A 53816-nucleotide genomic window follows, 5' to 3' on the forward strand; every position below is an offset into this window, starting at 1 on the left:
GCTTTTTGGCCGTGGACTGCTCGTAATCACCAAAGCCGAGCTGCTTGATGCCCATGAACCCTGTTCACGCCTGCGATCACACGGCCATTCTCGCGCAGGGTGGTGGGGTTTTCCAGAGTCTCCCTAGGCGCAGCAGCCCCTCGGCCGCATCACTGATCAGATCCAGGGACAGCGTCGGGGTCAGCAGGGCAACCACCGACTGCGCCAGATCATCCAGCGGCAGAGGGTCATCCGCCGCCTCATCGACACCTCACCCGGAAACCTGGTGGCTTGTCAGTCCATAGAAGTGTCGGAGGCGGCGCCCTGAGGGTTTTGGGCATGCTGGGAGGACCATTCCATCGAGTGCACCTGGGGATGGCTTCAGTTCTGATCACCCCCCGCTACGGCGAGGCTCTTCAGTGGGCGGCGGATCTGCATCGCGAACAGCGGCGTCACGGCAAGGACGTTCCCTACCTGTCGCACGTCATCGCCGTGAGCTCCCTGGTATGGGAAGACGGCGGCAACGAGGACCAGGCCATCGCCGGCCTCCTGCATGATGCGATCGAGGACGCAGGCCAGAGCCACGGTTCGATCGCCCATCGCTTCGGCAGCCCAGTAGCGGACATCGTGCAGGACTGCACCGACCCCGGCAAGCATGAGGCCAACGGCAATGCCGCCGCCTGGTTCCGCTGGAAGCGCCTTTACCTCGACAGCCTGGCCCGCAAACCGGAGGCCTCCCTGCTGGTGAACGCGGCGGACAAGGCGCACAACGCCTGGGATCACCTGCTCGATAGCCACCGCGATCCCACCTACTGGCAACGGGTCAGGGCGGGCCTGGAATCCTCGGCCTTGTACTTCCAGCGGCTGGAGCAGGAACTGAAGCGACGTCTGCCGGGCAGCCGCTCGGTGGAACGACTGGGCGGGGCGGTGGAAGGGATTCTCGCGTTGCCGGAATTCCTCAGCGTGCTTCCTCGCGGCGGTGATCCCATGGAGTGGGCGCTGACCTACGAACGGCGACTGGCGACCATTCACGGCGATTCTCGGCCCCACGCCTGGGAAGATGAAGGCGGAGCCTCCAGGGAAAAGCCAGCCAGGAGCGGCTGATTCGCGTGGCCCTCTCCCCGCCCTTTCCCATCCGCTCCAGGTCGGCCGGCGCCCATCTCACGGAGCGGGTTCCACGTGCGCTGGTAACCGATCAAGCAGACGGTTTGCGCACCCGTCTGGCGTGCGGGGATTTCGAAGCGGTCGAGACGCTGTACGTGCTCGACGAAGCCGGGAGGCTGCAGGGTCTCGTCGAGCTGGTGGATCTGTTGGCGGCGCCTGCGGAGACCTCGATGCTTGAGCTGATGCGGCCCGTAAGGGTCTGCGTCCATCCCCTCGACGACCAGGAAGAGGTCGCCGGGCTGGCAGTGGAGCACCAGCTGGCCGCCGTTCCGGTGGCGGACCGCGAGGGCCGCTTCCTTGGGGTGGTGCCCCCCACGGCGCTGATCACGATCCTGCGCCGGGAGCACATCGAGGATCTCAACCTCCTGGCCGGTCTGCAGCACGATCACCTGCGCTCCCTCCGAGCGATGACCGAAGCACCTGTCCAGAGAGCAAGGGAGCGGCTGCCGTGGCTGCTGGTGGGCCTGGCGGGCAGCTTCCTGGCCACCTGGGTGGTCTCCCGCTACGAGGAGACCCTCAGCCGGCATGTGATGGTGGCGTTCTTCATGCCGGCCATCGTCTATCTGGCGGATGCCATCGGCACCCAGACGGAAGCGATTGCGGTGCGCGGCTTCTCGATGAACCACGTGCCGCTGCGCCGCGCGATCGTGGGGGAGATCCAGACCGGCTTCCTGATCGGCTCGATCCTCGGCCTGCTCAGCATTCCCTTCGTGGCGATCGGATTCGGCAGCCAGCGCCTGGCCTTGGCGGTGGCGCTCTCGATCTTCGCAGCCGGCGGGATGGCCACCAGCATCGGCATCCTCCTGCCCTGGGGGCTGGAGCGGCTCGGACGGGACCCCGCCTTCGGCTCCGGGCCCGTGGCCACCATCATCCAGGACGTTCTTAGCCTGGTGATCTACTTCCTGATGGTGCAGTTTCTGGGGGTGTGACTGACTCTGCCACGGTTCTCGCCGAGGGAGTGCTGCCGCCCCGTGCAGAACGTGGCGTGGAGCCAGGAACTGCCCGCGGCGGGGTCAGCCAACGCTGCAGCCAGGGAAGCACCACACCCACCCCGGTGCCGACCGCCGTGGCCGTGCCGGCCTGTAGCAGACCCAGGGGCCCCAGGGGCCGGCAGCCGAAGGCCTGGCTGATCACGGGAGTCTGGACCGTGGCGAGCAGAGCGCCGAAGGAGCCGATGCCAGTGAGGAGGTTCAGGCCGTCCGTGCGGCGCGTGGCCATCGCCTGACCCAGCTGGGTGCCCACGAGCGCCAGCAGGCCGACGGTGTTGGCGGCCTGCCGATCGCCGGCCATCCCGGCCACGGAGCGGGCGATGCCGGCGCTGAGGGCCGTGATCGTGGCCGTGCGCAGGATGTCCTGATCCAGCGCCTTTCCCAGACTCGTCTCCGGGCCTTCCTCAAGCAGGTCCTCCGGCTTCAGATCCGCAGGGGGCCGCATGGCGATCGCCAGTGCCGGGGCGATGTCGGTGAGCAGGTTCATCAGCAGCAGCTGGCGCGTGTTCAGCGCCGGCCGCCCCTCCCCCAGCCCGGTGAACAGGGTGAAGCCGATCTCACCGAGATTGCCCCCAACCAATAGTCCCACCGCGTCCCGCACCGACCGCCACAGCGCCCGGCCCTCCAGCACCGCCCGCACGATCGTCTCGATGCGGCCGTCGGTCACCACGATGTCGGCGGCGGAACGGGCGGCTTCGGTGGCGCGCGAGCCCAGGGCGATGCCCACCTCCGCCAGGCGGATCGCGGCGGCGTCATTGGCCCCGTCGCCGGTCATGGCCACCACCCGCCCGGCCTGCCGCAGAGCCCTGACGATCTGCATCTTCTGCATCGAGGTGATCCGCGCGAAGACCGACGCCGACAGCACCGCTTCCTGCAGTTCGGCGTCGTTCATGCCCTCGAGCAACGGGCCGGTGAGCACGCTGCCGTCGGTGGGCAGATCCAGCTCCCGCGCGATGGCGGCGGCGGTGGCCGGATGATCGCCGGTGATGATCTTCGCGGCCACACCCGCCCGGCGCAGATCGGCCAGGGCCTCCCGCGCCGTCTCGCGGATGGGGTCCTCCAGCGCCACGAAGCCAACGAACTCCAGATCCCGCACGTCGATATCGGCGAGTTGGCCGCAGCAGGAGTCGGACGGCGCCCCGGCCTCGTCGAGACTCCGGGAAGCCACCGCCAGCACCCGCAGCCCCCGCTCGGCCAGATCCCTGGCCACCCCCATCAGACGCTCCCGGGCCGCACCGTCCATCAGCACCGGCCCGATGGCGGTGCGCTCCTGCACGCTGGTGGCCAGCACGATCTCCGGTGAACCCTTCACGCAGAGGAGCCGTCGACCGTCCTGGCGGCAGAGGCTGGCGTGGTATCCGCGAGACGGCTCAAACGGCAGCGAGGCCTCCGCTGGAAACTCCGCCCGGATCAAACCAGCCTTCTCGGCACCCTCAAGCAGGCCGCGATCGGTGGGATGGGCCAGCCGCTTGCCTGGTTCGGGCACCGGTGTGGCCCATAGCGCCAGACGGAGTACCAGCGTTCCCGCCGCATCCAGGTTGTCGAGGGCCATGGAACCGGTGCCATCGGACACCTCCACCAGGCGGATGTGGCCGGAGGTGAGCGTGCCGGTCTTGTCGAGGCAGATCACGTCGACGCGACCGAGGGACTCGATGGCGCGAGGATTGCGCACCAGCACCCCATCGCCCGAGAGCCGTTCGGCCGCGGCGAACTGAGCCAGGCTCGCGAGCACCGGCAGCCCTTCCGGTACGGCCGCCACCGCCAGCGCCACACCCTCGCCGAGCGCGCCGCGCGGATCCCGGCCGCGGGCAAGGGCGGAGAGCAGCACCGCCAGACCGCTCATTGTCGCGATCGGCGTGGTGATCTCGGTGAGCGATTCCAGCCGCCCCTCCACGCCACCGGCGAGGGCGGCATCCCGCACGGCCGCCAGCCCCCGCCGGGCTTCCGTGGCGTCACCCACGGCGATCACGACCGCCTCCACCTCACCGGCCACGACCGTGGTGCCCGCGTAGAGCATCGATCGCCGCTCCGCCAGGGCCAGGGCGCCGGTGGCATGCGGGTCCTTGGCGACGGGGAATGATTCGCCGGTGAGGACGGCCTCATCCACCTGCAGACCCGTCGCCGAAAGGATGCGGCAGTCGGCAGGCACCACCTCGCCGGCCTCCAGGCCGATCACGTCCCCTACCTGCAGCCCCGCGGCATCGATGCGGCACAAGTCACCGTCCCGCCGCACCCAGACGGGAGCGGCATGGCGGCACTGGAGAGCCGCGACAGCCCGCTCCACCCGCTGTCGCTGGAAGGCTCCCATCAGCGCGTTACCGGCGAGGACCGCGAGGATCAGGCCCGCATCCACCGGCGAGGCCACGAGAGCCGAGAGGGCCGCACCAGCGGTGAGCACCGGCACCAGTGGGCTGTCCAGTTCCTCCAGGACAAGCCGCATCAGATCGCTCCCCGGCGGGCCCCGCCGTTCCTGCGCCGAATCCCCTTCCGTCTCCTCCACCGTTCCGTCGCGGCCTCGACGGTCGACGCCCAGGCGCTCCAGCACCTCCTCCACCTCCATCGCGTGCCAGGGGGTGGTGTCGGCCGCCGACTCTGGTGGATGGGCCTCGATGCGACGGGCCAGGCGGACGCCGTTGGCGATGGCGATCACCGCCAGCAGGTGGGTGGCCTGGTTCACCCCCAGGGTGGTGCGGCGGTCGACCCCGTCCAGGCAGAGGGCCAGCCCCACCACCACCTCGATCAGGGAGGCCTGCACGCTCTGCGTGGCGCAGCGGCGCGCCGTCCGGCAGGCGGGCAGCAGCAGCCAGGCGGCGGTGAGCCCGGGCCCGGCGATCACATGGGCGCCCCAGGGGGGCGGCCCCTGGTCCCGCCGAAAACCCACCCCCAGATCGGCAGCAGCCAGAGCCTGCAGATCCGCGTCGGCAAAGACCATCACCCCGCGGCCCTCGGCCTGCAGAGCCCGCACGGCCGCCGTGGCGGCCTCGCCGGGGGGGCAGCGCCGATCGGCGTCGCCCGGAAGCCGCTCCTCCGGCTCCGCCACCACCACCCGCAGCAGGCCCGCCTCCCGGGCAGCCGTCAGCAGAGCCTGCCCCCAGACGGGATCGAGGAGGGCGCTCTCGATCACCACGCAGTCGATTCGATCCAGCCGCTCGAGGGCTTCCGGGTCGAGCAGCAGCGCTCCGCTCTCCGCCAGGCGGTGAGAGAGTTCGAGAGTGAAGGCCGAGCGTCCCAGCACGGCCGGCCGGGGCAGCCCCGCCAGCGCCGCCCCGGCCGAGCCCTCCAGATCCCCGCTGGCTGCCAGGCCGAAGCCGAAGGCCCCAAGCGCGAGCATCGTCGCCTTCTCGGCATAGCGCTCGATCGCCCCCTCCCTCAGGGGGCAGGGCCGTTCTCCGATCTCCGGACTGCGTTCGGGGTGATGGCCGGCCTCGGCGCTCAGCTGCACTTCCATGTCATTCCACTGGCGTCGCTGCCGCAGCCTTGCCCGCAACCGCAGGGAGTGCTCGAGAAGGGCCACCAAAGGCCCGGCCAGGCCGCGCAGTAGGGCATGATCCACCCCATCGGCAAGGGAGAGGATCAGATCCGCCACGCCGCTGCCCAGCACCCGCTCGATGGCCTCCCGCAACCCGGGCACCGATTCCACCGAGCGGAGCAGCGCCGCCAGGTCGATGCCCAGCCGCTCGCCCACTCCCGTGCCTCGGAGAGCGAGCCCCACACCGCCGCCGGCGAGCTGCGCCGCCAGGTCGACCAGGCCGCGCAGGATGGGCTCCAGGTCGGCCGGGTGCTCGCCGCAGGGGCCACCGGGCACCCCGAGTTCCTGATCCAGCAGACCGAGCCGTTCTTCCAGCTCCTCCAGATGCCGGACCAGCCTCTGCGGATCGCTCGCCGCCGCGGGGCCGTCGATGACGACGCGCCGAGCCTCGGCGTTGTAGCGGGCCCAGTTCACGTCCTCCTGCCGCTCGAACAGGGAGCGGACCGCCTCCGCGAAAAGCCCCTCCATGTCACTGCCGGGGTCCGGAGAACGGACCTGGACGTGGGTGCGCTCCGGACCGGCCCAGACGTGGCGATTGCGCTGCCGCAGGAAGGCGAACCAATCCATCAGCAGACCCTCGGCGGTGGCCTGCCGGTAGGTCTCCGACCCGTGGGGCTCTGCCATCTCCGCAGGCTAGGGCGCTGGTCCGCGGGCCATCCTCAGTCCATCGACGTGGAACACACCAACAGCTGGGAACCCCGTTCGGAGGCGATCACGCTCATCCATCGCCAGCTGCAGAGTATCGGCTCGATTGCTGCCAGTCTGTGGGAGTGGACGTGATCGCCCTCACCCGAGGCATCGGAGAGCATGACGAGGACCTGCTGAAGGAACTCCTGGAGGTCCTGGCCTGGTTATCGCTCTTCGAACTCGTGCGCATCCCAGCCGAAGTGGAAGGACTGAATCGCGCGACTGTGTCGCCGCGAAGCACGGCTCAGCTGCGGTGATCAGCTGCCCACCGGAGGCTCCTGGGCGTCAGCACCGCCCTCGCTCTGCCCCTCTCCAGGCTCCTCAACCGCCACCGGCGAGTGCGCGCCGCTCAGACGATCGGCGATCCCCTGCAGCACCCCACTGGTCAGGCCGGCCAGCAGGGCCGCTTCTTTCTGCAGCACGGACGTGGTGACCTCCACCTGATCGCTCACGGTTTCAGCGAGGGCCCGGCCCAGGCTCGTCACCCCCTCCTTCACGGCTGAGCCGACGGCCGATCCCGACACTCGCGCATGGTCCGCCACATCGACGAGCGTCGTGCGAGTGAAGCCAGCTGCGCTGGATGCCGTCTGGCTGACGGTCTCGATGAAGAGGGATTCCAGGGTGGAGAGATCATCCAGACGCCGCCGCAGCGTCTGCCGGGAGAAGGCGCCGGCATTTCCGATGGCCTCTTCCAGGGTCAGACGGGTGGCCTGGGCTGCGGCAGCCAGAGCCTCATCGAGGCCTTGCAGGGCCTCCCTCAGCGCCCGTTGCCCGTCACTGGCTCCCTGAGCTCCGCTGGAGGCTCCGGCAACCACCGCACGAACCACCTGCTGGGCAGCACCTTGATCAAGTGTCCCTTCGCTCAGGGCGCGGAGGGTGAGGCTGCGGACCTCCCGGGCGATGGCGGCCGGGTCATCGGTCAGGACGGCACGGACATCCCGCTCGAGAGTTTCGTCCATCTCATGGGTATCGGTCTGGGGGGTCTCCTCCGGCCGGAGCGATTCTTCATGGATCTGGATCTCTTCCTGGAAGGTCATGGCCGCTTGCCCGGATGCTCTGCCTTCCAGTGTGGTCACGGCATAGCCCGGGCGGGAAGTGACGCGCGACAGGCGTCACAGAGCCGGATCGCGAATGACCGATCGCCGATCACCGATCGAGAGCACCTTGGCGCGGTTCTCCTGAGCGATCCAGGTAGGCACCGCCCACGCGGCAGCGAGCAGTAGGCCAGGCAGCAACGGGCGGCAGGGCGGGTGGAACGGCTGCTCGAGCTTCTCAAGCAAAAAGTGGCGCCATAGGCGTCAGGGGAGCTGCTCCACTCCCTCCAGCGCTGTGCGCAGCTCACCGATGAACTCCTCATCCACCTCGGTGGCGCTGAGCTCCTCACCCACCAGGTCCTGGATCAGGGGGTAGAAACGCACCTCGAACCATTTGCGGAACACCGCGTAAGTGCGCTCCGCCGGCCAGGTGCCGGTGTCGCGATGCCAGTAGTCGAGCTCGGCTTCAAAGATCGCCTCGTAGACCTCCTCGAGGATTTCTTCGGCCTCCTCTTGGGTGTCGTAGTCGGGGATCAGATACAGGCAGGGCTCCCTGATCCCGGCGAAGTCGACATCGATCTCCAGCCCCCGGGCCCACTCGAGCAGTTGCCCGCTGGGGTAGATCCCCACCGCGCAGCGGTTCACCACGGCCATGGCCCACCCGGCGGTATGGCCCAAACGCTAGGCCTGGCCAACGGAGCAGGCAGGGCACTAACGGGGAAGCCGGACACCGGCTCGACCCTGAACAGAGGAGAGGCCAGGAGGATGGGAGCCTCTCCATGAAGCCCCCGGAGGCACATCGATGAAGGTGATCGTCGATCTCTGCGTCGTTCCGATTGGGGTTGGCGTCAACCTGGCCCCCTACATCGCTGCCTGCGAACGGGTGCTGCTGGACGCCGGCCTCAAGATCCAGCTGCACCCCAACGGCACCGCGATCGAGGGCGAGTGGGCGCCCGTCTTCCAAGCGATCGAGGCATGCCACACGGCCGTGCACGCCATGGACTGCCCCCGCATCTACACCGCCCTGAAGGTCAACACCCGCATCGATCGGGACCAGACGCTGGAGGACAAGGTGGCCAGTGTTGAAGCGCTGCTCCAACAGCGGCCGGATCGGGGCCATTGAGAAGGGCGCCCCGTGTCGGGCGCCCTTGGGCCGGTTGCAGGGAACTGGTTGGTCCTGCCCTGGTCGAGGCCTCTGATTCATTAATAGATCCGCTTGCCTTGCTTGTCAGTACGGCAAGCCGATCCACCAAAGCGCCCCCGGCTCCAGAGTGGGTTCAGCTGCCCTGAGCAAGGAGAGGCCATGACCACGACCCTGGAAAAACCAACTGCTCTGAAGTGCGCCTGCCCGGGGTGCAACTGCACAGTGCATCCGGAAACACCCTTCCGCAGCGGCGCTTTGCTGTTCTGCAGCGACGCCTGCGCCACGGGGCACCCCAATGGCGAGCCCTGCCACGCCGGCTGTGGCTGTGAATGCCATGGCTGAATATGTTCCACCCTCTGCGGGTCCGATTCCCCTGGAGCTGCCAGCCGGCGTGCACCAGCTCTGCCGATGTGGCCGCAGCCGCCATGGCTGGTTCTGAGATGGCGCCCACCTCGGCACCTGCTGGCTGTCGCGTGAGCTGCGGCTCGCGCACGCCAGCACGGTGATGGTCTGTGGCTGCGCTCAATCCCACCACTACCCGCTCTGCGATGGCAGCCACGCCACGCCAGCTGTCAGCAGACGCTGGTGGAAGTGGTGGGCCTGAGCGGCTCGATCGTGCTGGCTGCCGACGATCCTGCGGTCCTCGCGGCGTTCTATGCCGCCCTGCTGGAGGTCGAGGCAACACCTGGCCTGGGCCCATCCCACTGGCGGGTGCCCTGGCCCGCTGGCGGCCAGCTGGAGATCTATGTGCCCTCGCGCACGCGGCCGCAGCCGCACCAGGGCGGCCGGCTGGCCCTTTGCCTCCAGCAATCTTCTGAGGGGAGGGACGCCATGACGGTGCTGACCGCCTGGCTTGAGGTCGCTGAACACCTGGGAGCGGACCAGGCGGAACCGCCACGCCAGGAACCGTTCGGGGTGGAAGCCTGGCTGCTGGATCCGGAAGGGAACCGGCTTCTGCTGCTGGTCAGCTGAGCCATTCCGCCAGCCTGGTGTAACGCCTGCGACCCAGGTGGTTCTTCACGGCCATCGCCAACGCCTTCTTCTGTCCCACCAGCACCACCAGCTGCTTGCCGCGGGTGATGCCGGTGTACACCAGGTTGCGCTGCAGCATCGCGTAGTGCTGGGTGAGCAAAGGGATCACCACAGCGGGGTATTCGCTGCCCTGGCTCTTGTGGATCGTGCAGGCGTAGGCGGGCACCAGGTTGTCGAGTTCCCCCCAGCCGTAGGTCACCTCCCGGCCGTCAAAACGCACCGTCAGCTCACTGGCATCGGCGTCGATCGTTTCCACCGTGCCCACATCACCGTTGAACACTTCTTTCTCGTAGTCGTTGGCCACCTGCATCACCTTGTCGGCCGGAGCAAAGCGCCAGCCAAAGCGCTCCACCTGCTCAGGTGGATCGGGGTTGAGCAGTTGCTGCAGCTCGATGTTGAGCGAGCGGGAGCCGCAGCCACCGCGCGCCATCGGGCAGAGCACCTGCACCTGGGCGATCGGATCGAGGCCGAAGCGGGCCGGGATGCGTTCGCCCACCACCTTGAGGATCAGGGCCACCGCCTGCTCGGGTGTCTCGGCGGGAAGGAAATAGAAGTCGGTGGTGCCCTCAGCCGGTGGGGGCCGCAGATCGGGGATGGTGCCGGCGTTGATGGCGTGGGCGGTGGTGATGATCCGGCTGGACGCCGCCTGGCGGAACACCTCCATGAGCCGGGCCACCGGCAGGGCGCCACTGTTTATCAGATCGGCGAGCACCTGGCCGGGCCCCACCGAGGGCAGCTGGTCCACATCGCCCACCAACAGCAAGGCCGCCTCGGGTGGGAGGGCTTCCAGCAGGGAGGCCATCAGGGGCACATCCACCATCGAGGTTTCATCCACCACCAGCAGATCGCACTCCAGCGGCAGCTCGGCATTGCGCTTGAAGCCAAGGGCCGCCGGGTCGAACTCCAGCAGCCGGTGGATCGTCTTGGCTTCCAGCCCGGTGGTTTCGCCCATCCGCTTGGCGGCACGACCGGTGGGGGCGCAGAGCAGGATGCGCAGCTTCTTGGCGGCCAGGATGCGCAGGATGGCGTTGATCAAGGTGGTCTTCCCCACCCCAGGGCCGCCGGTGATCACCAGCACCTTGCTGGAGAGGGCCTGCTCCACGGCTGCCTTCTGGCTGGCGGCGAGCTCGAGAGCGAGCCGTTGCTCCACCCAGGGGATGGCAATGGCGGCCTCAATCGCTCCCCAGGGCGGGCGGCCTGCCCCCAGCGCCTGGAGGGCTGCCGCGATGCGGCGCTCATCACGGTGCAAGTTGGACAGGAAGATCGCCGGCTCACCGGCCAGGGTGTCGGCCACCACCGAGCCCTCGCTCAGCTCCAGATCCAGGGCGCTCTGGATCAGGCCGCTTTCCAGGGGCACCCGCTTGGTGGCGCCGGTCTCATCGAGTGGCCCACTCGGCCGCTCCACAGCCAGCAGCTCACCGGCCAGCTTGAGCAGCTCGGCTCTGGGCAAGCCGCAGTGGCCATCACCAGTGGCCTCCAGCAGGGCGTAGTTGATACCGGCCCGCAGACGGATCATCGCCTCTGGTTCGATGCCCAGCCGTGCGGCGATGGCATCAGCGGTGCGAAAGCCGATGCCACGGATGTCGCGGGCCAGGCGGTAAGGGTTATCGGCCATCACCTGCACGGCGTCGTTGCCGTACGTCTTGAAGATCCGCACCGCCCGGGCGGTGCCGACGCCATGGCTGTGCAGGAAGACCATGATTTCGCGCACCACTTTCTGATCCGCCCAGGCCTGGCTGATCCGCTGGCCCCGCACCGGGCCGATGCCGGGCACCTCCCGCAGGCGCTCAGGCGCCTGCTCGATCACCTCGAACACCTGATCGCCGAAGGCCGCCACGAGCTTGCTGGCGTAGATCGGGCCGATGCCGCGGATCATCCCTGAACCCAGGTACTTCTCGATGCCTTCTGCGGTGGTGGGCGCTGAGGCCTTGAGGAAGGAGGCCTTGAACTGCTGGCCGTGCTCGCGGCTGTTCACCCAGGTGCCGCTCACGGTCACCCCTTCGCCAGCACTGATCTCGGCGGCATGGCCCACCACCGTCACCAGGTCGCGGTGGCCGCGGGCCTTGATGCGCAGCACGCAGAAGCCGTTCTCGGCGTTGTGGAAGGTGACGCGCTCGATCGAGCCCGCCAGCACTTCGGTGGGCTGCGGGCTGGCCTGGGCCTGATCGGACGGGGACGGGCGTGCCAGGGCGGGAGTGGCCTGTGGGCTCACCTTTGCAGGGTTCAGCCTTGCGGGTGGCGAAGGGTGCGCCAGCCGCCGCTCTCGGTGCTCACCTCAAGGCCATGGCCAATCTGCGCGTCTGGATCGTCAGCGGGCTGCTGCTGCTGCCACCAGCGGGTGGCGAACGACCAGGCCTCCTCGATCGAATCGAAGTGCTCATCGAGCTCAAGGTGGGGCTGGCCGTGCTGATCCACCAAGCGGTAACGCCGTGGCTGGCTGCTGCGCATCGGGAAGAGGTGGTCATCGGTTCTGAGCTCAGCTTGGTGGGAATCAATCGGTTTGGGACGTGCTGGCCATCGTCCAGGTGCCATCGCAACTGTCGCCATTCACAAGCAGCGCTTCGGGGGTCGGTGGATCAAGAGAACGCACCCCCTCCAGCGTGCATCCCAGTTCGCCAGCCTCGTTCAGGGTGGGAATGGGGATCCAAAGCGGCGCCAGGTGAGCGCCCGTCATTGATGGGCTGCCACGGTGAGGCACAACCACATGGAGTCTCCCCCCGCAGAACAGGCCAATCGGAGGATCCGGTGGACAAGAGAAAAGCGCTCGGCAGCGGCGCTTTTCATCGGTTGCGATTCAGGAGCAGACCCCAGAAGCGATTGAACGGATGCACCCGCTTGGTGGCTTGATCCCCATGCACCAGCTGATGCCCATGATTCACCCATTCAAACAGCCCTCCCTCAAGATTCACGGCCCTCCGGAAGCCCAGCTGCTGTAGCCGGTTCACCACGGCCGCGCTGCGCAACCCCACCGAGCAGCAAACCACGATTGGCTTCTCCAGGCTTGCTTCGCCCAGCGAGCCGAGGCCCGGGATTTTTCCCCCATCCGCGATACGTACAGCGCCGGGGAGGCCGCTCACGTGGCATTCGGCAGCCGTGCGGGCGTCAAGAATCAACCAGTCTCCGCTCTGCTGAATCGCAAGTGCTCGTTGCAGGTCGGCAGGGCAAATAGAGGGTGCATTAGGATAACGCACATGAATCCAAAACTTAAGCCAAAACCACACTAAATTGGTCATGAGCGAATGGTTCTGGCGTCCGGTAAAACCCGATCACCACGAAGCGGTGCTGAACAGAACTTGCAGCAGCGCAAATCCTGCCAGACAGGTGGCGGCAAGCAATGGAATGGTATGAAACATCGTCGAAACATCCTGGATCTTCATTGCCTGATAGTGCTTGATTATCCCTAATGATGACAGGCTCGGTGTGGAGAACGACAGACACATTCAGAGATGAAGTTATGTTGCCGATGGTGTGATGTGCCCTGCCCCTGCTTTCAGGACACGAACCGCCGGTACAGCCAGCGCACGAAGCCACCCACCACCGGTACCGGCGCGAAGGTGGGTCCGACGAAATCGAAGTAGTCGCGATGGTCCACGATCGTTCCGTCGGCACCGATGCTCAGGCGGGTGGTGCCGGGATAGACGAACTCGATCCCCTTGATCTTCAGGCCCATCGTCCACTCCACGAAGGCCGTCTCACCGCTAAGGGCCACGGCACCGGGCGCAAGGAAAACATCCTCACAGCGGTGCATCAGTCCCTCCTGGGCAGCGATGTAGGCCTCAATGCCTTGCTTCTCCTGGGTTGGGTCCTGAAAATGGACCTTGGCGTCGTAGACGGCCCGCCACTGCTCCGCGCTGGGCGCCGCAGCGCCATAGGGCTTGGTGAACAGGGCCTTTAGCGTCTCCTCGGTAAGCGGCGGCGTGAGGACTGCGTTCATGGCGGCTCCGTGGTCTGGCGGGCAAGGGGAAAGCAAAAGGCTGGCAGCTCTGGAGCCAGGATGCGCGGCCATCCAGCCGGATTGATCCGTCGGAAGCGTTCCTGGTCAGGCCAGCCCCGCCAGCAGCGGCAGACCGATCGGCACCACCCCCAGGCTACCGGCGTCGGTCTCGACGTCGGGGTGGCTCACCTCCATCCCCCAGCAGCTTGATCCCTGTCCTGGGATATGTCTGATCTTCGATGGCACCCTTGGTTTTGACGCGCACCAGGCAGGTGCCGCGGGAGTGGCTGACGCCACACCTTTTCAACGGTGCCGGCCCCAGGCACGTCCCACAACCCAATCCACTCGAGCACCCCTCCCTGCCCATGAACGACCTCCCCACCTGGGATCATCTCCTCCACCAACATGTGGACCGGGTCGGCCGGGTGGATTACCAAGCCTGGATCACCCACCACCCCCAGACCCTCGCCCGCTGGCTGGCCGAGCAATCTGCCGCGACCCACGGCCGCGAGGATCACCTTGCCCACTGGATCAACCTCTACAACGCCTTCACCATCCAGGCGGTGCTCTCGGCCTATCCCATCATCTCGATCCGCCCCACCCTGCTGGGCCTACCGAACTGGATCGCTTTCCTGCGCTTCTTCCAGCGGCGCGTGCATCGCCTCGGCCCTGAGCGTTTAAGTCTGGAGCAGATTGAGAACAGAATGCTGCGGCAGATCACGGGTGATCCCCGAATTCACTTTGCGATCGTCTGCGCCTCAGTGGGTTGTCCGCTGCTGCGCCACGAGGCCTACACGCCGGAGCGGGTGGAAGCGCAACTGGAAGAGGATGCGAGCCGCTTCATCAACAACCCCGCCAAGGTGCGCTTCGAGCCTGAAGAGGGCGTTCTGTACACCAGCAAGATTTTCCAGTGGTACAGGGCTGATTTCATGGCGGTGGCGCCGTCGCTGCCCGCCTACATCCTTCCCCGCCTGCGCGGCGTTGCGGCCCCGCTTCATGAACCCAGGATCGCGTTTCTTCCCTACGACTGGAGCCTGAATCAGCGGATGTCCTCGTAGAAGCGCTTCAGGCGCGCCGGAGGCAGGCCCAGGCCCCAGAGCACGCCGATTGAGAGATAGATCGCGGCCGCCTTGCAAGCTCCCCAGCGCTGCACCCGCCGGTCGGAACTGATCACCACCCGGTTGATCAGCCGGATGCGGCCGTGCTTCACCAGCCGCAGGCAGAGATCGCCATCCTCCAGGATCGGCAGAGCTTCATTGAAGCCACCGGCCTCCCAGAAGGTCTGCCGGCGGCAGATCATCACCTGATCACCGAACAACAGGCGCAGCCCGCGCCAGTAGAGGTGGGGGCGAAACAGCAGGGGCGCCAGATGGGTCTTGAGCAGGTTCAGGGCCGAAATCCCCCAACGGGTTGTGTCGCCATTGCCCATCAGGGAAATGAAGCCAGCGCAGGAAATCGAGGAATCTGCCAATGTGCGCTGAGCAACACTGGTCAGATCGTCGGGAATCAGGGTATCCGCATGCAGGAAACAAAGTAGATCTCCCGTGGCGGCTCTGGCCCCATCGTTCATCTGCAGAGCACGGCCCGCCTCCTCGCTCCGGAGTATCACCACCCCAGCATCATTTGCAATCTGCACGGTGTGGTCTCTGCTGCCACCATCGACCACCAGCACCTCCCAAGCAGGAGGATGCAGAGCTTTAACGTGCCGCAGGGTGCGCGCCAGGGCGGTGCCTTCATTCAGGGTGGGAATGATGATCGAAAACGTGCCATCAGTGCCATTCTCGGACAACCTCAGCGCCGCGTATCAGGCCCTCGTGGAGGCCCACACTGAACAGTAGAGAAAGAAGACTGATCAGCACAAACTTTGCCGCAATGTCCAAAGAAAGAGGAACCACAAAGAATGCAATGATCACAATCAGGGGTTGGTGGAACAGGTAGACGGAGAAGGCCACCCGGTTGCCATAGCTCAGGATGGGGTGGCTGAAGGTGCGATAGGGCCGTGCCAGAGCAAGCAGGGCCAACACCCAGCACCAGCTGTTCAACCCTCGAAAGCCCTGGTAGACCATGTAAGGGGCTGAGTAGGCTCGCCCCGGAACCATTTTCGTGATGCTGAGAACAATCAGCAGCGCCATTGCCAGTCCTGCCGTGACACTGAGGAGCCACCTGTGCTCATCCAGAGCCGACCACAGTCTGGTGTCGTGGCAGAAGAGATAGCCATAGCAAAAGTACAACAGATACAGCAGTAGATTGGCCCAATCGTCGTAGAGGTTCTGGAAGCCGATCCAGTGTGGACGCAACACGGCTTCAACGGCCATCAACGGCACGGCCAGAACAATCAGTGATCCCAGGCCATGGGTCTCTAAAGGGAGCGGGGAGCCATCGGTCGACATGCTTTCACCGCTGAGCTGCAGCATGACAGGAAGGCATACGAACGAGATCACAAGTAAATACGCCAGGAACCAGAGATGTCCCCATTCAAAATGACCGTATGGCCGAATTCCGTCAAAGAACTTGGGGTAGAACCTCAGGAAGGAGCTGTTCTCTCCGCCAATTTGTAGCTCGTGGAGATACACCTGAGGTGGAACGAGTACCAGGATTCCAATCAGCAGAGGCAGCAGAAGACGCCGAAGGCGTTGACGCACATACTCACCCTGAGAACGTGTCTGCAGGGAATACCAACTAGCGGCGCCGGCCAGAAAGAAGAACAATGGCATATGCCACTGATGCACGAACTGGATGAAGATGCTCAAGCCAACACTGCTTTCCGCATTGAGGACATAGAAACTGCCCAGTTCACCCTCGTAGAAGACAGCGGCCGAGTGAAAGGTGATTAGCAAAGCAACGGCCATCAAGCGCAGCAAATCCAGATCATGGGAACGGACCAGATGGGTCATGGGCTCCTCCCGCTTTCCCCTCTACAGCTCTTTTCTGTCAAGAGCCTTCCTCAGACGCGAGTGTTTAGGGGAACCATAAGGGTGGGTTCTTCCTGCCTCATTCTGGTTCCCCCGTCTCAAAAACACTGGAAGAGGCCACCGTTCAGGTTGATGACCTGCAAGACCTCTGCGAGTCTTAGTTCATGAACCGTGCAGCGCTACGCACTCCATCCGAGCAGCAGACGACGATCGGCCTGTCCCTTGGCAGGGTCGTGATCAGTTCCAGGTCCGCAACCTGATCGGTCTGCCTCGATCGGCATTGCCAGCTCAGATGACTGAATGCAAATTCCACCGGTGTCCGCGCATCGAGAATCAGCAAATCGACACCCCCCATCTTTGACGAGGATCCACGCGATCTGCTCGCCTCCGATGGATGTCATGTCTGGAAAGCGCCTCCGAATCCATCGCTTCAGGAAAAAGAAGAACGTGCTTAGCGGGCCCTAACCTTGCTAATCATCGCTGAATCGGGACCTACCAGGAACGATAACTCCCCTGCTACCGGTCAGGGGGCCATGGGCAAAGTAGCTGGTTCGGCATCGATTTCTGTAAGTGGTGGATTGGTCCACACGGCTTCCGGCTGACGCCCGCAGCGGGTCGATCCTGTCCAGCAGCGTTGATGACGCCGACAAGATCTGCAGTGATGTTCGGATCCTCGTGTTCAGCCCCATCCCAGGCCACTGCCATGGGGGTCCAGACGGCGATCACAAGTCGAGGTCTAGCTCCACGCCCCGATGCCCAGGAGGCCTGGTGGCGTTTCTGGAGGTCCTTCTGCTCGGGCATTAAAGCCATTTTAGCAACCCTAGGCGACATGCCCTCAGACCGCCACGCTGTAAGGACGCATCGATCGATTCCATCAGGCCCTCTGGTGGTTGAAGGGGTCGGGATGGCGGGGCGACATCGGTCCGGCAGTGGAGGCCACCGACGGCGAGGTGATCCGCTCAACCCATCAGTACTGGGGCCCGATCCAGATCGAATGCCCTGCCCACTCACGGACGGGGGGCGACGGCGGTTAGGTTTCTGGTCAGCCAATGAATTGACTAAGGAGCGAATTGGGTGGTTTCGATTCATCTATGACTTCAGCTCCATCTCTTTCCCTGGCAGAGCAATCAGTCTCCGCCCCGTTGTCAACTCTCCCGCTCCATCCCTGGCCGACCAAGCAGCAACTTTTGGCTGCTCTGCCCGCGGACAGCACCGAAAAGAGTATCCCGAAGGCCTGGGCAAGCCTGGCTTTCTCATTGCTCACCACCCTGCCGGTCTACGCCCTGGGTTGCATCCTCCCGCTCCAGTGGAGTGTTGCGCCGCTCTGGCTGGTCTATGCCGTGGTGGCCGGAACCCTGGCCGGAGGGTGTTGGGTGATCGCCCACGAGTGCGGGCACCATGCCTTCCACCCCAACCCAGCTGTGGAGAACGGCGTTGGGCTTGTTCTCCACAGCCTGCTTCTGGTTCCGTATTTCTCCTGGCAGCGCAGCCATGCTGTTCACCACGCCCATTGCAATCACCTCGAAGCCGGTGAAACCCATGTGCCTGCATTGGGACAATCAGTATGGGGGGAGCTCACCCGTCAACTCAAGCGGAACCTTGGTGATTCGGCCTATGGAGTCGTTTCTATTTCCATCCATCTGCTGGTGGGTTGGCCTCTCTATCTGCTCTTCGGAATCACCGGCGGCCCTGCGCAGGGCTTCCCTACCTCACACTTCATCGACTCCGCTCCATTCAACGACGGGGAACGGGAGCTGTTCCCGGGCAAGTGGAAAGGTCTGATGCGAATCTCCAACATTGGCTTGGGCCTGGTCCTGGTTTTGCTAGTGGTCTGGGCGACGCAAACCTCAGCGATGCGTGTGCTCTGCGTCTACGGCCTGCCCTACCTGATCATCAACGCCTGGCTGGTTTGCTACACCTGGCTGCAGCACACGGACACGACGATTCCTCACTTCTCCGGGGATGATTGGGACTGGGCCAAGGGGGCCCTGCAGACCGTGGATCGTCCCTACGGCCCGCTCCTGAACCTGTTACATCACGGCATCGGCTCCACCCATGTGGTGCATCACCTCAATCCCCGCATCCCCCACTACAAGGCCTGGGAAGCCACCGAACAGATCCGCCAGGCTTTCCCAAACCATGTCAGACGCGATCCCACCACGATCCATCAGGCGCTGTGGCGAATCGGTCGGCATTGCAGCACGGTCAGCCGAGCCGATCACGATGGCGGCTTTTACTACAGTTGAAGGCTTGGCAGCTCAGCCGGCCTGGAAATCAAACCCCTTCGAGCCAGTCGGAGCGGCCGTCGAGGGTCAACGGGTCCATCCTGTCCTTGCCGGGCAGCGGGCAGCGACATGGCGGTGATGGCGGTGAGTAATGGACTCGGCGGTACCCAAGGCTCATCAGAAGTCAACCGGAGCTCCGTAGGCGAAAGCTTCTTCAAGAGCAGCAACCGTCTACCTGGCCGAAGGCCAGCCTGGCGGAGCCACCAGGTCGAGTCCGTCGGCGGCTTGGCGATGTGGTGGGTCCCCAGCAGACGCATCCACCACGACGGGAAGCGGATCCCGCGGCTCATGCGGCAATCGGGCAGAGCCTTGACGAAACTGATCAGATCAGTTGCGGCAGCCGAGGTCTGTGAAGAGGCGAAGCTAATGGAGAGGAGCGGTTCCTGGGCACCAGAGCGGAGCTGGCAGCGCCGCTTCACAACGATTGGGACACAGTTCGAATGGCCCCTGGCCCATGCAACTGCTGATGCCCATGATCACGCCATTCAAACAGCCATCCCTTGAGATTCACGATCCTCCGGAAGCCCCGGCCCGGCTTCAGGAGACAGTTGACCGCCGGTCGTCAGGGTAACTGGAGGGTGGTCCATCGGGATGCGCAAGCGAATTCACTGCTTGAGCCAAAACCACACCAGATTGGTCATCAGCCAATGGTTCTGGCCCCTAGTCAAGGCCGATCACCACGAAGCGGTGCTGAACAGCAGTTGCAGCACAACGAATCCCACCAGACAGGTGGCGGCCAGCAACGGAATGGTGCTAAGCACGATGGAGTCGACTTGACTCTCCGGTCTACTCGCTCTGCCTTTCTCATCCCTGCCGATTGGAGGCTAAGTATAGAAAATATTATACACATTTCCAGATGAAGTTGTGTTGCCGATGGTGTGATGTGCCCTGCCCCTGCTTTCAGGACACGAACCGCCGGTACAGCCAGCGCACGAAGCCACCCATCACAGGCAACGGCGCGAAGGTGGGGCCGACGAAATCGAAGTAGTCGCGATGGTCCACGATCGTTCCGTCGGCACCGATGCGCAGGCGCGTGGTGCCGGGATAGACGAACTCGATCCCCTTGATCTTCAGGCCCATGGTCCACTCCACGAAAGCCGTCGAGCCGCTGAGTGCCACGGCGCCGGGCTCAAGGAAAACGTCATCGCAGCGTTTCATCAATCCCTCCTGGGCAGCGATGTAGGCCTCGATGCCGCGCTTCTCCTGGGTGGGGTCCTGGAAATGGACCGCATCGTCGTAGACGGCCCGCCACTGCTCCGCCGTGGGCGCCGGAGCGCCATAGGGCTTGGTGAACAGGGCCCTGAGCGGCTCCTCGGTGAGCGGCGGCTTGAGAACAGCGTGCATGGCGGGCGATCCCATCAGACCCCGATGGCCTACCTGCGCTGGTAGGCGTAGGCCGCACCGCCAAGACCTGCCAGCCCCAGGGCTCCTGCGGCGGCCAGGAACAGCAACATCTGGAGAGCCAGCAGGAATAAGCCCAGGGCCGAGGCGAGCTTGATCTGGATCCTGGCTTTGATCAGCAGGGTGATGAGCAACAGAACCGTGGCCTTCAGCCCCAGCAGGCTGGCTGCGGTGAGCGGAAAGGGGGCGTGGGAAGCAGCACGGTTCCAATCCAGTGCTCCCATGCTGGTGAGGTTGGAGGCACAGCGGGACGCTGCAGGGTTACTCCGCCGGCTTCTCGGCGAGCACCGTAAAGAACGAATCCCCCTTGCCGCCCAGCGAGCCCATCGGTCCTCCTCGCTCAGCACGGCGACAGCCATGGCTTACTCCGCCCCAATGGGCTTAGCAACGCTGGAACGGCGGCGGCGGCACCGCTCCGAGCAGTACCGCACCTCCTCCCAGACGTCCTTCCATTTTTTGCGCCATTGAAACGGGCGACCACAGACCGGGCAGACCTTGGTGGGGCGCTCTGGCTGATCGGCCATCGGCGATTCAGGGATTGACAGGCTGCTGGGGCAAGCCTGCTTCAAGGGGCCACGGCATACTCACCACTTCGGGCTGCAGGGCGCCCAGCCCGTCCTGCGCTTCTCAGCCCAGGGCTTGAGGGCTTCCGTTCGTCTCAAATCCTGCCTGCGCTTCAGCAAAGGGATCTCCTGATCGGGCAGTAGCTCAGAGGTGATGACCTCGGCCTTTGGTTCTGTCAAGCGCCATCGGGAATGAGTGCTGGACCAGTTTTCGCTGTCGCCTGACATCCTGAATGAAGACTACGGGCACTTCTGCCCTGACACTTGAGGACATGGAATCAGAGGAGTGGGTGATGATGCGATCAGTCCAGCGAGCGTTATGAGGCATCCACATTCCATGGCTACTTTTAAAAGATAACTTGATTGCTATGAGTCAAACCAAGGAAGTGTCAGGCCAAAGGCATCGATTTGATCCATTACGATTTTGTTGAGAACACGGCCTAGAACTACTTGTGGTTCATCAGCACGAATTGGGACGACCGAATGTTGGATGGTCTTCGATTGATTCGACCCGTTGACGATTTTGCGCCTGATCAGGGAGTTTCCTGCCTCCAGTCCACAAACATAGGCTCTTTCCTGACAAAGACCTTTGGCACCATGCTCTTTGTCGCCCATCCGCACCCAGTCACCAGCGCAGACGATCGTCTCTACTGAGGTTTCCAAGGGTGGGCGCTTCCTAAAACTGCCGGGAGAGAAGTGAGACACAGAATCTGGATAACGCCGTACCTCGTAATCAACTACCTTCGCGTTCCTAAATTCAGGGTGAGCAATTGGAAGCAAGTCATGCATAAGTCGATCAATAATCTCTTGATCATTCATCACTGCGATGTCAGATGCGTTGTAGAAGTCACTTGCAATCACGGAACCCTGCGGCTGGTCATGACCCCATAGCGCCCGCTCCGATTCTTTTTGCAGTTGGTCCAGCATGAAAAAGGTGCCTCCAGCGCCCTTCAGCGATTCGAAGCGAGAGAAAACATTGGCTGGGTAAGCGATTGGAACATAGCGATCCAGCCACAGACGTGTTGAAACGACATCGATCGAACCGAGAGAAGCAGCGGCAACAAGCTCTGGCGCTGCTTTGCTGCATTCTGGCGATTGAGACATCAGGGATTTAAGTCCTTTAGCACCCACCGCTAAAACCAAAGCATCGACGTCATCAATCACCTTGACTTCTTTTGTTTTTGCACTTTGAATTTCAACCGAGCTTATGCGTTGCGTCTCAGATGAAACATTCAACCGTGTCACGAAGGTTCCCCCAAGGACGCGCAGATGATGGCGAGACATCAGCCTTCGACCGAGAGGCTCAAACAGTTGTTCGGCAATGCTTTTTGAATTAATCCAACGAACATCAAACGAGTCTTGATGTGCCAGGGCATAGTAATAGAGGAGCTCCATGGTGACAGCGGCCGAAACTTCTTCGGGAGGCTTGAACAAGCCAACCAGCAAGATCGGTCGCAAGAACTCATTAATTAGTCGATCGCTGATGCCAAGCTTTATAAACAGTGATTGTGCACTAAGATTGTCGTATTTCTGGAAAACCTTGTCGCTGCGATAGAGGTCCAGCATGGCATAGAGAAGTCCTGCGATGCTGAGTCGATCTTGAATGGGAAGTCGCTTGAAGTTTGTGATTGTTGCAATCACTTGGCCTAGGGGGCTTGGCCATTGGGGTGATTCTCCAAAAACAGGAGCTGTCGCTTCCAGTCCATCGGGTGACCAAAAAGCACTGGTTGCGAAGTCAGTGAAAATATTGCCAATTTCGAGCTCTTCTGTGAGGGCATTGATGTTGGGATAGTCCTTCCAAAAGCCCCTGGTTCCAGCCTCAAAGGGTTTACCGCTTTTGGTTGTGATTGGTTGACTGCCGGTTGGATCGAGCATCCCATCGATCAAGGTCACGTCAACGCCGGCTTCGCAGAGTGACTTTGCGGCACCCCAGCCAGCCCATCCGCCTCCGATGACGACCACATGAGATTGTTTTCTGTCGGGCATGGTGTCGTCTGGCATGGCTTGTTCTAGCTGGCAGCGGCGGTGTGAGCGGTTTTGGCGGTCGCGACGCCCGCCAGGGTCGATAGGGTGCCGTCAGCGAGGGTGCGCGGATGGCTGAATCAGCACGGGACGAGGGCCAGGCCCCGCCGGCGGGCTGGAGCCAACTCACGGCGATCAACACCGCCAAAATGCTCACGATCGTGCTGCTGCTGGTGCTGGCGGCCGTGGTCGGGGTGAAGGACATGCGCCAGGTGGTCTATCTCAGCCTGCACATCAGCTACTGCCTCTGGTGGCTGCTGGAGCAGTGGCTGTTTCCCGAGCGGGCTCGCCAGCTGTTCAGCGAGCGTGTGGGGGTGGTGGGGTTTGGCTTCGCCCTGCTGTTCATCGGGGTGCTCTACAGCCTGCCGGGGCTGCTGGCCTTTCTCAATCCCGTGCCGATCTCCCAGGCCGCCGTGGCCGTTGCGCTGGGGCTGTTCAGCTTCGGCAGTCTGATCAACGCCAGCGCCGATGCACAGAAAACCACCGCCAAAGCGATGGGTGCTGGCCTGGTGAGCGACGGCATCTGGCGGCGCGTGCGCCATGTGAACTACCTCGGCGATCTGCTGCGCTACTTGAGCTTCGCGGTGGTGGCCGGCAACGGCTGGGCCTACCTGGTGCCGGCTCTGGTGCTGCTGATCTATCTGCAGCGCATTGGCCAGAAGGAAGTGCAGATGGCAGCGAAGTACCCGGAGTTCAGCGCCTGGCAGCAGCGCAGCGCGCGGCTGGTGCCAGGCCTCTGGTGAGGCCCACGCAGTCGGCATCACCCGCCGCAAGCAGCTGGTGATGCCGGTGTACACCAGATTGCGCTGCAGCATGGCGTTGTGCTGGGTGAGCAAAGAGATCACCACGGCGGGATATTCGCTGCCCTGGCTCTTGTGGATCGTGCAGGCGTAGGCGGGCATCAGGTTGTTGAGTTCCCCCCAGCCGTTGGTCACCTCGCGGCCGTCAAAGCCCCCGGCTTCCCCGTAGGGGTAACGCACCGTCAGTTCGCTGGCATCGGCGTCGATCGTTTCCACCGTGCCCACATCACCGTTGAACACTTCTTTCTCGTAGTCGTTGGCCACCGGCATCACCTTGTCGGCCGGCGCGAACCGCCACCCGAAACGCTCCACCTGCTCGGTGGGGTCGGGGTTGAGCATTTGCTGCAGCTCGATGTTGAGCCACCTTGACCTGCAACCACCACGCGCCATCGGGCAGAGCACCTGCACCTGGGCGATCGGATCGAGGCCAAAGCGGGCAGGGCTGCCCCGATGACGCAGTGGACGGATAGGGAAGGGCGCAGCCGTTGACGCCCCCCAATGCCCCGCTACCACAGGGAACACCCTGCCCGCCCTCCAAGTGCCCTTTCCCGAAGCCGACCTTCCCCTGGCCACACCGACCCAGCAGCGCATCCTCGAGCTGGGCCCCTCACGCGACAAGGATGCCGAGGATCTCATGCAAAATCTCTCCGCCCTGGCCGCTCACGACAGGCTTCTCTGGCTGGGGGGTGATGAGGGCCGCAGCCTCTACCGGCTGCAACGCCTTGGCGAACACCGCTATGGCGACCTCCGCCAAGTGAAGCTCAAGGACTTCGGCCTGGCCGGCGGCAAGGACGACGGCGAATCGGATATCGAGGGCCTGGCGCTCGACGGTGATCGGCTCTGGCTGGTGGGCTCCCACAGCCGCCGGCGCCGCAAGCACGACGACGACGAGGGAGAACCCCTTAGCCTCCTTGAAAAGGGAAAGCAAAGCCGCAACGCCCACGTGCTGGGCTGCCTGCGGCTGGACGGTGAGGGGCTGCCAGTGGCCGGCCAGCGGTTGGCCTTCGATGCAGCGGCTGGCCGCGATGCCCTCACCCAGTTCCTGGCGGCCGACCCGCTGATCGCCCCCTTTCTGAAGATCCCCAGCAAGGAGAACGGCCTCGACATCGAGGGCATCGCCGCCCGCGGTGAGCGGGTGCTGGTGGGGCTGCGAGGACCGGTGTTGCGGGGCATCGCCCTGGTGCTCGATCTGCACCTGGGCGGCCTCGAGGGGGACGGCCGCTCCACCCTCACCCTTGCTGGCCAGCGCTTCCGCTATCTGCAGCTCTATGGCCTGGCCGTGCGTGATCTGGCCGTGGTTCGCGGCAGCGACGATGTCCTCGTGCTGGCCGGCCCGACGATGACACAGGCGGGCCCCTGTTACCTCTACCGCTGGCGCAACGCCCTCCACCCACTCGAGACAAATCACGCCGACGGCATCACAGTGGAGGAACCGGAGCCGCTGCTGTGGATCCGTGATGGCCGCCCCGGCCGACCAACAGAGGGAAGCGACAAGCCGGAAGGCCTTGAGGTGCAACTCAGTGAGTGCCGTCTACTTGCCTGGGTGGCCTATGACGACCCCACCGTGGCACGACGGAGGGGCCAGGAAGGAGCCCGAACCCGGTTGGATGCATTTTTGGTGCCGGAGTGATTCCTGCGTCGTCGTTGTTCATGAGCAGATTGAGCCGGCCATCGTTCTGTTGCTCGATCTGCGCAAAGAGCCCTTGCACCTGCTTGTTGTCGGTGTGATCCACATGGACGGAAAAGCCGCACCCAGCTGCCTCTTCGACGGCAGAGAAAGTGCCCGCAGGATTATTCAGACCTGATCGGTACTCCCATTCTCCGTCGGCAAGGCTTTACGGGCGTGCTCTTCTGCTGGCATGGCGGCCGAGAGCACCTCACAGTCTGCTGGCCCTCGCCAGGATTCCTCAGTCCACATCGCTCACCCGGCAGTCCGTGCACCTCTCGATCGGCTGCGAACTCAGGCTCCACTGCGAGGCGCCCACGCCGATGCTCGCCCTGGTCCATCCCCACCTCAGCCTGGTGAACAACCTCTGCTCTCGAGAATCAGTAGAACTCAACCCTGATCGCAGCTTCGAGCTGCTCACGGATCAAAGCGGCAACCGTTGGAGCCGCCTGATCGCCGCCAGTGGCCTCACCACCTTCCGCTACGGCGCCACCATCGAGCGCCCCGACAGCACCGATTCGGTACTTCCCGCCACGCCGTCTTGCCCGGTGCAGGCCTTGCCGATCGAGACCTACGGCTTCCTCAACGCCAGCACCTACTGCGACACTGCCGCGCTGATGAGTCTGGCCTGGGAGACCTTCGGGGGAATCCAAGGTGGCTGGCCCCAGGTTCAGCGCATCTGCGACTGGGTGCATCAGCGTATCCGCTTTGATTACGGGGCCGTGTTGCCGCACCAACGCGCCAGCGACACCCTTGCCTCTGGCGCCGGCGTGTGCCGCGACTTCGCCCACCTCGCCATCACCGCCTGCCGTTGCCTCAACATCCCCGCTCGCTACTGCACGGGCTATCTCGGCTACACCGGCATCCCAATCGGCACTGCCCCGGTGGACTTCTCGGCCTGGTTTGAGGTTTTTCTCGCCGATCGCTGGTACACCTTCGATGCGCGGCACAACATTCCCCGCTGCGGCCGCGTGCTGATCGCCAGAGGCCGCGACGCCGCCGATGTGCCCTTCCTGCGCTCCTTCGGAGAGCACCAGCTGGTGAGCATGAATGTGATCACCGAACCGGCCATTACCTGAGTGCCCCAGTTCAAGGGACGATCGTCAGTGCCTTGCTCAGCGTCGGCGTTCAACGCCTCAATCACGTTCAAGCCTGTACCCGGATGCAGGGGCCCAGTCGATGCCCTCCCCGTGTCCAGCCAGCTTGGTGAGGTTGCTGATCGCCGCCGCCCAGGGATCGCGAGTGCGGCAGCTGGTGCTGGTGGGATCGATCATCGTGGTGGCCGTTCCCCGGCTCTGCACGTGGCCGTCATTCAGCTGCAGCTGCTGCCATTGCTGCTGCAGCTCGTAGCACTGGGCACCACCTCCCTGGTGAGCCGTGGCTGAGATCAGGCTGCTGTTGCGCAGGATCGCCGCCGCGGCCGTGCTCAGCTTTTTTACGCTCGGCTCATCCGCCTGGGGACAGGCCCAGGGCCAGGGGTGGCCTGTGTTCATGTCGCCGCTCCAGCAGAACCTGCAACGGCCCCGGTCAGCGCCACTGCCCCAAAAAACGGGCTTGCAGCGGATCCGGGAACTGCTGGTGCTGAATACACCGATTGCCTTCGGTGGCAGCAGAAACGGCAACTCCGTGGAGGTGTGCGTGATCAGCCCCAACTTGGCGATTACCCCCAGCGACGAAGCGGTCGCCACGGTGGTGATGAAGCAGCCCACCCTCTTGGCTGGGGGCCCACTCGATGAAGTACGGATCGAGCGGAATGGCAGGCTCGTCTGGCAACGACTGGCCACCTCCAGCGAGCCAATCGAGGGGCCAATCACCTGGCCGATTGATCCCCTGCAACCAGGAGAAGCTCTGGAGGTGAAGCTCCGGCCGCTGGGGACCCCAAGGGGTGACTTCGCGGCGATCCGCCTGATCGGGGCCTCGGCAGAGCAAATGCAGCAGGCAGAGGCGCTGGTCCAGGGGCTGGGGGAGGATCCAGCGCAGTGGAAGCGCGCGATCGAGAAGCAGCTGGAAATAGGACAGGTGGGTATGTCCTTGGAGTTGCTGTTCGATAGGCGCTCGCCCAATTCGCCTGCTTTGGATGCGCTCCGGAGGATGGTCTATCAGCGGGGATGTGGCCCCTGAGCTGATGCGGGGCAAGCATCAGTAAACATCCTCACAATCAGAAGCTTTGCACTTTGGGGGAGGGTGGCCCTGCACCCGACCGCCCCCACTGAGCACCACCTACTGCGCATCACCCAGCCCCCGGGGCTGATGCACACTCTCCTGAGTCGGTCACACCCACCTCCGTCCGCGGGCGCTCATGCCACCTCCGGCGCCCAGCCCCGCTGGCGGGCCATGTCCTCGGTCCAGCCCTGGCAGCGGCGGGTGAGGTGCTCGCCATGGGCCAGCAAGCCCTGATGCAGCTGGCAGGTGAGCACAGGGATGCAGTTCACCCCGGCGTGGTGGCGGAACCAATGACAGGTGAGGCAGACCTTGCGGCTGCGGCTGCCCACCAGCACCTCGTCATCGAGATAGGCCCACTCCTGGTAGCTGCCATCGTCTTCTGCAGCGCTGGGCGCTGGCCGGGTGCCACGGGAGCGGGGCGGGGAGACAGCCAAGTCGACACCAGCAATGGAAGTACACTCGTACTAGCAGAAACTGCCTGGTTCAGGCCAGTGCCACCGCTACTTGCGCCGGTGCCAACGCGCTGGAAACGGGGTGGCTGCTCGACGCCGCTTCATGGTGCCCCTGGCGGGGCGTGGCGCGGGCGTTCATCGCCAGCCACCCATGGCTTCCATCGCTTGATCGGCGTCGAGTTCCTCGCCCCGGCTGATCGCCCTGGCGCCCAGGCCCGCATCTGGTTCATTGATGCCGCCGTCCGTCCGCGCCGCCGTGGAGTCGTAGATGCTCACCCAGGCCGCCACCGAGCAGCTCATGGCAAGGAAGAGCCCATCGACACCAAGGCCCGCAAAGCTCAGATCCACCACCGAGGGCCCACCAGTGGCAACAGGGAGGATGGAGGGCGGCAGCAGCAGGTCCTCGATGCTCTTCAACCTCAAACAACGCCTCCAGTCGCTGCGGATGGTGGCGGGGCTGGCGGCCTTCCTGAAGAACCCCGACGAACTTGACAGCGTCTTTGCCGTTGCCCGCAGCCTCCAGGGCAGCCCCCTGGCAACCCAGATGCAACGCCATCTGCTGGGTGATCCCCGCATGGCAGCCCTGGTGGAGGCGAACTGGCGTCCCGCTGCGATCGATCTCGATCAACTCGATTCCCTGCCGGATGGCAGCCTCGGCCACACCTACGCCCAGCAACTCCAGAGCCAGGGCCTGACGCCCGAGAGCCTGATCGATCCAACGCCGATCACTTCACCGAGCCAGTACATCACCCACCGCCTGCGGGAAACCCACGACATCGTCCATGTGCTCACCGGCTTCGGCACCGATGGCCCCGGCGAACTGGGGCTCCAGGCCTTCAACCTGGCCCAGGTGCGTTCTCCCCTGGCGGTGATGTTGATCTTCGGCGGACTGCTGCGCACCCTGCAGGACGACGAGCCTCTCGAACCGCTGCTGCGGTCTTTGGCCCGGGGCTTTGAGCTGGGCCTGGCGTCGCCCTGCCTGATCAGCTTCAAGCTGGAGGAGGGTTGGGAGCGACCGTTGAGTGCCTGGCGCCAGGAGCTGGGGCTCAGCGAACCCCTCAAGGCTTCGCGCCCTTGAAGCCGCTCCACTGGATCAGCTCCTTCATCGATTGCACCCCTTCCTTGCGCTCGCCCCCCAGCACCCAGGTTGGGTAGGCCCCCACGTTGGCCGCCGCGCAACGTTGGCGGCCGGCTTCCTCCTTGTCGCATTCCACATAGGGGAGCAAGCGGCCCGCTTCGGTGCCGAAGAGGTTCTTCTGGTGGAAGCAGTGCGAGCACCACCAGGCTCCGTAGAACACCGCACCACGCTGACGGAGATGCTCCGCCAAGGCCAGCTGCTCCGGAGTGGAGGGGCTGACGGCCTCACCAAGATTTCCGCTGCTGGAGCCCGTTGCCGCCGCAGTGGCGGCCCTGGCGGGACTGCTGGCCTGGATCATCCCAGCCATCAGAGCCAGATTGAGGCCCATCAGCAGGAGCGTGAAACGCCCGGCCGGGCGGTGACCCTGGGGATTGGCGATGGCCATGGGGACCCACTGAAGCTGTCTTAACGACGTTAGGGGCCGTTCGGGCTTCCGCCCTGCGCTGGCCAGCCGAATAGCAGCCCTGGCTGGGAAACTGGGGGGGTTGCTTCCGTGTTCGGAGTCTCGATGGGCCTGCCTCGATGAGCGCCAACGGCTACCGCGACTACTTCAAGGTGCTCGGTGTGGAGCGCAGCGCCGATGCCGAGGGGATCAAGCGCTCGTTCCGCAAGCTCGCCCGCCAGTACCACCCCGACGTGAATCCCGACGACGCCTCCGCCGAGGCCAAGTTCAAAGAGATCAGCGAGGCCTACGAGGTGCTCTCCGATCCGGAGAAGCGCCGCCGCTACGAGCAGTTCGGCCAGTACTGGAGCCAGATGGGTGGGGGGGGCTCCGGTGGTGCCCCCGGCTTCGATGTGGATTTCGGCCGCTACGGAAACTTCGACGACTTCATTAACGACCTGCTCGGTCGCTTCGGCGGCCAGGTGGGCAACCCCGGTTTTGGCTTCTCCGGTGGCTTCCCGGGCAACTTTTCCGGTGGTTTCGGCGGGCCTGGCGGGGGGGCGGGGCCGGCGGCGCCGATCAACCTCGATGCCGAAGCCACGATCAACCTCAGCTTCGCCGATGCCTTCCGCGGGTGCGAGCGCACCCTGGCGGTGAACGAGGAACGGGTGCAGGTGCGGGTGCCGGCGGGGGTGAAGAATGGCAGCCGGTTGCGGCTCAAGGGCAAGGGCAATCTCCAGCCAGGTACGGGCCGTCGCGGCGACCTCTACCTCAACTTGAAGCTGCAGGAGCATCCGATCTGGAAGCTCGAGGGCGATCAGCTGCGCGCCGACCTGCCGCTCAGCCTCGATGAACTGGCCCTGGGCGGTGAGGTGCGGGTGGCCACGCCGGATGGGGAGGCCACCGTGCAGGTGCCGGCCGGGGTGGCCCTGGGCCGCAGCCTGCGGCTGAAGGGCAAGGGCTGGCCCCTGAAGGAGGGCCGCGGCGATCTGCTGCTCAGCCTCAGCCTCAAGCTGCCGGAGCGCTTCAGTGAGGGCGAAACGGAGTTGCTGGAGAAATTGCGCCTGGCCCGCAGCATCGACCCCCGCGCGGAGTGGATAAACTCCGCCAAGCTCTGACTCCCAGGGACCAATCCATCGGACCGAGCCCCACAGGCCCTGGCAGCCACTGATCCAGCAGACTCCCCTTCAAAGACGATTGATCAGGGTTTGCGAAAACGACGGTGGTGGCTGTGGGTGGTCCTTCTGGTGATCGGATCTGCGGTCGCACTGAAGGCAGTGATCCCACCGGAGCGGGGCATGCCGCCATCTCTGGTTCGGGAAGAATCCATGCTGGTGGACCCGAAGACAGAACTGTCCAATGCGAAAGGCATCGGGGTTGAAGTTGGCACATTCATCGAGAATTTCCATAGCTTGTCATTACGGCAGAGAATCTTCAATGCAGAAGGTTTTTATTGGCTGGAATGGCCCAGGGAGTTGCAGGATCTGATGGTGGCGCAAGGGATCACCCCACTACAGCTTGTGGAGATCACCAATCTGGTTAACGCCTCCTCTGCTCAAATTGAGCCCGATACAGTTGCGCCTGTTCAAAAACCTGCGGATCGCTTCTATCAACTCTTTCGTTATTCTGCCAATCTGTATATTCCGATGGTAGATCTCAGGAGATCACCCTTTGAGAAGCTTGTGCTGCCAGTCGTTTTAGAAGTTTCGCCTGAAGGGTTCTCCCACCAGGAGGCGAACGTCGTGCTTGTTCCCGATTCCAATAAGAAAAACAGTCAGGTTGGCAGTGGTGCTTATATCAATGGCTATGACATTGATACGGTGCGATCCGTATCCTCGCGTCATTCCTATGGGACGAATTGGGGATTTGATCAGGGTGATCTGGATTTTTCACGGCTCAGCACCGAGTTGGTGATGAAGGGCGATCCGTTTTCCAGTTTCGTGACCTGGATCCTGCCGCTGATGATCGTGATGCTGATCGTGCTGCTGGCCCCCCTGCTGGATGGTGAGCTTGGCGAAATCCGCCTGGCTATCCCGTCCACCGCCTTGTTGACCCTGATCTTTCTCCAGCAGACCTACAAGGCTGAATTGCCATTGCTGAGTTATCTCACCTTTCTCGACTTTTTATACGCCTATTCTTATATTGTTTCAGTTGTTTTGTTCGTTTTATTTCTTTGGAGGAGTAACGCATATGCGGGATCGCCGGATCAGCACAAAGGCGAAGCCCTGAAGATGATCAACAGAGTGGATCGAGTCTTTCAGTTGAGTGCGTTCACTGGCTTCTTCGTTGTTGCTGCTGTCGCATGGTCTGCTTGGTAAGTTAACTTGGTATGTTGCTATCACTTGTTATCTCAAGCCAGTGGGGCTTTAAGATCCAGAAATTGATTCTGATTGCATGGAGCTCGCCTACCGTCCGCGCCGTCTGCGCCGCACACCGGCCCTCCGGGCCATGGTGCGGGAGTTCCAGCTGAGCGCGGCCGATTTCATCTACCCCCTGTTCGTGCACGAAGGCGCCACCAACGAGCCGATCGGCGCCATGCCAGGCGCCCAGCGCTGGAGCATCGATGGCCTGGTGGGGGAGGTGGGCAGGGCCTGGGATCTGGGCATCCGCTGTGTCGTGCTGTTCCCCAAGGTGGCCGATGGCCTCAAGACCGAGGATGGCGCCGAATGCTTCAACGAAGGGGGCCTGATCCCCCGCGCGATCCGTCGGCTCAAGCAGGAACATCCGGCGATGGCGATCATGACCGACGTGGCCCTGGATCCCTACTCCTGCGATGGGCATGACGGCATCGTCAGTGAGGAGGGGGTGGTGCTCAACGACGAAACCGTGGCCCAGCTCTGCCGCCAGGCCGTGGCCCAGGCCCGCGCCGGCGCCGACCTGATCGGCCCCAGCGACATGATGGACGGTCGGGTGGGTTCCATCCGCGAGGCCCTCGACGAGGAGGGCTTCGAGCAGGTGGGAATCATCAGCTACACCGCGAAATACGCCTCCGCCTACTACGGCCCCTTCCGCGAGGCGCTCGATTCCGCCCCCCGCCCCGGCGCAACCAAGCCGATTCCCACCGACAAGAGCACCTATCAGATGGATCCGGCCAACGGCCGCGAAGCCCTCACCGAAGCCCTGCTCGATGAGCAGGAGGGGGCCGACATCCTGATGGTGAAACCCGGCCTGGCCTACCTCGACATCATCCACCGCCTGCGGGGCGAAACGGAGCTGCCGATCGCCGCCTACAACGTCAGTGGCGAATACGCCATGGTGAAGGCGGCGGCCGAGCGCGGCTGGATCGACGAGCGCGCGATCGTGCTCGAAACCCTGCTCTGCTTCAAGCGGGCCGGCGCCGACCTGATCCTCACGTACCACGCCTGCGATGCAGCCGCCTGGCTGCACCAGGGCTGATTCTGCGCCCCGGCCCAGACCAGCCACCCGGCCGGCACCGGATCAGGCCGGCCGCCGGCCGATCAGAATGAATGCATCGATGGAGAGGCCCCATGGCCGTGCAACGTCTGGGCCACGTGGCCCTGCGGGTCCAGGACATGGACCGCGCTAAGGCCTTTTATCAGGTCCTCGGTCTGCGCATCACCTGGGAGGCCGATGACTGGTCGTACCTGCAATCGCCCCACAGTGGCGATGGGGTGGCGCTGCTGAGCCCCACCTACACCGTGGCCGGCCCCCATTTCGCCTTCCACTTCAACGACCGGGAGGAGGTGGACGCCGTGCATGAACGGTTGCAGGCCACGGGCCACAAGGTCGGGCCGGTGCACGATCACCGCGACGGCACCGCCTCGTTCTACCTCCAGGATCCTGATGGAAACTGGCTGGAGATGCTCTACGAGCCGATCGGTGGCATCCCCTCCAACGTGGGCGCCGCCCCGATCGCGGGGGCGGCCGGGCCGGAGCAGGTGCAGGGGCTGGCTTGAGCACAGGCGGCTTGTTGGCGATTGAATCGGAGGCCCTTGAGCTGCTGGAGTGGCCGCGGCTGGCGGCCCAGTTGGCCAGCTTTGCCAGCACGGCGGTGGGTGGGCGGCTTTGCCGCAGCCTGCCGTTGCCGGCGACCCTGACCGAAAGCCGGCGGCGGCTGGCTGAAACCACCGAGCTGCTGGCCCTCGACGGGCTGCTTGAGGGCGGAGTGAGTTTCCAGGGCGTCGCCGATCTGGGCGACCTGTTGCAGCACTGCGGCAAGGGGGGCACGGCCGCTGGGGTTGCCCTGCTGGAGGTGGCCGCCACCCTGGCGGCCGCCCGCCGCCTGCGGCGCCAGATCGAGGATGGTGAGCTGCGTCCCGTCTGCACGGCGCTGGTGGCCCAGCTGCGCACCCTGCCGGAGCTGGAGCAGCGGCTGCGGTTCTGCCTGGAGGAAGGCGGGCGGGTGGCCGACCGGGCCAGTGCCGCGCTGGCCGTGGTGCGCCTGCAGTTGGCCGGGGTGCGCCAGCAGCGGCGTGAGCGGCTGCAGGACCTGGTGCGGCGCCTGGCCCCCCTGCTCCAGGACACCGTGATCGCCGAGCGCAACGGCCGGCCTGTGCTGGCGGTGAAGGCCGGCGCCGCCTCCGGTGTGCAGGGCCTGGCCCACGACAGCTCAGCCTCGGGCAGCACGGTGTTCATCGAGCCCCAGGCCGTGATCGCCCTGGGGAACAGGCTGCGGGACCTGCAGGGGCAGGAGCGGGAGCTGGAGCAGCAGGTGCTCGCCGAGCTCAGCGCCCTGGTGGCCGCCAACGGCGACGCCCTGGCGGTGCTTCAGCGCGTGTTGAGCGACCTGGATGTCGCCCTGGCCCGCGCCCGCTACGGCCTGGCCCTGGGTGGGGTGCGGCCCGAGTTGGCGGAGGACCCAAACGCCCCGTTCATGCTTCAGCAACTGCGCCACCCCCTGCTGCTATGGCAGGAGCGGCGGGAAGGGGGCCACACCGTCGTGCCGGTGACGATTTCGGTGGCGCCCGAGCAGCGGGTGGTGGCGATCACCGGCCCCAACACCGGCGGCAAGACCGTGACACTCAAGAGCCTGGGGCTGGCGGCGCTGATGGCGCGGGCCGGCCTGTTCCTGCCTTGCGCAGGCACGCCGCGGCTGCCCTGGTGCGGCCGGGTGCTCGCCGACATCGGTGACGAGCAATCCCTGCAGCAGAACCTCTCCACCTTCAGCAGCCACGTGCGCCGCATCGCCCGCATCCTGGCGGCCCTGCCGCCGGAGCCGGCCCAGGCGAACGGGGCCAGCCTGGTGCTGCTCGATGAGCTGGGCGCCGGCACCGACCCCGCCGAGGGCACGGCCCTGGCCATCGCTCTGCTGCGCCACCTGGCCGAGCGGGCCCGACTGACGGTGGCCACCACCCACTTTGGCGAACTCAAGGCGCTCAAGTACGGCGATGCCCGCTTCGAGAACGCCTCGGTGGGCTTCGATGACGAAACGCTCTCGCCCACCTACCAGCTGCAATGGGGCATCCCCGGCCGCAGCAACGCCCTGGCAATCGCCGGCCGGCTGGCCCTGGAGCCCGCCGTGATCGCCGCCGCCGCCGACCTGCTTGCGCCCCGGGGCGATGGGGAGCTCAACCAGGTGATCCGTGGTCTCGAAGAGCAACGACGCCGCCAGCAGGAGGCCGCCGAAGACGCCGCTGCCCTGCTGGCCCGCACGGAGCTGCTGCACGAGGAGTTGCTGCTGCGCTGGCAGCAGCAGCAGGAGCAGTCGGCCGAGTTGCAGGAGGAGCGGCGCCAGAGCCTGGAGGCCTCCATCCGCGACGGCCAGCAGGAGGTGCGCCGCATCATCCGCCGGCTGCGCCAGGGCAGGGCCGATGGGGAGCAGACCCGCCAGGCGGGCCAGCGGCTCAAACGGCTCCAGGAGCAGCACCGGCCCCAGCCGGAGCGGCGCCTGCACGCCGGCTGGCGGCCGGTGGTGGGCGAACGGATCCGGCTGCTGGCCCTGGGCAAGGCGGCCGAGGTGCTGGCGATCAGCCCCGACGGTGAAGAGCTCAGCGTGCGCTGCGGCGTGCTGCGGCTCACCGTGGAGCTGGCCGCAATCGAGGGCCTGCAGGGTGAAAAGCCGGCACCGCCCGAATCGCCTCCAGCGCCTGTGGTTCAGGTGCGCAGCCCCCAAACCCGGCACAGCGCCGGCCCCCAGGTGCGCACCGAGCGCAACACCGTGGACGTGCGGGGCCTGCGGGTGCACGAAGCAGAGGCGGCCGTGGAGGAACAGCTGCGTGGCGCCAATGGGCCGCTGTGGGTGATCCACGGCATCGGCACCGGCAAGCTCAAACGCGGCCTGCGCCAGTGGCTCTCCACCGTGCCCTGGGTGGAGCGGGTGAACGACGCCGACCAGGGTGATGGCGGGCCGGGCTGCAGTGTGATCTGGCCGAAGTGAACGGTTTTGTGGTCCTAGAGCAGCTTCACGCCAGGTCCGTAGCACTTCAGGGCGCGATCGTCGCTGAGCAGAAGCACCCCTTCTAAGCGGGCTTGGGCGATCAGAAGGCGATCAAACGGATCCCTGTGGTGGGAAGGCAGGAGCGTCGTGGCGGCGGCATGGTCGGGGCTGATCGCCAGAAACTCGAAGCCCGCCTCCCGTGCCGCGGTGATCAGGGACTGGGGGGACACCGCCAGCTTGCCCAGCTGGTGCTTGATGGCGGCTTCCCAGATCGAGGCGGCGCTGACCAGACAGCGGCACCCACGCAACCGCTCGTCCCATTCCCTGGAGAGGCGTGGGTCCCCACTCAGCCACCACAGCAGCACGCAGGTGTCGAGCAGGTAACCACCACCAGCGGCCATCAGGGCGATCCGCTGACTTCGCCACCGATCAGGGCCGCCACCGTGGCCTCCACTTCCGGGGAAAAGGCGGCATCGATGCTGCCTGGCTCCAGATCCAGTGATCCCCGACCGCCCAGCCGGCTGGCGGGGCTGCCCGGGACCAGCCGCACCAGTGGTTTGCCAGCCCGGGCAATCCAGACCTCCTCACCGTCGAGGGCGGCCTGCACCAGTTCCGAGAGCTGGGCCTTGGCCGCGTAGATGTTGGCCTGGCGCATGGCCGAATCGCCCATGTTCCCGCCACACTAACTTGGTCAGACCAGGGTGCAGCCGCTCGGCCTGCTCCGGTGGCAGGAACGGATCGATGCCCACGGCATCGGTTCAGCCCCCGAGGAGGCGCAGGCCTTCGACCTGGTGGAAAGCCGCATCGGTGGTGGCCAGGGTCAGGCCTCGCGCAGTCCCCGGTTGAGTTTGCCTGGCTCGAGCACGGCCCAGAGCAGGATGGGGGTGTCAAGCAGCAGCTTCACGCGCCCCAGGCGGCCAGCTCGCTCTCGGGCAGGGGCTCGAAGAAGCTCTCATCGACCGTTCCGGCCAGGAATCCCAACCGGCGGGGCGGTGACGGGCTGAGGGGAACAAGGCGGGCACAGGGTTTTCCGTTGTGAGCCAGCACGATCTCCTCGCCGGCGACCACCCGCAGCAGCAGCGCCGAGAGATGGGTTTTGGCCTCCTGAACATTCACCATGGCGCCTGAGCTGGGGCGAGGCATCAGACCAGACCAAAGTGATCAGGTCATCCTGAGCCAGAGGGGCCTGACTGGCTCAGGATCGATCGCCGCCAGCAGGGCGGCGGCCCGTCCCGCAAGCGCTGAGGGAGTCAGGCCACCCTCGCATCGGCCTCAGTCCTGTCGGAATCGTTTCCTGCCTGGCTGAGCTATGAGGGTCGGAGTTTACTGGACCAGGGCCATCGTTAACCTCTGAGGCGGGGCGCAGCCCCAACCCGGGGCTCCCCACTGATGACTACTCGCAGAACCCACAGCCCCGAGTTCAAGGCCCGTGTGGCCATGGAGGCCATTTCCGGCCGCAAGACCCTTCAGGAGATCGCGGCTGACCATGCCATCCACCCGATCCAGGTGAGCCAGTGGAAAAAACAGCTGCTGGAAAGTGCCAGCGATCTGTTCGGTAAAGGCAGAAAGGACAAGGAAAGAGGAGATCATCAGACGAGAGAGGCTGAGCTCTTTCAGGAGATCGGCAAACTCAAGATGGAGCTGGAATGGCTGAAAAAAAGTCTCAGCTGCTCGACCGCCCATGAACTGCGCAGATTGGTCGATCAAAATCATCCACAGCTCTCGGTTCGGCGTCAATGCGAGCTGCTGGGTCTGCCGAAATCCACCCTCTACTACAAGCCGGTGCCGGTCAGGGCCGAGACCCTCAGGATCATGGCCCGGATCGATGCCTGGTACCTGGACGATCCTGCTTCAGGCAGCCGACGAATGGTTGACTACCTGGCGGCAGAGGGGATCAAGGTGGGGCGTGACCAGGTACGAAACCTCATGCGGCGCACGGGGTTACGGGCTCTCTACCCGAAACCCAGGACCACCATTGCTGGCGATCCGTCGGAACGCTTCCCGTGCCATGTTGACCTGGAGAAGATTCATGCACCGGATGATGCCTGGGCAACCGATATCAGCTACATCCCACTTCGCAAGGGATTTCTCTATCTGGTGGCCATCGTCGATCTCTACTCCAGACACATCCTCAGCTGGAAGCTATCGAACAGCCTTGACACGGATTTCTGTCTGCTGTCACTGGAAATGGCTTTGGGTGATGGCCGAAAGCCCAGGATCATCCACTAGGATCAAGGAGTCCAGTTCACATCTAGAGACTTCGTCAAGAGGCTACGAGAAGAAAGGATCAAGATCAGCTGGTCAGGAAGGAAGCGCTGCTACTGCTTCGCAGAAGCCTACGGCTATGACAACATCCTGGTGGAACGGCTGTGGCGAACTGTCAAGTATGAGGAGGGGTACATCAGGGCCTATGAAGATGGCTGGGATGCAGAAGTCAGCCTGGCCAGCATCCTCTGGAGGTACTGCCATGCAAGACCTCATCGCTCACTGGGAGGCAAAACTCCCCATATGGCCTATAGTCAGTATGCAACTAACCCATCCCGCTCAGAGTTAACGATAATCTGCTGATTACCGTGACCAATGACTGGCTGGCAGGCCATGATCGCCGCCAGGTTCTGGGCCCATCTGGCGAAAGCTTGCCCCTCACCGTGTTGCCGGGGATCTGCTGCTTTACCCCAGAGCCAGGTGGCAGAAAAGAGCAATCTCTGCAGCCATGTGATTGGCCATGCCTATCGCGAAGGGGGCTTTCTTGATGGGAGTTGCTGCAGCTGGAATGTTGGATGGCGAGATTTTTGAAGAGGTGGTCTGGGGTTTTCAGTTGCAACAAGCCGTGGAGAAAGCCTGGCTTTATCTCCTGGATCAGGATGTTCATTTCACCCACAACCTCACCTTGGTGCTCCAGTTATTGCAAGATCATGGGCTTGATGTCAAAGCGTTTCTGCCGCTTGAGACCGATACCGACTTTGCCGCTTAACTCCGCTACCATGAAGATCTGGAACCGCAGCATCTCGAACGAATGGCCTGCACAATGAGGACGTGGCTGCCTTGATCACCCACGTGGAGGAGCTGATCAGTTCATGAGCCTGTGGGGGTCCGGAACCCTGCGCCGGGCAGCTATGACGCCAGCCTGGGGAGCTGCGGCTCCGCCGCCGTTGGCACCCCTGCAGCCGCCCGTGGCACGGGCAGCGCCTCCCCGGCCGCATCGAAGAAGCGCCAGCCGCTCGGGTCCAGCTCCAGATGCACGGTCTGGCCCGGCACCACCTGCTGGGCCGGGTCGGCGCGCAGCTGTACCAGGTGGCTGCCATCGAGCAGCCGACACCTGACCAGCAGTTCATTGCCGAGGGCTTCCAGGTGGGTCACCTCGGCCTGGATGTTGCGGTTGGTGGCGGGGGCCAGCTTGAGGTGCTCGGGCCGCAGGCCGCCGGTGAGTGCCGGGGCGCCGAAGCGCTCGGCATGGGCGGCCAGGGCGGCGGCCATCGGCCCCTCCACCAGGAAGCGCCGGCTGCCCAGCTGGATGTGTTCGCCTCCAACGGCAAGCACCGGCAGCAGGTTCATCGGCGGGCTGCCGATGAACTGGGCCACGAACAGGTTGGAGGGCCAGTTGTAGAGCTCCAGCGGTGTGCCCAGCTGCTGCAGCCGGCCGGCGTTGAGCACGGCGATCCGGTGCCCCATCGTCATCGCCTCCACCTGGTCGTGGGTGACGTAGAGGGTGGTGGTGCCGAGCTGCCTCTGCAGCGCCACGATCTGGGCCCGGGTGCCCGTGCGCAGCTTGGCGTCGAGGTTGCTGAGCGGCTCATCCATCAGGAACACGGCCGGCTGCCGGGCGATGGCGCGGCCCAGGGCCACCCGCTGCTTCTGGCCACCGGAGAGCTCCTTGGGCAGCCGATCGAGCAGGGGGGTGAGCTCCAGCTGCTCGGCCACCGCGGCGATCCGGGCGGCGATGCGGGATTCACGCGCCGAGGGCAGTCGCAGCCCCGGCGGCAGGGGGCGGCTGAGCCGGTGCAGGCTGTCCTGGAGCTGCTGGGGCAGGCTGCGGGGACGGCTGCGGCGCAGGCCGAAGCCGATGTTGTCCGCCACGCTCAGGTGGGGATAGAGCGCATAGCTCTGGAACACCATCGCCACATCCCGCTTGGCCGGCCGCAACCCGCTCACCTCCCGGTCACCCACGATCACGGCGCCACTGCTGGGGGTTTCGAGGCCGGCCAGGATGCGCAGCAGGGTGCTCTTGCCGCAGCCCGATGGCCCCACCAGCACGAGGAACTCTCCGTCGTTGACGGTGAGATCGAGCTGGCGCAGCACCTCCACGGGTGCGCTTCCCCGCCGGGGCGGGAAGGTTTTGCTGACCTGCTCGAAGCGAACCTCTGCCAAGACAGGCCCCCAGACCAGGCGATCCTAAGGTTGGCCTCTCACCTGGCCTGCGCTCCCAGCTCTCCCTTGCAGTTCATCGATCAAGCCCGCATCGCGGTCCAGGGGGGCCGCGGCGGCGACGGCATCGTGGCCTTCAGGCGCGAGAAGTACGTGCCCGCCGGTGGACCCTCCGGCGGCGACGGCGGCCATGGCGGCGCCATCTGGCTGCAGGCCGACCCCAACCTGCAGACCCTGCTCGACTTCAAGTACAAGCGCCTGTTCGCCGCCCCCGAGGGCCGCCGCGGTGGGCCGAACCGCAGCTCGGGCGCCGGCGGCGACGACCTGGTGGTGCGGGTGCCCTGCGGCACCGAGGTGCGCGACCAGGACAGCCTGGCCTTGCTGGGTGACCTCACCGAGCCTGGGGATCGGCTGCGGGTGGCGGCCGGCGGCCGGGGCGGCCTCGGCAACGCCCATTACCTCAGCAACCGCAACCGGGCCCCGGAAAAGTTCACCGAAGGCAAAGACGGCGAGAGCCGCCAGATCCAGTTGGAACTCAAGCTGCTGGCCGAAGTGGGCATCATCGGCCTGCCCAACGCCGGCAAGAGCACCCTGATCAGCGTGCTGTCAGCCGCCAAGCCGAAGATCGCCGACTACCCCTTCACCACCCTGGTGCCCAACCTCGGTGTGGTGCGGCGGCCCAGCGGCGATGGCACCGTGTTCGCCGACATCCCGGGCCTGATTGCCGGTGCCGCCCTGGGGGCGGGCCTCGGCCACGACTTTCTTCGTCACATCGAGCGCACACGGCTGCTGGTGCACCTGGTGGATGTGTCCAGCCCCGATGTGGTGGCCGACCTGGAGGTGGTGCAGGCGGAACTGGAGGCCTACGGCCATGGCCTCAAGGACCGGCCGCGGCTGCTGGCCCTCAACAAGATTGAATTGGTGGACGACGAGGCGCTCGACTTGGCCAGGCAGGCGCTCGAGAACCGCTGGGGAGCGGAGGTGAGGCTGATCTCCGCCGCAACGCGTCAGGGGCTGGATTCCCTGTTGGCCGCCGTCTGGGAGCAGCTGGGGATCAGCTGATCAGCCCCTTCCGGTGAAGCGGCTCAATCGTCATACACCCGGCATTCCGGGGCTTCGGGGTTGAGGTCGCAGTAGACCTCGAGGGCACTGGGATCGTGGCTGTCTTCGGGATGGTGCTCCTTGTACTCCTGCAAGGACTTCAGTTCATCCTCGAGGTGGCCGAGCTTGGCCTTGTCGCCCACGGCCTTGGCGGTTTCGAGTTCGATCTGATCCTTGAGGATGTGCTCGTCGATGGAGTTCATAGGAAGGCCGGGCTGCATCAACCGGATCTTTTCAGCCACACCCTACGGACCACCCAGGGACAACCAGCGGGTTTGTGGGCTGGAGCTGATCAAGACGGCCGGTCGCTGAGCTCCAGCCAGCGCTCTTCCCCCTGGTGAATGCGGGCCGCCAGGCTGGCCAGCTCCCGGGTGAGGAGATCAAGGCGGCCATGGTCACCGCCACCTCCTGCCGCCAGCTCACGCTCCAGGCGGTGCCGCTGCGCTTCCCAGTCGGGCAGGTGGCCCTCCAGCTCCTTGAGTTCGCGGTCTTCCCTGTAGCTGCGCCGCCGAGCTGCCTGTGGGGGAAGGGCCTGGCCTGCCTGCGGCGGCGGGGGGAGGGTCTGTCCAGCGCTGGATGGCTGCTTGGTGGGCGGTGCCGCGGGTGGTTTGGCTTGCGGTTTGGCCGTGACGGCCTGCTCCAGGTAGGCGCTGTAGTTACCCTCGAAGCGCTTGAGTTCGCCGGCCTCGAAGCTGAACAGCCGGTCCACGGTGCGATCAAGGAAGTAGCGGTCGTGGGAGACCACCACCACGCAGCCGCGGAAGTCCTCCAGGAAATCTTCGAGCACGGTGAGGGTGTGAACGTCGAGGTCGTTGGTGGGCTCGTCAAGCAGCAGCACGTTGGGCGCCTGGATCAGCAGGCGGCAGAGGGCCAGCCGCCGCCGCTCGCCGCCGGAGAGCTTGCTGATCGGGCTGTGCTGCTGGGCCGGCGGGAACAGGAACCGCTCCAGCAGCTGGGAGGCGCTCACCTGCACACCGCCCAGGTCGATCTGGCTGGCGGCTTCCTTGACGAAATCGATCACCTTGCGCTCCATCCCCTTGCCGGCCACCAGATCACCGCTCTGCTGGTCGAAGTAGGCCAGCTGCACCGTGCTGCCCAGCTCCAGGCGGCCCTCCTGGGGCTGGCGCCGACCGGCGATCAGATCCAGCAGGGTCGATTTCCCAGAGCCGTTCGGGCCGATGATCCCCACCCGGTCCTCGGGGCTGAAGTCGTAGCTGAAGTTGCGCAGCAGGGGCCGCTCGCTGCCCGGCGCGCAGAACGTCACGTTCTCAGCGGTGATGGCCCGCTTGCCGATGCGGCGGCTGGCGGTGGCGAGGCTGAGCTCCCCTTTGGCCTGGCGCACCGGCGCTTCCCGCATCGCCTCGATTCGCTGGATCCGGGCCTTCTGCTTGGTGCTGCGCGCCTGGGGACCACGGCTGAGCCATTCCAGTTCGCGCCGCAGGGCCCCCTTGAACTTGGCGGCGCTGGCGGCCTCGGCCGCTTCCTCACCCGCCTTGATCTGCAGGTAGGCGGCGTAATTGCCGGGGTAGCTGCGGGCCTCGCCCCGCTCCACCTCCACGATGCGGCTGGTCACCCGATCCAGGAAGTAACGGTCGTGGGTGACTAGCACCAGGGCGCCGCGGAAGCGCTCCAGGTGGCCCTGCAGCCATTCGATGCAGACCGCATCGAGGTGGTTGGTGGGCTCATCGAGCAGAAGCACATCCGGCTCGGCCACCAGGGCCGAGGCGAGGGCCAGCCGCTTGCGGTAGCCACCCGAGAGCTCGCCCACCAGCCGCTGGGTGTCGTGGATGCCCAGGCGCTCGAGCACCTGGCGGCACTGCTGCTCCAGCCCCCAGGCGTTGGCCTGGTCGAGGCCGGCGCTGAGCTCGCCCAGCTCCGCCAGCAGGGTGTCGTGGTGGGGATCCTCGGGGTCGCCCTGGTGAGCCAGGGCCTCACTCACCAGCGTGAAGCGCCGCAGCAACTCCATCTTCTCTCCGCTGCCCTGGAACACCTGCTCCAGCACGGTGCGCTGCGGATCGAGCTCCGGGTCCTGGGACACCAGCACCACCTTCAGCTTCGTGGAGCAGCGCCGTTCGCCCTCGCCCGGCGGCTCCTGGCCGGCCAGCAGCTTGAGCAGGGTGGATTTGCCGGCCCCGTTGGGGCCGATCAGGCCGAGCCGCTCACGCTCACCCACGTGCAGGGTGAGGTCGCGGAAGAGGGTGCGGATGCCGAAGTCCTTTCCGACTCCCACCAGGCTGATCAGACTCACGCGTTCGACGGCCGGTTCTGGCTCTCCAGGTAAGCAAACACGCTCTTGTCGCCCACGTCGGCCGCCGCCGGCATCGGGAACTTGCGCAGGCACAGCACCAGCAGCAGGGCCGTTTGCACCGCCAGCAGGGTGAAGGTGGTGGGGCCGTCGAGCAGGCCGGCCAGCCGGCCCAGCAGCGTGGCCGGCAGCAGGAGGGTGACGCCGATCGCCTCGGGCCGCTGGAAGCAGAAGAACTCCTTGAAGCCGATGCCGGCCAGGGCGGCGAAGAACGGCCCCACCGCCCAGATCCAGCGGGAGTCCGCCGCCAGGGCGGGAAGCATGGCGTTGGCACCCACCCGGGCGGCGAGCACCAGGCCACCGGCGCAGCCCAGCAGCCAGAAGAGCTGCAGGGCCCGGTGCAGCGGCCGCAGGTAGATGTGGATCCAGAGCAGGGCCAACCCCAGGCCCACCGCCATCACCAGCAGCCAGGGCCACAGGGGTGTGCCATCCCCGAAGCTGCGCCACTGCCAGAGCAGGGCCGCCTCGCCCACCCCCACCGCCAGCAGGGCGAGGCGGTAGCCCAGCACCTCGCGCCGGTCGGTGGCGTCGATCGTGAAGGGGCCATAGACCCCCTCGAACACCGGATCGCCCTGGGCCGGATCGTGGTTCAGAGGGCGTGTGGTCGAGCCGGTCATCGGGTCGGGCATCGGATGGGTCTTCGCCTTCATCATGGCGGGGCCTTGGAGGGGCACCCACCCACCAGGGTGGCCAGATCAGGGCCGGCCGGAACGATGCCGGAGGGTTGGAGGGGGAAGAGCGCCCCGAAGTAATCGCGCCGCCACGCTTCGGGGAAGCAGGTGTCGGCCACGCCGCCGAGGCCGAAGAAGCGCCGTCGCCAGTCCCAGAGGGCGGGGAACTGCCAGAGCGGCCGCCGGGAGCAGCCGAACAGGGGGGCATAGACGAGCTCCAGCCGAATCAGGGTGGGGAACAGCACCACATCGGCAAGGGTGAGCTGATCGCCGCAGAGCCAGGGGCCGCCGCCGGCGAGGGCCTGCTCCATCGCATCGAACCCCGCGAACAGCTCCACTTCGGCCTTGTCGTACGCCGCCTGATTCCGCGCGAAGCCACACCGGTAGACCCCATCGTTCACGGCATCCTGGAGTCGCACGCGCCACTGGCCGATTGCCTCGGCCCGCTCGGCGGGTTCCAGATCGGGTGCCGCCGCCGCCGGCCAGCGGTTGAGCAGTTCGATCAGCCGGGCGCTTTCGTTCACGACGATCCGCTGCTCCCGGCGGTCGTAGAGCACCGGCACGGTGGCCCGGGCCCGGGGGTCGCTGCCGCAGCGGCGGTACAGGTCGATCAGGGCCGTGGCCCCCTCGAATGGTTCGGCGAACCGCCAGCGGCCCGCCTTCGGGTCCGGCTCCACCACCACCAGCTCGATCGACTCCCCCAGGCCCCGGAGCGTCCAGACCAGCCAGGCTCGGTGGGCCCAGGGGCAGCTGCGCCCCACGATCAGCACATGGCCGCCGGGCTGCCCGGCGCTGGCTGGAAGCTCGGGGGATGCGCTGAAGGCCGCCACCGGGCGGCGGTAGTTCCCCTGGGTATCGGCGGGCCCAAGGCCGCCCATCAGCTGCAGCCATTGCCAGTGCCACGCCTGGCGGACGGCGGCGACCACGGGGGGAGGGATGGCCATGGCGCTCTGCGGCGGACCCCTCAACTCTGGAACCTCCAGGGGCGGACCTGCCAGGCTGGCTGCGGGCCGGCACAGGATGGCGATGGCAGCAGACGGGGGGATGGCCGCGGGCAGGGTGCTGGTGGTGGCCGGCACCCATGGCAACGAACGCAACGCCCCCTGGTTGCTGGAGCACTGGCGCCAGCAGCCCGCCGCTTTGGAGGCCAGCGCCCTGGCCCTGGAGCTGGCGATCGGCAATCCGGCCGCCCTGGCCGCCGGGGTCCGCTACATCCAGCGGGACCTGAACCGCTCCTTTTCCCTGTCCCTGCTCGATGATCCTGGCCGGGAGGAGCTGGAGGTGCAGCGGGCCCGGCAGCTGATCGCGGCCCATGGCCCCGGCGGTACCAGCCCCTGCCCCGTGGTGCTGGATCTGCACAGCACCACAGCGGCGATGGGCAATTCCCTGGTGCTCTATGGCCGCCGCCCGGCGGATCTGGCCCTGGCGGCGGGCATCCAAAGCCTCCTGGGCCTGCCGATCTACCTGCACGAGGCGGATGCGGCCCAGAGTGGCTTTCTGGTGGAGCAGTGGCCCTGCGGCCTTGTGATCGAGGTGGGGCCGGTGCCCCAGGGGGTGATCACCGCCACGGTCTGCCGCCAGACCCAGCTGGCCGTCGAGGCTGCCCTCGCCGTGCTGGCCGCGGCCCGTGCCGGCCGGTTGCGCCTGCCATCCACCCTGGTGGTGCACTGCCACGCGGGCAGCCTCGATCTGCCCCGCCACAGCGATGGCCGGCCGGCCGCCTGCCTGCACCCCCTGCGCCAGCACCGCGACTGGCAGCCCCTCCATCCCGGCGCCCCCCTGTTTCTCTGCCCGGACGGCACCACCACCTGCCAGGCGGCCACGGCTAAATCGCCGCTGTGGCCGGTGTTCATCAACGAGGCCGCCTACGGCGAGAAGGGCATTGCCCTGAGTGTCACCCGCCGAGAGCAGTGGTCCTGCCAGCCCAGTTGGGCGGAGGCGCTGGTGGCGTTGTGCGAGGGCCTGGCGCTCAGGGCGCCATGACCCGGATCGGGCCGTTGTAAACGACCGCCAGGATGGAGCGGCCATCCGGGGAGACCCGGAGCTCCGTTTCCACCGTGGCCGGCAGGTTCAGCTGCTGCCAGCCGGGGGGCCCGCCCTTGAACCGGAACAGGATGCCCTGGTCGCTCGATTCGACGATGCAGTTGCCGGCGGCCCGGTCGAACATGCAGGCGGCTGGCCGATAGACGTTGAGCCCGCCATTGAGCTTCTCCGCCTTCATCCGGGCCAGGTTGGTGGCGCGCTGCAAGTTGAAGGGAAAATCGGCCTGGGCCCAGGCCGATGTGCCCGCCAAGGACGAGGCCCCCGCAATCGTGATGGCGCTGATCAAGCCGAAGCAGGCGCGGAGCAACGGGCGCTGGAGGGGGAAGTCAGCCACAGGCCCAGGTGCCCTGCTCCTTGGTGCAGGGCAGGTCGCTGCTGCTGCCGTCGGCCCAATAAATCCGTAGCCGGTCATCGGCGCTGCCCATGCGGAAGGTGAGTGACTTGACAACACCGGCAGGTGGTTTGCCGGCAGGGTCAGCGGCATTGGTTCCTGCCGGGCTGGCCAGGCGTTGCTCCACCTGCTGCAGTCGCTGCTCGAGTTGATCGATGCGTTTGCTCTGGGGGTCAGACTTTCCCCAGCATCCTCCCAAAGTGAAGGCGAGAACCAAGGATCCGACGGCGGCCAGGCTGGTTGTGCCGCCGCCGCGACAAACAGGGAATCGGAACGGCATCGCCGCACCAGGGCCAGGGGAACCCTGTACTCCTAGCAGCGCACTTCAGGTGTTGGCCAGCCGCTCACTCCAGTACACGACAGCCCCTTGCTGCTCGAGTTGGTTGCGACGAACCCGGGCTTGATGGAACGGGACGGTTTCCGAAGACCGACTACCGCGGAGATCCCAACAGATCAGCACCATGGAGGACCAAGACAGATTCAGAAGACAACCTTAAGAAGCCTTTGTGCTTTCAAGCACAGTTCGTGGGCAAGACGTGACATTCGGCCATCCATGGCCTGGCCTTGGCGCGGGTTACTCCATCCTCCTGCCACCTGGCTTCCGGTTCGATCGGGGTGATCGTGCTGTGGAATGGTTCAACCCGAGGAGCGACCGTGCTGCGCGTCTGTGAGCCGGAGCTGATGGACGAGGCGCAACAGGCAAAGGCCTATGCCGAGGCGGACTTCAGCGCCACGGACCAGGCGGTGATCGACCGCATCGACAGCCTCTTCCCCGCTGGGCTGGGGGAGCGGATCGTCGATCTGGGCTGTGGGCCGGGCAACATCAGCTTCCGCCTGGCCGCCCGCTACCCCGTCAGCGAGGTGCTGGGGCTGGATGGGGCCCCGGCAATGCTGGCGATCGCCAAAGCACGTCTTTTGGGAGAAGCCGGCTGGCCGAATCTGCGCTTCAAGCTGGCCGTGCTCCCGTGCCCTGATTGGCCGGCGAAGGCCTTTTCAGCCGTGGTGAGCAACAGCCTGCTCCACCATCTGCACGACCCCATGGTGCTCTGGAGAACCGTGCGGCAACTGGGGGCACCGGGGGCGGTGGTGTACCTGAAGGATCTGCGTCGGCCCGGCTCGGAGGCGGCGGTGCAGGCCTTGCTGGCCGCCCACCTGCCGGGTGCCCCCCCGTTGCTGCAGCGCGACTACATCCAGTCCTTGCGGGCAGCGTTCAGCCCCGAAGAGGTGATCGGGCAGCTCCAGGAGGCTGAGCTGGTTGGCCTGCAGGTCAGCGCCGTGGAGGATCGCTATCTGGAGGTCGCCGGGCGGCTGGGTTGATGGCGAAGGGATCGATCACCTCGGCGCCAGGATCAGATCCACGGCATCGGCCGGAGGGTCTTGGGCAGATAGAGCGGATGCAGGGGGCAGGCCGTCTTGCCCAGGCGAAGCACATGGAGGGGCGGCAGCAGACACCGGACGTCCTGGTCGCGATGGAGCCAGCTGCCGCGTCGTCCCCAGGCGGCCACGATCACCCCTGCCGGGGCGCAGCAGGTCTGCAGCCACTGGTCGTTCTCCGGGCCCACCGGCTCGGCGGCGGCGATCAGCGCGGCCGGCCTGGTGGCGCGGAAGGCGAAGAGGTTGATCATGCAGAGTCCGCCATAGCCCCAGTGCCTGGCGAAGGCAATGCAGCGCCGGACCGTTGGGTCGTCGGCTGTCTCGTCGGCTGTGCTCGGATTGAGGCCCACCACCGCGGCGTAATCAATCGCGCTGCTCCACTGGCGCCAGAGCGCATAGCGGTAGCGGCGGCACCCACTGAACACAGCCCCTCGTTCTCCATGGCGTTCCTGGAAACGCCAGAGTTGATCCTTGAAGGCGCTCTGTGGTCGCTCAGCCATTCCGGTGCCTAAGGATTGCAGGCTCCCAGCCGATCCCCTGGCTTTGCCCCAAGCTGCTGGATCAGCCCTTGGCCCCTGGCTGCCGTCTTGCCTTGCCGTTGGGCTTCGCGGATCAACAGGGCGCCTTCCCCCGTGCCAACCACGAGCCCAACGGACGGGACCGCCTCCAGAACGGTGCCAGGCGGCGATTCAGTCCCTGCTCCCCTGGCGGCCGCCGGCTCGGTGGCCAGCAGCCTCAAGCGCTGGCCCTGCCAGCTGGTGTGGGCCCCTGGGTAGAGCCCCATCACCTTGCGATGAATGGCCAGGCCTGGTTCTGCCCAGTTGATCCGGTAGTCCTGCTTGCCCAGCAGCCGGGCGTAGCGGTCGGCCTGCTCGGGTTGGTGCCGCACCCCCAGCCGCCTCAGCCGCTCCGCCAGCGGGCCCGGCCCGGCCCGCTCGATCAGGGGCATGGCCTCCACCAGCAGATCGGCGGTGAGCTGGCTCAGCCGCCTGGCCAGACCTTCGGCGTTCTCCAGCGGGCCGATTGCCAGCCGCCGCTCCAGCAGCACAGGTCCCGTGTCGAGCCCTTCCTCCATCGCCATGATTCCCACGCCGGTTTCCCGGTCCCCCTCGATCAGGCTCCACTGGATCGGCGCCGCCCCACGCCAACGGGGCAGCAACGAACCATGGCCGTTCCAACAACCCAGTGGTGGCTGGGCCAGCACCTCCTTCGGCAGGATCTGCCCGAACGCCACCACCACCGACAGATCCGCCCCCAGGGCGGCCAGGATGGCTTGCAACTCGGGTTCCCGGCGAATCCGCTCGGGTGTGAACACCGGCAGCCCCATCTCCAGGGCGCGCTCTTTCACCGCCGACGGCACCAGGGCGGAGCCCCGGCCCCGGCGCCGGTCGGGCTGGCTCACCACCCCCACCAAGCCATGGCCTGCCCCCACGAGCGCCTCCAGGCTGGGCACGGCGTAGGCGGGTGTGCCCCAGAACAGGATTTTCATGGGCAACGATGGCGCCGTTCAGGCGTCGCCGGTGATCGAGAGACCCTCCACCCACACATGGGGGCAGAGGCCGTCGGGGGTGATCTTGGCGGGGCCTTCGAAGCCGATCAGCCCCTTGAGCACGGCGCGGATGTCACCGGCAACAGTGGCGGCCTCGATCGAGCGGGCTTCGCCGCCCTGGATCAGCCAGCCATCAAAGGGCAGCGAGAAGGAGCCCTGGCTCGCCTTCACGCCGGCATGGAGCGCCGAGAGCGACTCGATCCAGACCACCCCATCCGCCTTGTGACGATCCAGGCCGCTGGCGCCGCCTGCGGAATCGCCCGGACCGATCTCCAGCCAGTTCGTCCCCACAGACACCTTGGCACCGAGGCCCGCGTGGCCGGTGGGGGCCACGCCGAAGGCGCGGGCGGTGGCTTCCGAGTGCAGGAAATGCTTCAACACCCCCCCATCGACCAGGGCGAGCCGATGCACCGGTGTGCCTTCCCCATCGAAGCTGGAGGCGCCGATGTTGCCGGGGTGGAGTCCGTTGTCGTGGATCGAGAGGAACGGCACCGCCAGTTGTTCGCCGATCGACTCGCGCTGGCTGAGGCTGACCCCATCCAGCACCGATCGGGCGTTGAACAGGCTGCTGAAGGCCCCGATCAGATCGAGGAAGGCCTCGGGGCTGAACACGCAGGGGTAACGGCCGGTGTCGATCGGGGCGTAGTCAAGGTGGGAGATGGTGCGCTCGGCGGCTTCGTCGATACAGCCGGCCACGTCGAGCAGGCCGGCTCCATAGGCCAGCCGCACGGCCCCACTGCTGCGGGGCTTGCGGCCCGCCTCCTCGGCCCGGGCGTACAGATAGAGGCTGGCGGTGCTCAGCCGCTGCTGACGGCAGGCCCCGTCGCTGTTCAGGTAGATCCGCTCGCTGCTGCGCTGGGCCAGGCCGTTGTAGGGAACCGTGCTGATCGCGACGTGGCGAGAGAGCAGATCCCGCTCGGCCTCCTGGAGGGTGGCCAGCAGGCTGAGGATGCCCACCGGCTCCCTCAGCGGTTGGTCCAGGGTTTCGAGCGGCGCGGTAGCCAGCGGCGAAAACGTCGGGGTGTCGTCGGCGTTGCCGTAGGCGCTGGCTTCCTGGGCTCCGGCCAGGGCGCGGGCCAGGCCCGCCGCTGAGAGATCGGAGGTGCTGGTGATTCCCACCAGGCCGTCTGCGTTCCAGACCCGCACGGTGATCGAGCTGCGCTGGGCACCCTTGAGCTGCTTCGGCTCGCCCCGGTCCACCTGAACCGAGGTGTCGGTGCTGCAGGCGGCGCCGAGATCCCAGCGCCTGATGCCCAGTTCGGCGGCGAGCCGCTCGAGCTGGCCGGCCAGCTTGCTGGCGTCCAGTCCCTGGACGGGCGATTCACGGATCGCTGTGTCAGTGACGGTCATCGTCCCCCCACGGTGATCGCATCCACCTTGATGTGGGGCTGCCCCACCGTGACGAAGATGCTGCCGCTCACCGAACCGCAGAAGCCGGCCGCCAGCTCCAGGTCGTTGGCGCACATCGAGATGCGGGGCAGCACCTCCTTGGCCTCGCCGATCAAGGTGGCGCCCTTCACCGGTTTGCCCAGCTGGCCGTTCTCGATCAGGTAGCCCTCCTCCACGGCGAAGTTGAACTGGCCGGTGGGGCCGACGCTGCCGCCCCCCATCGACTTGCAATACAAACCCCGCTCCACCGAGCCGATCAGGTCGGCGGGGCTGTGGGGCCCGGCCGCGATGAAGGTGTTGCGCATGCGGCTGGCGGCAGCGAAGGCATGGCTCTGGCGGCGGCCGCTGCCGGTGCGGGCGTGGCCGGTGCGCAGTTCGCCGGCCCGATCAGAGAGGAAGCGCTTGAGGATGCCGTTCTCGATCAGCACGTTGCGCTGGGGCTCCATGCCCTCGTCGTCCATCGACAAACTGCCGAATGCTCCAGTGCTGAGGCCCTCGTCGATCGCCGTGACGGCCCCATGGGCGATCGGGCTGCCCACCTGGTCGGCGAAGGGGGTGGTGCCCCGCTCCACCTGGGTGGTTTCCAGCAGATGGCCGCAGGCTTCGTGGAAGATCACGCCACCGAAGCGGTTGGCCAGCACCACCGGGTAGCTGCCCGCTTCCACATAGTCGGCGTGGAGCATGGCCCTGGCACTGGCGCAGAGCTCGGTGGCGGAGGCTTCCGCGTCCCAGTGGAGCAGGTCGTCGGGCCGGTCGGTGCTGCCGTAGCGCCGCCCCTGGCTGGCCCGGTGCTCCCCATCGGCCACCAGGGCGTTGAGCCCCACCGACTGATGCAGGCGGATGTCGCGGGCGAAGGTGCCGTCGCTGGCGGCCACCATCACCTCCTGCCAGTCGCGGGCGTAGCTGCCGCGGCGGGCCTGCAGGTGCTGGCCGTGGCATTCGAGCAGGGCGGTGCCTTCCAGCAGCCGGGCCGTGGCGTCCCCCAGACCGGGGCAGGCAGCCAGCCAGCCAGCCTTGGCGGCGGCGTGATCACGCAGGTGGGCCAGGCCTTCGAAGCCGCCGCGGCCGGCGCTGCAGGGCTCCAGCCCCAGCATGCCAAGGGCCTGCTCGAGGGCGGTGAGCAGACCCCGTTTGCTGAGGTCGTTGGTGGAGACGAACCCATCCCGCTCCCCGCGGAACACCCGAATGCCGGCCCCCTTGCCGAAGGCCGGGCTGACATTGGTGATGCGGTCCTGCTCGGCCAACAGACCAATGTGGTCGGTGCTCTCCAGAAACACCTCCACCAGGGTTGCACCGGCGGCACAACCGGCCGACAGCACCGCCTCCAGCCGTGGTCGCCAGCTCAGGTCGAACGGATCGAGAGAAACAACGGGGAGTGGCAGGGAAGCAACCAAAGGGAGCGATGGCAACAAACGGAACCAAAGGAAGGGATCTGAATAGCCTGGCGACTCAGCGCACGGCCGGTTGGAAGTCTTCGCTGCGGATCGGCGCCATCAGGAACAGCTTCGCCATCTCCAGGCCGTTGGCCAGCCAGAAGGGAAGCTTGCGCAGGACCTTGATCGGAGCGGCGGCGCTGGATTGATCCGCGGCGGTCAGGGCGCTGTTGTTGGTGACGATCCTCTCCAGACGCACGTAGAACTTGGGATGCTCCACGTTGAGCACCACAGGAAAGACCCGGGCGGAGGTTTCGTTGGTCTTGGCGATCACCTCCTTGTCGTAGGCGCGGGCGTCGAGGCCGAGCGCCTCGTAGAACTCCTTGCGGGCCACGTCGCGCACGTACATCGTGGCGAACACGGCCAGCAGGAAGAAGCGGCACCAGAGGCGGGCCTGGAGGCCACGCACGGTGCCTGGCTGGGCCTTCATCAAGGCGTCGAAGAAGTCACCGTGGCGGTTCTCGTCCTGGCACCAGTTCTCGAAGAAATTGAAGATCGGGAAGATCTTGCTTTCGGGGTGTTTCTGGAGATGGCGGTAGATGGCGATGTAACGCCAGTAGCCAATCTTCTCGGAGAGATAGGTGGCGTAGAAGATGAACTTGGGTTTGAAGAAGGTGTAGGCCTTGTTGGCGGTCAGGAAGCCGAGATCGAGCTGCAGCCCGAAATCGCCCATCGCCTTGTTGAGGAAGCCGGCATGGCGGGCCTCATCACGCGCCATGTGGGCGAAGCATTCGGCCAGCAGGGGGTTTTTTCCCTTGATGCGGCGGCTCAGTTCCTTGTAAAGCAGGAATCCCGAGAACTCGGAGGTGCAGCTCTGCTCCAGAAACTCCACGAACACCTTTCGGGTGTCGGGATCGAGCTTGTCGGCCGCGCCTACGAATTCTTCGTTGCGCACGAAGTGGTGGCGGTTGTAATCCTTGCGGAACTCTTCGCAGATCGCTTCGAGTTCCACTTCGTTGGGCCGCAGATCCATCGCCGCCATGGCGTCGAAATCCGTGGTGTAGAAGCGGGGGGTGAGGATCGTGTCCTTCACCGGGGCCTTGAAGGTTGGGGTCCCTGCGCTGGTCACCGTGGCGCCGGGTTCCGGGAGGGTGGCCACATCAGGAGATGGGGCGGCAGTGGGGGCGGCGATCGGAGGCACCATTCGCGCGTCTCGGCAAGACAGTGAAGCCATCGTAGAAGGCTTCCGCGTTTCTCCGTCAGGATGTAAAGCCTGGGGGGCCAGGGGCGGGTGCTCAGTTCGGACCCAGCCATTTTTGGCTGTTGAGGCGGGACACCACCCGGGACACCAGCAGCGCCAGGGTGGTTTTGCGCTCATCGATCAGGAACGACTCCAGCAGGCTGGGTTCGCTGCCCGACTCGGCCACACTGAAGGTCTTGGCCGAGCTGATCTCCGCGGTGGTGAAGCAAAGCCAGAAACGGCGGCCGCCCGGCAGCACCCCGATCACTTGCCAGCAGGGAGCGGCAACCACCGGCATTGGCGCCTCCACGAAACTCAAATCCGGGGCCGGGCCGCCATAGGCCTCGATCTCCTTGGCCAGGCCGGGCAGAAACAGCTGGGGGATGAACTCCGCGAACGGCT

60 protein-coding genes and 1 pseudogene (1 of these 61 running past the window's edge) are annotated in these 53816 nt (G+C 65.6%); 24 read left to right on the forward strand and 37 right to left on the reverse strand.

Annotated elements, in window-relative coordinates; all coding sequences use genetic code 11:
- The first annotated feature begins 354 nt into the window (after window positions 1-354).
- Both KBY66_RS08860 and KBY66_RS08865 read left to right on the forward strand, forming a co-directional pair.
- Window positions 355-1083 (forward strand): HD domain-containing protein, encoded by a 729-nt coding sequence (locus tag KBY66_RS08860; protein WP_255088945.1) that lies wholly within the window; start codon window positions 355-357, stop codon window positions 1081-1083.
- Between the two features lie 104 nt (window positions 1084-1187).
- On the forward strand, window positions 1188-2072 hold the full coding sequence (locus tag KBY66_RS08865; RefSeq protein ID WP_255088946.1) for a magnesium transporter: 885 nt from the start codon (window positions 1188-1190) through the stop codon (window positions 2070-2072).
- Here KBY66_RS08865 and KBY66_RS08870 read toward each other — a convergent pair.
- A complete protein-coding gene (locus KBY66_RS08870) occupies window positions 2026-6285 on the reverse strand; it encodes a cation-translocating P-type ATPase (protein WP_255088947.1) in 4260 nt (1419 codons plus the stop codon). The genes KBY66_RS08865 and KBY66_RS08870 overlap by 47 nt on opposite strands.
- Window positions 6286-6431: 146 nt before the next feature.
- Between KBY66_RS08870 and KBY66_RS08875 the strand changes: the two genes are divergently transcribed.
- Window positions 6432-6605: a hypothetical protein gene (locus tag KBY66_RS08875; protein WP_255088948.1), complete on the forward strand. Its 174-nt coding sequence runs from the start codon at window positions 6432-6434 to the stop codon at window positions 6603-6605.
- Here KBY66_RS08875 and KBY66_RS08880 read toward each other — a convergent pair whose 3' ends face one another.
- Window positions 6606-7385 carry a DUF6781 family protein gene (locus tag KBY66_RS08880; protein WP_255088949.1) on the reverse strand — a complete coding sequence of 260 codons (780 nt, stop codon included), beginning with the start codon at window positions 7383-7385 and terminating at the stop codon, window positions 6606-6608.
- 261 nt (window positions 7386-7646) lie between these two features.
- Entirely contained in the window at window positions 7647-8036 is a 390-nt protein-coding gene (locus tag KBY66_RS08885) for a hypothetical protein (protein ID WP_255088950.1), read from the reverse strand.
- Window positions 8037-8184: 148 nt separating this feature from the next.
- Here KBY66_RS08885 and KBY66_RS08890 point away from each other — a divergent pair, with 148 nt between their 5' ends.
- The 3 genes from KBY66_RS08890 to KBY66_RS08900 all read left to right on the forward strand — a co-directional run bounded on the left by KBY66_RS08890 (window position 8185) and on the right by KBY66_RS08900 (window position 9498).
- Window positions 8185-8505 (forward strand): MTH1187 family thiamine-binding protein, encoded by a 321-nt coding sequence (locus tag KBY66_RS08890; protein WP_255088951.1) that lies wholly within the window; start codon window positions 8185-8187, stop codon window positions 8503-8505.
- Window positions 8506-8685: 180 nt separating this feature from the next.
- A complete protein-coding gene (locus tag KBY66_RS08895) occupies window positions 8686-8868 on the forward strand; it encodes a metallothionein (RefSeq protein WP_255088952.1) in 183 nt (60 codons plus the stop codon).
- Between the two features lie 252 nt (window positions 8869-9120).
- Window positions 9121-9498, forward strand: coding sequence for a VOC family protein (locus KBY66_RS08900; RefSeq protein ID WP_255088953.1), 378 nt, complete (start codon window positions 9121-9123; stop codon window positions 9496-9498).
- Here KBY66_RS08900 and KBY66_RS08905 read toward each other — a convergent pair.
- The 5 genes from KBY66_RS08905 to KBY66_RS08925 all read right to left on the reverse strand — a co-directional run bounded on the left by KBY66_RS08905 (window position 9491) and on the right by KBY66_RS08925 (window position 13492).
- Window positions 9491-11770, reverse strand: a complete 2280-nt coding sequence (locus KBY66_RS08905) for an ATP-dependent RecD-like DNA helicase (protein ID WP_255088954.1) — start codon at window positions 11768-11770, stop codon at window positions 9491-9493. The two genes, KBY66_RS08900 and KBY66_RS08905, sit on opposite strands and share 8 nt — an antisense overlap.
- Before the next feature lie 11 nt (window positions 11771-11781).
- The gene (locus KBY66_RS08910) at window positions 11782-12006 is read right to left on the reverse strand and encodes a hypothetical protein (RefSeq protein ID WP_255088955.1); all 225 of its coding nucleotides are present in this window, start codon (window positions 12004-12006) and stop codon (window positions 11782-11784) included.
- 332 nt (window positions 12007-12338) lie between these two features.
- A complete protein-coding gene (locus tag KBY66_RS08915) occupies window positions 12339-12791 on the reverse strand; it encodes a rhodanese-like domain-containing protein (protein WP_255088956.1) in 453 nt (150 codons plus the stop codon).
- A gap of 33 nt (window positions 12792-12824) precedes the next feature.
- Window positions 12825-12998 (reverse strand): hypothetical protein, encoded by a 174-nt coding sequence (locus KBY66_RS08920; RefSeq protein ID WP_255088957.1) that lies wholly within the window; start codon window positions 12996-12998, stop codon window positions 12825-12827.
- 50 nt (window positions 12999-13048) lie between these two features.
- Window positions 13049-13492, reverse strand: a complete 444-nt coding sequence (locus KBY66_RS08925) for a nuclear transport factor 2 family protein (RefSeq protein ID WP_255088958.1) — start codon at window positions 13490-13492, stop codon at window positions 13049-13051.
- 365 nt (window positions 13493-13857) lie between these two features.
- On the opposite strand from KBY66_RS08925, the gene KBY66_RS08930 reads away from it, so the two are divergent.
- Window positions 13858-14550 (forward strand): DUF547 domain-containing protein, encoded by a 693-nt coding sequence (locus KBY66_RS08930; protein WP_255088959.1) that lies wholly within the window; start codon window positions 13858-13860, stop codon window positions 14548-14550.
- Here the strand turns inward: KBY66_RS08930 and KBY66_RS08935 are convergent.
- The 3 genes from KBY66_RS08935 to KBY66_RS15880 all read right to left on the reverse strand — a co-directional run bounded on the left by KBY66_RS08935 (window position 14532) and on the right by KBY66_RS15880 (window position 16759).
- Window positions 14532-15281, reverse strand: a complete 750-nt coding sequence (locus KBY66_RS08935; RefSeq protein ID WP_255088960.1) for a TIGR04283 family arsenosugar biosynthesis glycosyltransferase — start codon at window positions 15279-15281, stop codon at window positions 14532-14534. The two genes, KBY66_RS08930 and KBY66_RS08935, sit on opposite strands and share 19 nt — an antisense overlap.
- A complete protein-coding gene (locus KBY66_RS08940) occupies window positions 15262-16386 on the reverse strand; it encodes an acyltransferase family protein (protein ID WP_255088961.1) in 1125 nt (374 codons plus the stop codon). The genes KBY66_RS08935 and KBY66_RS08940 overlap by 20 nt, the downstream gene beginning before the upstream one ends.
- Before the next feature lie 175 nt (window positions 16387-16561).
- Window positions 16562-16759, reverse strand: a complete 198-nt coding sequence (locus KBY66_RS15880) for a rhodanese-like domain-containing protein (protein ID WP_399225150.1) — start codon at window positions 16757-16759, stop codon at window positions 16562-16564.
- Between the two features lie 832 nt (window positions 16760-17591).
- Here KBY66_RS15880 and KBY66_RS08945 point away from each other — a divergent pair.
- Complete coding sequence (locus KBY66_RS08945; protein WP_255088962.1) at window positions 17592-18650, forward strand: fatty acid desaturase; 1059 nt, start codon at window positions 17592-17594, stop codon at window positions 18648-18650.
- 939 nt (window positions 18651-19589) lie between these two features.
- Here the strand turns inward: KBY66_RS08945 and KBY66_RS08950 are convergent.
- From KBY66_RS08950 to KBY66_RS08970, 5 genes are all read right to left on the reverse strand, one after another.
- Entirely contained in the window at window positions 19590-20033 is a 444-nt protein-coding gene (locus tag KBY66_RS08950; RefSeq protein WP_255088963.1) for a nuclear transport factor 2 family protein, read from the reverse strand.
- 29 nt (window positions 20034-20062) lie between these two features.
- Entirely contained in the window at window positions 20063-20314 is a 252-nt protein-coding gene (locus KBY66_RS08955) for a hypothetical protein (protein WP_255088964.1), read from the reverse strand.
- Between the two features lie 138 nt (window positions 20315-20452).
- Window positions 20453-20614 carry a DUF2256 domain-containing protein gene (locus KBY66_RS08960; RefSeq protein WP_255088965.1) on the reverse strand — a complete coding sequence of 54 codons (162 nt, stop codon included), beginning with the start codon at window positions 20612-20614 and terminating at the stop codon, window positions 20453-20455.
- A gap of 60 nt (window positions 20615-20674) precedes the next feature.
- Window positions 20675-20881 carry a DUF1651 domain-containing protein gene (locus KBY66_RS08965; RefSeq protein ID WP_255088966.1) on the reverse strand — a complete coding sequence of 69 codons (207 nt, stop codon included), beginning with the start codon at window positions 20879-20881 and terminating at the stop codon, window positions 20675-20677.
- Window positions 20882-21019: 138 nt separating this feature from the next.
- Window positions 21020-22654, reverse strand: a complete 1635-nt coding sequence (locus KBY66_RS08970; RefSeq protein WP_255088967.1) for an FAD-dependent oxidoreductase — start codon at window positions 22652-22654, stop codon at window positions 21020-21022.
- A gap of 92 nt (window positions 22655-22746) precedes the next feature.
- On the opposite strand from KBY66_RS08970, the gene KBY66_RS08975 reads away from it, so the two are divergent.
- Window positions 22747-23418: a methyltransferase family protein gene (locus KBY66_RS08975; protein ID WP_255088968.1), complete on the forward strand. Its 672-nt coding sequence runs from the start codon at window positions 22747-22749 to the stop codon at window positions 23416-23418.
- Between the two features lie 48 nt (window positions 23419-23466).
- Here KBY66_RS08975 and KBY66_RS15730 read toward each other — a convergent pair.
- Window positions 23467-24111 (reverse strand): annotated as a pseudogene (locus tag KBY66_RS15730) (ATP-dependent RecD-like DNA helicase); the annotation flags it as partial.
- Between KBY66_RS15730 and KBY66_RS08985 the strand changes: the two are divergent.
- Both KBY66_RS08985 and KBY66_RS08990 read left to right on the forward strand, forming a co-directional pair.
- Window positions 24014-25105 (forward strand): DUF3616 domain-containing protein, encoded by a 1092-nt coding sequence (locus tag KBY66_RS08985; RefSeq protein WP_255088969.1) that lies wholly within the window; start codon window positions 24014-24016, stop codon window positions 25103-25105. The pseudogene KBY66_RS15730 and the gene KBY66_RS08985 sit on opposite strands and share 98 nt — an antisense overlap.
- A 305-nt stretch (window positions 25106-25410) precedes the next feature.
- Window positions 25411-26220 carry a transglutaminase-like domain-containing protein gene (locus tag KBY66_RS08990; RefSeq protein WP_255088970.1) on the forward strand — a complete coding sequence of 270 codons (810 nt, stop codon included), beginning with the start codon at window positions 25411-25413 and terminating at the stop codon, window positions 26218-26220.
- Between the two features lie 57 nt (window positions 26221-26277).
- Here the strand turns inward: KBY66_RS08990 and KBY66_RS08995 are convergent, their stop codons facing one another.
- Window positions 26278-26634, reverse strand: a complete 357-nt coding sequence (locus KBY66_RS08995) for a hypothetical protein (protein WP_255088971.1) — start codon at window positions 26632-26634, stop codon at window positions 26278-26280.
- Between KBY66_RS08995 and KBY66_RS09000 the strand changes: the two genes are divergently transcribed.
- Window positions 26633-27262 carry a hypothetical protein gene (locus tag KBY66_RS09000; RefSeq protein WP_255088972.1) on the forward strand — a complete coding sequence of 210 codons (630 nt, stop codon included), beginning with the start codon at window positions 26633-26635 and terminating at the stop codon, window positions 27260-27262. The genes KBY66_RS08995 and KBY66_RS09000 overlap by 2 nt on opposite strands.
- Before the next feature lie 176 nt (window positions 27263-27438).
- Here KBY66_RS09000 and KBY66_RS09005 read toward each other — a convergent pair whose 3' ends face one another.
- Both KBY66_RS09005 and KBY66_RS09010 read right to left on the reverse strand, forming a co-directional pair.
- On the reverse strand, window positions 27439-27738 hold the full coding sequence (locus tag KBY66_RS09005; protein ID WP_255088973.1) for a galactose oxidase: 300 nt from the start codon (window positions 27736-27738) through the stop codon (window positions 27439-27441).
- A 153-nt stretch (window positions 27739-27891) separates the two neighbouring features.
- Window positions 27892-28173, reverse strand: a complete 282-nt coding sequence (locus tag KBY66_RS09010) for a hypothetical protein (RefSeq protein ID WP_255088974.1) — start codon at window positions 28171-28173, stop codon at window positions 27892-27894.
- On the opposite strand from KBY66_RS09010, the gene KBY66_RS09015 reads away from it, so the two are divergent.
- Window positions 28163-28834, forward strand: a complete 672-nt coding sequence (locus KBY66_RS09015; protein ID WP_255088975.1) for a Coq4 family protein — start codon at window positions 28163-28165, stop codon at window positions 28832-28834. The two genes, KBY66_RS09010 and KBY66_RS09015, sit on opposite strands and share 11 nt — an antisense overlap.
- Here KBY66_RS09015 and KBY66_RS09020 read toward each other — a convergent pair.
- The gene (locus KBY66_RS09020; protein WP_255088976.1) at window positions 28815-29279 is read right to left on the reverse strand and encodes a hypothetical protein; all 465 of its coding nucleotides are present in this window, start codon (window positions 29277-29279) and stop codon (window positions 28815-28817) included. The genes KBY66_RS09015 and KBY66_RS09020 overlap by 20 nt on opposite strands.
- Before the next feature lie 137 nt (window positions 29280-29416).
- Between KBY66_RS09020 and KBY66_RS09025 the strand changes: the two genes are divergently transcribed.
- The 5 genes from KBY66_RS09025 (at window position 29417) to KBY66_RS09045 (ending at window position 35613) form a co-directional block, all read left to right on the forward strand.
- Entirely contained in the window at window positions 29417-30394 is a 978-nt protein-coding gene (locus KBY66_RS09025; RefSeq protein WP_255088977.1) for a DnaJ C-terminal domain-containing protein, read from the forward strand.
- Window positions 30395-30511: 117 nt separating this feature from the next.
- Window positions 30512-31594 carry a hypothetical protein gene (locus KBY66_RS09030; protein ID WP_255088978.1) on the forward strand — a complete coding sequence of 361 codons (1083 nt, stop codon included), beginning with the start codon at window positions 30512-30514 and terminating at the stop codon, window positions 31592-31594.
- 76 nt (window positions 31595-31670) lie between these two features.
- Window positions 31671-32672, forward strand: coding sequence for a porphobilinogen synthase (gene hemB / locus KBY66_RS09035; protein ID WP_255088979.1), 1002 nt, complete (start codon window positions 31671-31673; stop codon window positions 32670-32672).
- 92 nt (window positions 32673-32764) lie between these two features.
- The gene (locus tag KBY66_RS09040) at window positions 32765-33193 is read left to right on the forward strand and encodes a VOC family protein (protein WP_255088980.1); all 429 of its coding nucleotides are present in this window, start codon (window positions 32765-32767) and stop codon (window positions 33191-33193) included.
- 11 nt (window positions 33194-33204) lie between these two features.
- Entirely contained in the window at window positions 33205-35613 is a 2409-nt protein-coding gene (locus KBY66_RS09045) for an endonuclease MutS2 (RefSeq protein WP_255089035.1), read from the forward strand.
- Between the two features lie 14 nt (window positions 35614-35627).
- Here KBY66_RS09045 and KBY66_RS09050 read toward each other — a convergent pair whose 3' ends face one another.
- The 3 genes from KBY66_RS09050 to KBY66_RS09060 all read right to left on the reverse strand — a co-directional run bounded on the left by KBY66_RS09050 (window position 35628) and on the right by KBY66_RS09060 (window position 36756).
- Window positions 35628-36014, reverse strand: coding sequence for a type II toxin-antitoxin system VapC family toxin (locus KBY66_RS09050; protein WP_255088981.1), 387 nt, complete (start codon window positions 36012-36014; stop codon window positions 35628-35630).
- The gene (locus KBY66_RS09055; RefSeq protein ID WP_255088982.1) at window positions 36014-36283 is read right to left on the reverse strand and encodes a type II toxin-antitoxin system Phd/YefM family antitoxin; all 270 of its coding nucleotides are present in this window, start codon (window positions 36281-36283) and stop codon (window positions 36014-36016) included. Before KBY66_RS09055 ends, KBY66_RS09050 begins: the two co-directional genes overlap by 1 nt.
- 230 nt (window positions 36284-36513) lie before the next feature.
- On the reverse strand, window positions 36514-36756 hold the full coding sequence (locus KBY66_RS09060) for a type II toxin-antitoxin system Phd/YefM family antitoxin (RefSeq protein ID WP_255088983.1): 243 nt from the start codon (window positions 36754-36756) through the stop codon (window positions 36514-36516).
- Between the two features lie 246 nt (window positions 36757-37002).
- Between KBY66_RS09060 and KBY66_RS09065 the strand changes: the two genes are divergently transcribed.
- The 3 genes from KBY66_RS09065 to KBY66_RS09075 all read left to right on the forward strand — a co-directional run bounded on the left by KBY66_RS09065 (window position 37003) and on the right by KBY66_RS09075 (window position 38587).
- Window positions 37003-37842 carry an IS3 family transposase gene (locus KBY66_RS09065; RefSeq protein ID WP_255088984.1) on the forward strand — a complete coding sequence of 280 codons (840 nt, stop codon included), beginning with the start codon at window positions 37003-37005 and terminating at the stop codon, window positions 37840-37842.
- Window positions 37843-37968: 126 nt separating this feature from the next.
- Window positions 37969-38181 (forward strand): transposase, encoded by a 213-nt coding sequence (locus KBY66_RS09070; RefSeq protein ID WP_255089036.1) that lies wholly within the window; start codon window positions 37969-37971, stop codon window positions 38179-38181.
- 157 nt (window positions 38182-38338) lie between these two features.
- Complete coding sequence (locus KBY66_RS09075) at window positions 38339-38587, forward strand: hypothetical protein (protein ID WP_255088985.1); 249 nt, start codon at window positions 38339-38341, stop codon at window positions 38585-38587.
- A gap of 140 nt (window positions 38588-38727) precedes the next feature.
- Here the strand turns inward: KBY66_RS09075 and KBY66_RS09080 are convergent, their stop codons facing one another.
- Entirely contained in the window at window positions 38728-39981 is a 1254-nt protein-coding gene (locus KBY66_RS09080) for an ABC transporter ATP-binding protein (protein ID WP_315855497.1), read from the reverse strand.
- Window positions 39982-40047: 66 nt separating this feature from the next.
- Between KBY66_RS09080 and cgtA the strand changes: the two genes are divergently transcribed.
- Complete coding sequence (gene cgtA, locus KBY66_RS09085) at window positions 40048-41040, forward strand: Obg family GTPase CgtA (RefSeq protein ID WP_255088986.1); 993 nt, start codon at window positions 40048-40050, stop codon at window positions 41038-41040.
- A gap of 23 nt (window positions 41041-41063) precedes the next feature.
- Here cgtA and KBY66_RS09090 read toward each other — a convergent pair whose 3' ends face one another.
- The 4 genes from KBY66_RS09090 to KBY66_RS09105 all read right to left on the reverse strand — a co-directional run bounded on the left by KBY66_RS09090 (window position 41064) and on the right by KBY66_RS09105 (window position 44999).
- On the reverse strand, window positions 41064-41282 hold the full coding sequence (locus tag KBY66_RS09090) for a Calvin cycle protein CP12 (protein WP_255089039.1): 219 nt from the start codon (window positions 41280-41282) through the stop codon (window positions 41064-41066).
- Window positions 41283-41371: 89 nt separating this feature from the next.
- Window positions 41372-43327 carry an ABC-F family ATP-binding cassette domain-containing protein gene (locus tag KBY66_RS09095; RefSeq protein ID WP_255088987.1) on the reverse strand — a complete coding sequence of 652 codons (1956 nt, stop codon included), beginning with the start codon at window positions 43325-43327 and terminating at the stop codon, window positions 41372-41374.
- A complete protein-coding gene (locus KBY66_RS09100; protein WP_255088988.1) occupies window positions 43324-44001 on the reverse strand; it encodes a DUF2301 domain-containing membrane protein in 678 nt (225 codons plus the stop codon). The genes KBY66_RS09095 and KBY66_RS09100 overlap by 4 nt, the downstream gene beginning before the upstream one ends.
- A 32-nt stretch (window positions 44002-44033) precedes the next feature.
- Window positions 44034-44999 (reverse strand): glutathione S-transferase C-terminal domain-containing protein, encoded by a 966-nt coding sequence (locus KBY66_RS09105; protein WP_255088989.1) that lies wholly within the window; start codon window positions 44997-44999, stop codon window positions 44034-44036.
- 100 nt (window positions 45000-45099) lie between these two features.
- On the opposite strand from KBY66_RS09105, the gene KBY66_RS09110 reads away from it, so the two are divergent.
- Entirely contained in the window at window positions 45100-46038 is a 939-nt protein-coding gene (locus KBY66_RS09110) for an aspartoacylase (protein WP_255088990.1), read from the forward strand.
- Here the strand turns inward: KBY66_RS09110 and KBY66_RS09115 are convergent.
- Complete coding sequence (locus tag KBY66_RS09115) at window positions 46025-46432, reverse strand: hypothetical protein (protein ID WP_255088991.1); 408 nt, start codon at window positions 46430-46432, stop codon at window positions 46025-46027. The genes KBY66_RS09110 and KBY66_RS09115 overlap by 14 nt on opposite strands.
- On the reverse strand, window positions 46425-46769 hold the full coding sequence (locus tag KBY66_RS09120; RefSeq protein ID WP_255088992.1) for a hypothetical protein: 345 nt from the start codon (window positions 46767-46769) through the stop codon (window positions 46425-46427). The genes KBY66_RS09115 and KBY66_RS09120 overlap by 8 nt, the downstream gene beginning before the upstream one ends.
- A gap of 401 nt (window positions 46770-47170) precedes the next feature.
- On the opposite strand from KBY66_RS09120, the gene KBY66_RS09125 reads away from it, so the two are divergent.
- Window positions 47171-47806, forward strand: a complete 636-nt coding sequence (locus KBY66_RS09125; RefSeq protein WP_255088993.1) for a class I SAM-dependent methyltransferase — start codon at window positions 47171-47173, stop codon at window positions 47804-47806.
- A 32-nt stretch (window positions 47807-47838) separates the two neighbouring features.
- Here the strand turns inward: KBY66_RS09125 and KBY66_RS09130 are convergent, their stop codons facing one another.
- From KBY66_RS09130 to KBY66_RS09155, 6 genes are all read right to left on the reverse strand, one after another.
- Window positions 47839-48363: a DUF1643 domain-containing protein gene (locus KBY66_RS09130; protein WP_255088994.1), complete on the reverse strand. Its 525-nt coding sequence runs from the start codon at window positions 48361-48363 to the stop codon at window positions 47839-47841.
- Between the two features lie 8 nt (window positions 48364-48371).
- Window positions 48372-49352 carry a methionyl-tRNA formyltransferase gene (fmt, locus tag KBY66_RS09135; RefSeq protein WP_255088995.1) on the reverse strand — a complete coding sequence of 327 codons (981 nt, stop codon included), beginning with the start codon at window positions 49350-49352 and terminating at the stop codon, window positions 48372-48374.
- Between the two features lie 18 nt (window positions 49353-49370).
- Window positions 49371-50762, reverse strand: coding sequence for a TldD/PmbA family protein (locus KBY66_RS09140; protein ID WP_255088996.1), 1392 nt, complete (start codon window positions 50760-50762; stop codon window positions 49371-49373).
- Window positions 50759-52147 carry a TldD/PmbA family protein gene (locus tag KBY66_RS09145; RefSeq protein WP_399225161.1) on the reverse strand — a complete coding sequence of 463 codons (1389 nt, stop codon included), beginning with the start codon at window positions 52145-52147 and terminating at the stop codon, window positions 50759-50761. The genes KBY66_RS09140 and KBY66_RS09145 overlap by 4 nt, the downstream gene beginning before the upstream one ends.
- 103 nt (window positions 52148-52250) lie before the next feature.
- Window positions 52251-53378 carry a magnesium-protoporphyrin IX monomethyl ester (oxidative) cyclase gene (acsF, locus tag KBY66_RS09150; protein WP_255088997.1) on the reverse strand — a complete coding sequence of 376 codons (1128 nt, stop codon included), beginning with the start codon at window positions 53376-53378 and terminating at the stop codon, window positions 52251-52253.
- A 91-nt stretch (window positions 53379-53469) separates the two neighbouring features.
- Window positions 53470-53816: the 3' portion of a DUF2996 domain-containing protein gene (locus KBY66_RS09155; protein WP_255088998.1), read on the reverse strand. Its footprint extends 115 nt past the window's final position; 347 of the gene's 462 nt are visible here — the last part of the coding sequence; its start codon lies beyond the right edge, outside the window; it ends in the stop codon at window positions 53470-53472.

Origin of the sequence: Synechococcus sp. Tobar12-5m-g (assembly GCF_024345415.1) — a bacterium.
Taxonomy (GTDB): Bacteria; Cyanobacteriota; Cyanobacteriia; order PCC-6307; family Cyanobiaceae; genus Regnicoccus.

Excerpts from the sequence above, each read along its gene's own strand:
- KBY66_RS09120 (WP_255088992.1), bottom strand. The coding sequence starts at position 46,769 with ATGCCGTTCCGATTCCCTGTTTGTCGCGGCGGCGGCACAACCAGCCTG.
- KBY66_RS08960 (WP_255088965.1), bottom strand. The coding sequence starts at position 20,614 with ATGGCCGATCAGCCAGAGCGCCCCACCAAGGTCTGCCCGGTCTGTGGT.
- KBY66_RS09040 (WP_255088980.1), top strand. The coding sequence starts at position 32,765 with ATGGCCGTGCAACGTCTGGGCCACGTGGCCCTGCGGGTCCAGGACATG.
- KBY66_RS08940 (WP_255088961.1), bottom strand. The coding sequence starts at position 16,386 with ATGACCCATCTGGTCCGTTCCCATGATCTGGATTTGCTGCGCTTGATG.
- KBY66_RS08925 (WP_255088958.1), bottom strand. The coding sequence starts at position 13,492 with ATGAACGCAGTCCTCACGCCGCCGCTTACCGAGGAGACGCTAAAGGCC.
- KBY66_RS08955 (WP_255088964.1), bottom strand. The coding sequence starts at position 20,314 with ATGGGAGCACTGGATTGGAACCGTGCTGCTTCCCACGCCCCCTTTCCG.
- hemB (WP_255088979.1), top strand. The coding sequence starts at position 31,671 with ATGGAGCTCGCCTACCGTCCGCGCCGTCTGCGCCGCACACCGGCCCTC.
- KBY66_RS09000 (WP_255088972.1), top strand. The coding sequence starts at position 26,633 with ATGTCGCCGCTCCAGCAGAACCTGCAACGGCCCCGGTCAGCGCCACTG.
- KBY66_RS09020 (WP_255088976.1), bottom strand. The coding sequence starts at position 29,279 with ATGGCCATCGCCAATCCCCAGGGTCACCGCCCGGCCGGGCGTTTCACG.
- KBY66_RS08995 (WP_255088971.1), bottom strand. The coding sequence starts at position 26,634 with ATGAACACAGGCCACCCCTGGCCCTGGGCCTGTCCCCAGGCGGATGAG.
- KBY66_RS08890 (WP_255088951.1), top strand. The coding sequence starts at position 8,185 with ATGAAGGTGATCGTCGATCTCTGCGTCGTTCCGATTGGGGTTGGCGTC.
- KBY66_RS09065 (WP_255088984.1), top strand. The coding sequence starts at position 37,003 with ATGACTACTCGCAGAACCCACAGCCCCGAGTTCAAGGCCCGTGTGGCC.
- KBY66_RS09075 (WP_255088985.1), top strand. The coding sequence starts at position 38,339 with ATGCCTATCGCGAAGGGGGCTTTCTTGATGGGAGTTGCTGCAGCTGGA.
- KBY66_RS08860 (WP_255088945.1), top strand. The coding sequence starts at position 355 with ATGGCTTCAGTTCTGATCACCCCCCGCTACGGCGAGGCTCTTCAGTGG.
- KBY66_RS15880 (WP_399225150.1), bottom strand. The coding sequence starts at position 16,759 with ATGGGGGGTGTCGATTTGCTGATTCTCGATGCGCGGACACCGGTGGAA.
- KBY66_RS09025 (WP_255088977.1), top strand. The coding sequence starts at position 29,417 with ATGAGCGCCAACGGCTACCGCGACTACTTCAAGGTGCTCGGTGTGGAG.
- fmt (WP_255088995.1), bottom strand. The coding sequence starts at position 49,352 with ATGAAAATCCTGTTCTGGGGCACACCCGCCTACGCCGTGCCCAGCCTG.
- KBY66_RS09125 (WP_255088993.1), top strand. The coding sequence starts at position 47,171 with ATGGACGAGGCGCAACAGGCAAAGGCCTATGCCGAGGCGGACTTCAGC.
- KBY66_RS09140 (WP_255088996.1), bottom strand. The coding sequence starts at position 50,762 with ATGACCGTCACTGACACAGCGATCCGTGAATCGCCCGTCCAGGGACTG.
- KBY66_RS08885 (WP_255088950.1), bottom strand. The coding sequence starts at position 8,036 with ATGGCCGTGGTGAACCGCTGCGCGGTGGGGATCTACCCCAGCGGGCAA.
- KBY66_RS09100 (WP_255088988.1), bottom strand. The coding sequence starts at position 44,001 with ATGACCGGCTCGACCACACGCCCTCTGAACCACGATCCGGCCCAGGGC.
- KBY66_RS08950 (WP_255088963.1), bottom strand. The coding sequence starts at position 20,033 with ATGCACGCTGTTCTCAAGCCGCCGCTCACCGAGGAGCCGCTCAGGGCC.
- acsF (WP_255088997.1), bottom strand. The coding sequence starts at position 53,378 with ATGGTGCCTCCGATCGCCGCCCCCACTGCCGCCCCATCTCCTGATGTG.
- KBY66_RS08915 (WP_255088956.1), bottom strand. The coding sequence starts at position 12,791 with ATGACCAATTTAGTGTGGTTTTGGCTTAAGTTTTGGATTCATGTGCGT.
- KBY66_RS09015 (WP_255088975.1), top strand. The coding sequence starts at position 28,163 with ATGCTCTTCAACCTCAAACAACGCCTCCAGTCGCTGCGGATGGTGGCG.
- KBY66_RS08920 (WP_255088957.1), bottom strand. The coding sequence starts at position 12,998 with ATGTGTCTGTCGTTCTCCACACCGAGCCTGTCATCATTAGGGATAATC.
- KBY66_RS08910 (WP_255088955.1), bottom strand. The coding sequence starts at position 12,006 with ATGCGCAGCAGCCAGCCACGGCGTTACCGCTTGGTGGATCAGCACGGC.
- KBY66_RS08970 (WP_255088967.1), bottom strand. The coding sequence starts at position 22,654 with ATGCCAGACGACACCATGCCCGACAGAAAACAATCTCATGTGGTCGTC.
- KBY66_RS08870 (WP_255088947.1), bottom strand. The coding sequence starts at position 6,285 with ATGGCAGAGCCCCACGGGTCGGAGACCTACCGGCAGGCCACCGCCGAG.
- KBY66_RS09055 (WP_255088982.1), bottom strand. The coding sequence starts at position 36,283 with ATGGGCGATTCGGCCATGCGCCAGGCCAACATCTACGCGGCCAAGGCC.
- KBY66_RS09110 (WP_255088990.1), top strand. The coding sequence starts at position 45,100 with ATGGCCGCGGGCAGGGTGCTGGTGGTGGCCGGCACCCATGGCAACGAA.
- KBY66_RS09050 (WP_255088981.1), bottom strand. The coding sequence starts at position 36,014 with ATGGCCGCTGGTGGTGGTTACCTGCTCGACACCTGCGTGCTGCTGTGG.
- KBY66_RS08930 (WP_255088959.1), top strand. The coding sequence starts at position 13,858 with ATGAACGACCTCCCCACCTGGGATCATCTCCTCCACCAACATGTGGAC.
- KBY66_RS08965 (WP_255088966.1), bottom strand. The coding sequence starts at position 20,881 with ATGTCAGGCGACAGCGAAAACTGGTCCAGCACTCATTCCCGATGGCGC.
- KBY66_RS09090 (WP_255089039.1), bottom strand. The coding sequence starts at position 41,282 with ATGAACTCCATCGACGAGCACATCCTCAAGGATCAGATCGAACTCGAA.
- KBY66_RS09130 (WP_255088994.1), bottom strand. The coding sequence starts at position 48,363 with ATGGCTGAGCGACCACAGAGCGCCTTCAAGGATCAACTCTGGCGTTTC.
- KBY66_RS08975 (WP_255088968.1), top strand. The coding sequence starts at position 22,747 with ATGGCTGAATCAGCACGGGACGAGGGCCAGGCCCCGCCGGCGGGCTGG.
- KBY66_RS09060 (WP_255088983.1), bottom strand. The coding sequence starts at position 36,756 with ATGCCTCGCCCCAGCTCAGGCGCCATGGTGAATGTTCAGGAGGCCAAA.
- KBY66_RS08880 (WP_255088949.1), bottom strand. The coding sequence starts at position 7,385 with ATGACCTTCCAGGAAGAGATCCAGATCCATGAAGAATCGCTCCGGCCG.
- KBY66_RS08895 (WP_255088952.1), top strand. The coding sequence starts at position 8,686 with ATGACCACGACCCTGGAAAAACCAACTGCTCTGAAGTGCGCCTGCCCG.
- KBY66_RS09105 (WP_255088989.1), bottom strand. The coding sequence starts at position 44,999 with ATGGCCATCCCTCCCCCCGTGGTCGCCGCCGTCCGCCAGGCGTGGCAC.